55 protein-coding genes (1 of these 55 running past the window's edge) are annotated in these 56475 nt (G+C 60.0%); 14 read left to right on the top strand and 41 right to left on the bottom strand.

The window, feature by feature from the left end; all coding sequences use genetic code 11:
• Positions 1–148 precede the first annotated feature (148 nt).
• The 6 genes from xerD to ffh all read right to left on the bottom strand — a co-directional run bounded on the left by xerD (position 149) and on the right by ffh (position 4871).
• The gene (gene xerD / locus ACI5GA_RS22090; protein WP_421424259.1) at positions 149–1045 is read right to left on the bottom strand and encodes a site-specific tyrosine recombinase XerD; all 897 of its coding nucleotides are present in this window, start codon (positions 1043–1045) and stop codon (positions 149–151) included.
• 256 nt (positions 1046–1301) lie between these two features.
• A complete protein-coding gene (gene rplS, locus ACI5GA_RS22085; RefSeq protein ID WP_404637388.1) occupies positions 1302–1652 on the bottom strand; it encodes a 50S ribosomal protein L19 in 351 nt (116 codons plus the stop codon).
• Positions 1653–1695: 43 nt separating this feature from the next.
• Positions 1696–2448, bottom strand: a complete 753-nt coding sequence (gene trmD, locus ACI5GA_RS22080) for a tRNA (guanosine(37)-N1)-methyltransferase TrmD (RefSeq protein ID WP_404637386.1) — start codon at positions 2446–2448, stop codon at positions 1696–1698.
• Positions 2449–2451: 3 nt separating this feature from the next.
• Positions 2452–2988: a ribosome maturation factor RimM gene (gene rimM / locus ACI5GA_RS22075; RefSeq protein WP_404637384.1), complete on the bottom strand. Its 537-nt coding sequence runs from the start codon at positions 2986–2988 to the stop codon at positions 2452–2454.
• Positions 2989–2993: 5 nt separating this feature from the next.
• The gene (gene rpsP / locus ACI5GA_RS22070) at positions 2994–3245 is read right to left on the bottom strand and encodes a 30S ribosomal protein S16 (protein WP_404637382.1); all 252 of its coding nucleotides are present in this window, start codon (positions 3243–3245) and stop codon (positions 2994–2996) included.
• A gap of 246 nt (positions 3246–3491) precedes the next feature.
• Positions 3492–4871: a signal recognition particle protein gene (gene ffh, locus ACI5GA_RS22065; protein ID WP_404637380.1), complete on the bottom strand. Its 1380-nt coding sequence runs from the start codon at positions 4869–4871 to the stop codon at positions 3492–3494.
• Between the two features lie 252 nt (positions 4872–5123).
• Between ffh and ACI5GA_RS22060 the strand changes: the two genes are divergently transcribed.
• From ACI5GA_RS22060 to ACI5GA_RS22050, 3 genes are all read left to right on the top strand, one after another.
• Positions 5124–5936, top strand: a complete 813-nt coding sequence (locus ACI5GA_RS22060) for a cytochrome C assembly family protein (protein ID WP_421424258.1) — start codon at positions 5124–5126, stop codon at positions 5934–5936.
• Between the two features lie 12 nt (positions 5937–5948).
• Complete coding sequence (locus ACI5GA_RS22055) at positions 5949–7187, top strand: CNNM domain-containing protein (protein WP_404637376.1); 1239 nt, start codon at positions 5949–5951, stop codon at positions 7185–7187.
• Between the two features lie 302 nt (positions 7188–7489).
• Positions 7490–8812 carry an MFS transporter gene (locus tag ACI5GA_RS22050; protein WP_404637374.1) on the top strand — a complete coding sequence of 441 codons (1323 nt, stop codon included), beginning with the start codon at positions 7490–7492 and terminating at the stop codon, positions 8810–8812.
• A gap of 101 nt (positions 8813–8913) precedes the next feature.
• On the opposite strand, the gene purT is transcribed toward ACI5GA_RS22050, so the two are convergent.
• From purT to ACI5GA_RS22030, 4 genes are all read right to left on the bottom strand, one after another.
• The gene (gene purT, locus ACI5GA_RS22045; RefSeq protein ID WP_404637372.1) at positions 8914–10095 is read right to left on the bottom strand and encodes a formate-dependent phosphoribosylglycinamide formyltransferase; all 1182 of its coding nucleotides are present in this window, start codon (positions 10093–10095) and stop codon (positions 8914–8916) included.
• A gap of 176 nt (positions 10096–10271) precedes the next feature.
• A complete protein-coding gene (locus tag ACI5GA_RS22040; RefSeq protein WP_421424257.1) occupies positions 10272–10490 on the bottom strand; it encodes a DUF1289 domain-containing protein in 219 nt (72 codons plus the stop codon).
• The gene (locus tag ACI5GA_RS22035; protein WP_404637368.1) at positions 10490–11014 is read right to left on the bottom strand and encodes a gamma carbonic anhydrase family protein; all 525 of its coding nucleotides are present in this window, start codon (positions 11012–11014) and stop codon (positions 10490–10492) included. Before ACI5GA_RS22035 ends, ACI5GA_RS22040 begins: the two co-directional genes overlap by 1 nt.
• A gap of 56 nt (positions 11015–11070) precedes the next feature.
• Positions 11071–11682 carry a CoA pyrophosphatase gene (locus ACI5GA_RS22030; protein WP_404637366.1) on the bottom strand — a complete coding sequence of 204 codons (612 nt, stop codon included), beginning with the start codon at positions 11680–11682 and terminating at the stop codon, positions 11071–11073.
• A 147-nt stretch (positions 11683–11829) separates the two neighbouring features.
• Between ACI5GA_RS22030 and ACI5GA_RS22025 the strand changes: the two genes are divergently transcribed.
• The gene (locus ACI5GA_RS22025) at positions 11830–12381 is read left to right on the top strand and encodes an NUDIX hydrolase (protein ID WP_404637364.1); all 552 of its coding nucleotides are present in this window, start codon (positions 11830–11832) and stop codon (positions 12379–12381) included.
• A 52-nt stretch (positions 12382–12433) separates the two neighbouring features.
• The gene (locus ACI5GA_RS22020; protein WP_404637362.1) at positions 12434–12997 is read left to right on the top strand and encodes a L,D-transpeptidase family protein; all 564 of its coding nucleotides are present in this window, start codon (positions 12434–12436) and stop codon (positions 12995–12997) included.
• Positions 12998–13023: 26 nt separating this feature from the next.
• Here the strand turns inward: ACI5GA_RS22020 and ACI5GA_RS22015 are convergent, their stop codons facing one another.
• On the bottom strand, positions 13024–13233 hold the full coding sequence (locus ACI5GA_RS22015; protein ID WP_421424256.1) for a hypothetical protein: 210 nt from the start codon (positions 13231–13233) through the stop codon (positions 13024–13026).
• On the opposite strand from ACI5GA_RS22015, the gene ACI5GA_RS22010 reads away from it, so the two are divergent.
• The 5 genes from ACI5GA_RS22010 (at position 13228) to ACI5GA_RS21990 (ending at position 20376) form a co-directional block, all read left to right on the top strand.
• Positions 13228–13959 (top strand): GntR family transcriptional regulator, encoded by a 732-nt coding sequence (locus tag ACI5GA_RS22010; RefSeq protein ID WP_421424254.1) that lies wholly within the window; start codon positions 13228–13230, stop codon positions 13957–13959. The two genes, ACI5GA_RS22015 and ACI5GA_RS22010, sit on opposite strands and share 6 nt — an antisense overlap.
• A gap of 17 nt (positions 13960–13976) precedes the next feature.
• On the top strand, positions 13977–15083 hold the full coding sequence (gene nagA, locus ACI5GA_RS22005) for an N-acetylglucosamine-6-phosphate deacetylase (RefSeq protein ID WP_421424253.1): 1107 nt from the start codon (positions 13977–13979) through the stop codon (positions 15081–15083).
• A complete protein-coding gene (locus tag ACI5GA_RS22000) occupies positions 15076–16086 on the top strand; it encodes an SIS domain-containing protein (protein WP_421425509.1) in 1011 nt (336 codons plus the stop codon). The genes nagA and ACI5GA_RS22000 overlap by 8 nt, the downstream gene beginning before the upstream one ends.
• Before the next feature lie 39 nt (positions 16087–16125).
• Positions 16126–18657 (top strand): phosphoenolpyruvate--protein phosphotransferase, encoded by a 2532-nt coding sequence (gene ptsP / locus ACI5GA_RS21995; RefSeq protein ID WP_421424252.1) that lies wholly within the window; start codon positions 16126–16128, stop codon positions 18655–18657.
• Between the two features lie 81 nt (positions 18658–18738).
• Positions 18739–20376, top strand: coding sequence for a PTS transporter subunit EIIC (locus tag ACI5GA_RS21990; protein ID WP_421425508.1), 1638 nt, complete (start codon positions 18739–18741; stop codon positions 20374–20376).
• A 26-nt stretch (positions 20377–20402) separates the two neighbouring features.
• On the opposite strand, the gene ACI5GA_RS21985 is transcribed toward ACI5GA_RS21990, so the two are convergent.
• Both ACI5GA_RS21985 and purL read right to left on the bottom strand, forming a co-directional pair.
• Complete coding sequence (locus tag ACI5GA_RS21985; RefSeq protein WP_421424251.1) at positions 20403–20714, bottom strand: NGG1p interacting factor NIF3; 312 nt, start codon at positions 20712–20714, stop codon at positions 20403–20405.
• A 6-nt stretch (positions 20715–20720) separates the two neighbouring features.
• Complete coding sequence (purL, locus tag ACI5GA_RS21980) at positions 20721–24620, bottom strand: phosphoribosylformylglycinamidine synthase (protein ID WP_421424249.1); 3900 nt, start codon at positions 24618–24620, stop codon at positions 20721–20723.
• A 214-nt stretch (positions 24621–24834) separates the two neighbouring features.
• Here purL and mltF point away from each other — a divergent pair, with 214 nt between their 5' ends.
• The gene (gene mltF, locus ACI5GA_RS21975; RefSeq protein ID WP_404637350.1) at positions 24835–26295 is read left to right on the top strand and encodes a membrane-bound lytic murein transglycosylase MltF; all 1461 of its coding nucleotides are present in this window, start codon (positions 24835–24837) and stop codon (positions 26293–26295) included.
• Positions 26296–26440: 145 nt separating this feature from the next.
• Here the strand turns inward: mltF and tadA are convergent, their stop codons facing one another.
• The 6 genes from tadA to ACI5GA_RS21945 all read right to left on the bottom strand — a co-directional run bounded on the left by tadA (position 26441) and on the right by ACI5GA_RS21945 (position 33234).
• Complete coding sequence (tadA, locus tag ACI5GA_RS21970) at positions 26441–26923, bottom strand: tRNA adenosine(34) deaminase TadA (protein ID WP_404637348.1); 483 nt, start codon at positions 26921–26923, stop codon at positions 26441–26443.
• Positions 26923–28296, bottom strand: a complete 1374-nt coding sequence (locus ACI5GA_RS21965) for a multicopper oxidase family protein (protein WP_421424248.1) — start codon at positions 28294–28296, stop codon at positions 26923–26925. The genes tadA and ACI5GA_RS21965 overlap by 1 nt, the downstream gene beginning before the upstream one ends.
• Positions 28297–28555: 259 nt before the next feature.
• The gene (gene guaA, locus ACI5GA_RS21960) at positions 28556–30133 is read right to left on the bottom strand and encodes a glutamine-hydrolyzing GMP synthase (protein ID WP_404637344.1); all 1578 of its coding nucleotides are present in this window, start codon (positions 30131–30133) and stop codon (positions 28556–28558) included.
• A 100-nt stretch (positions 30134–30233) separates the two neighbouring features.
• Positions 30234–31703 (bottom strand): IMP dehydrogenase, encoded by a 1470-nt coding sequence (gene guaB, locus ACI5GA_RS21955; RefSeq protein WP_404637342.1) that lies wholly within the window; start codon positions 31701–31703, stop codon positions 30234–30236.
• 125 nt (positions 31704–31828) lie between these two features.
• Positions 31829–32377: a sugar ABC transporter ATPase gene (locus ACI5GA_RS21950; RefSeq protein ID WP_404637340.1), complete on the bottom strand. Its 549-nt coding sequence runs from the start codon at positions 32375–32377 to the stop codon at positions 31829–31831.
• Between the two features lie 71 nt (positions 32378–32448).
• Entirely contained in the window at positions 32449–33234 is a 786-nt protein-coding gene (locus tag ACI5GA_RS21945; protein WP_421424247.1) for a sulfite exporter TauE/SafE family protein, read from the bottom strand.
• A 352-nt stretch (positions 33235–33586) separates the two neighbouring features.
• On the opposite strand from ACI5GA_RS21945, the gene xseA reads away from it, so the two are divergent.
• The 3 genes from xseA to leuA all read left to right on the top strand — a co-directional run bounded on the left by xseA (position 33587) and on the right by leuA (position 37844).
• The gene (gene xseA, locus ACI5GA_RS21940) at positions 33587–34966 is read left to right on the top strand and encodes an exodeoxyribonuclease VII large subunit (RefSeq protein WP_404637336.1); all 1380 of its coding nucleotides are present in this window, start codon (positions 33587–33589) and stop codon (positions 34964–34966) included.
• A gap of 3 nt (positions 34967–34969) precedes the next feature.
• Positions 34970–35812, top strand: coding sequence for a peptidoglycan DD-metalloendopeptidase family protein (locus ACI5GA_RS21935; protein WP_421424246.1), 843 nt, complete (start codon positions 34970–34972; stop codon positions 35810–35812).
• A gap of 349 nt (positions 35813–36161) precedes the next feature.
• Positions 36162–37844, top strand: coding sequence for a 2-isopropylmalate synthase (leuA, locus tag ACI5GA_RS21930; protein ID WP_404637332.1), 1683 nt, complete (start codon positions 36162–36164; stop codon positions 37842–37844).
• 219 nt (positions 37845–38063) lie between these two features.
• Here the strand turns inward: leuA and ACI5GA_RS21925 are convergent, their stop codons facing one another.
• From ACI5GA_RS21925 to cysE, 22 genes are all read right to left on the bottom strand, one after another.
• Complete coding sequence (locus ACI5GA_RS21925) at positions 38064–38453, bottom strand: hypothetical protein (protein ID WP_404637330.1); 390 nt, start codon at positions 38451–38453, stop codon at positions 38064–38066.
• Positions 38454–38575: 122 nt separating this feature from the next.
• Positions 38576–39016, bottom strand: a complete 441-nt coding sequence (locus ACI5GA_RS21920; protein WP_421424245.1) for a hypothetical protein — start codon at positions 39014–39016, stop codon at positions 38576–38578.
• Positions 39017–39075: 59 nt separating this feature from the next.
• Complete coding sequence (locus ACI5GA_RS21915) at positions 39076–39867, bottom strand: amidohydrolase (protein ID WP_404637326.1); 792 nt, start codon at positions 39865–39867, stop codon at positions 39076–39078.
• Positions 39855–41003 carry a pyridoxal phosphate-dependent aminotransferase gene (locus ACI5GA_RS21910; protein ID WP_404637324.1) on the bottom strand — a complete coding sequence of 383 codons (1149 nt, stop codon included), beginning with the start codon at positions 41001–41003 and terminating at the stop codon, positions 39855–39857. The genes ACI5GA_RS21915 and ACI5GA_RS21910 overlap by 13 nt, the downstream gene beginning before the upstream one ends.
• Before the next feature lie 117 nt (positions 41004–41120).
• Positions 41121–42590 (bottom strand): ribosome biogenesis GTPase Der, encoded by a 1470-nt coding sequence (gene der, locus ACI5GA_RS21905; RefSeq protein WP_404637322.1) that lies wholly within the window; start codon positions 42588–42590, stop codon positions 41121–41123.
• A gap of 151 nt (positions 42591–42741) precedes the next feature.
• Entirely contained in the window at positions 42742–43893 is a 1152-nt protein-coding gene (bamB, locus tag ACI5GA_RS21900) for an outer membrane protein assembly factor BamB (protein ID WP_404637320.1), read from the bottom strand.
• Complete coding sequence (locus ACI5GA_RS21895) at positions 43886–44527, bottom strand: YfgM family protein (RefSeq protein WP_421424244.1); 642 nt, start codon at positions 44525–44527, stop codon at positions 43886–43888. Before ACI5GA_RS21895 ends, bamB begins: the two co-directional genes overlap by 8 nt.
• Before the next feature lie 45 nt (positions 44528–44572).
• Entirely contained in the window at positions 44573–45862 is a 1290-nt protein-coding gene (hisS, locus tag ACI5GA_RS21890; RefSeq protein ID WP_421424243.1) for a histidine--tRNA ligase, read from the bottom strand.
• A 21-nt stretch (positions 45863–45883) separates the two neighbouring features.
• A complete protein-coding gene (gene ispG, locus ACI5GA_RS21885) occupies positions 45884–46993 on the bottom strand; it encodes a flavodoxin-dependent (E)-4-hydroxy-3-methylbut-2-enyl-diphosphate synthase (protein WP_108235883.1) in 1110 nt (369 codons plus the stop codon).
• Position 46994: 1 nt separating this feature from the next.
• Complete coding sequence (locus tag ACI5GA_RS21880; protein ID WP_421424242.1) at positions 46995–47999, bottom strand: RodZ domain-containing protein; 1005 nt, start codon at positions 47997–47999, stop codon at positions 46995–46997.
• On the bottom strand, positions 47999–48757 hold the full coding sequence (gene pilW / locus ACI5GA_RS21875) for a type IV pilus biogenesis/stability protein PilW (protein ID WP_404637310.1): 759 nt from the start codon (positions 48755–48757) through the stop codon (positions 47999–48001). Before pilW ends, ACI5GA_RS21880 begins: the two co-directional genes overlap by 1 nt.
• A gap of 26 nt (positions 48758–48783) precedes the next feature.
• Positions 48784–49932 carry a 23S rRNA (adenine(2503)-C(2))-methyltransferase RlmN gene (rlmN, locus tag ACI5GA_RS21870; protein WP_404637308.1) on the bottom strand — a complete coding sequence of 383 codons (1149 nt, stop codon included), beginning with the start codon at positions 49930–49932 and terminating at the stop codon, positions 48784–48786.
• Positions 49933–49959: 27 nt separating this feature from the next.
• Positions 49960–50385, bottom strand: a complete 426-nt coding sequence (gene ndk, locus ACI5GA_RS21865; RefSeq protein WP_404637306.1) for a nucleoside-diphosphate kinase — start codon at positions 50383–50385, stop codon at positions 49960–49962.
• 89 nt (positions 50386–50474) lie between these two features.
• The gene (iscX, locus tag ACI5GA_RS21860; RefSeq protein ID WP_421424241.1) at positions 50475–50675 is read right to left on the bottom strand and encodes a Fe-S cluster assembly protein IscX; all 201 of its coding nucleotides are present in this window, start codon (positions 50673–50675) and stop codon (positions 50475–50477) included.
• Positions 50676–50688: 13 nt separating this feature from the next.
• Positions 50689–51030, bottom strand: a complete 342-nt coding sequence (gene fdx / locus ACI5GA_RS21855) for an ISC system 2Fe-2S type ferredoxin (RefSeq protein WP_404637302.1) — start codon at positions 51028–51030, stop codon at positions 50689–50691.
• 3 nt (positions 51031–51033) lie between these two features.
• Complete coding sequence (hscA, locus tag ACI5GA_RS21850; protein WP_421424240.1) at positions 51034–52896, bottom strand: Fe-S protein assembly chaperone HscA; 1863 nt, start codon at positions 52894–52896, stop codon at positions 51034–51036.
• Positions 52897–52941: 45 nt separating this feature from the next.
• Entirely contained in the window at positions 52942–53460 is a 519-nt protein-coding gene (hscB, locus tag ACI5GA_RS21845; protein ID WP_404637298.1) for a co-chaperone HscB, read from the bottom strand.
• Positions 53461–53468: 8 nt separating this feature from the next.
• Positions 53469–53792 carry an iron-sulfur cluster assembly protein IscA gene (gene iscA, locus ACI5GA_RS21840; RefSeq protein ID WP_400598025.1) on the bottom strand — a complete coding sequence of 108 codons (324 nt, stop codon included), beginning with the start codon at positions 53790–53792 and terminating at the stop codon, positions 53469–53471.
• A 37-nt stretch (positions 53793–53829) separates the two neighbouring features.
• On the bottom strand, positions 53830–54216 hold the full coding sequence (iscU, locus tag ACI5GA_RS21835) for a Fe-S cluster assembly scaffold IscU (protein WP_062383507.1): 387 nt from the start codon (positions 54214–54216) through the stop codon (positions 53830–53832).
• An 83-nt stretch (positions 54217–54299) separates the two neighbouring features.
• Positions 54300–55514, bottom strand: coding sequence for an IscS subfamily cysteine desulfurase (locus ACI5GA_RS21830; RefSeq protein WP_404637296.1), 1215 nt, complete (start codon positions 55512–55514; stop codon positions 54300–54302).
• 44 nt (positions 55515–55558) lie between these two features.
• Positions 55559–56050 (bottom strand): Fe-S cluster assembly transcriptional regulator IscR, encoded by a 492-nt coding sequence (iscR, locus tag ACI5GA_RS21825; RefSeq protein WP_404637294.1) that lies wholly within the window; start codon positions 56048–56050, stop codon positions 55559–55561.
• A gap of 170 nt (positions 56051–56220) precedes the next feature.
• Positions 56221–56475: the final stretch of a serine O-acetyltransferase gene (cysE, locus tag ACI5GA_RS21820; protein WP_404637292.1), read on the bottom strand. It continues 534 nt past the right edge of the window; the window shows 255 of its 789 coding nt (coding positions 535–789); the start codon falls outside the window, past its right edge; its stop codon occupies positions 56221–56223.

The raw sequence follows: 56475 nt of genomic DNA, 5'->3' as shown, positions 1-56475 counted from the left end.
GCAGACGGGCGGAATTGAAAACGGCGGACGCGGACGTACCGGGAAATTTTCGGGGCTCCAATCTGCGAAACCGGCAAAGCCTATCACATTAGGCCCGCGAGGCCGACGCCGACTGATGTAAGACTCGTCGTAAATTCCTGCCCCCCGATCACCCACGAGGGTGGTGTTTGGCGTGCAATTCCTGCAAGCGGGCTCGCGCGATGTGGGTGTAGATCTGGGTCGTCGACAGGTCACTGTGGCCCAGCAACATTTGTACGACTCGAAGATCGGCGCCGTGATTGAGCAGATGAGTGGCGAAGGCGTGACGCAGCGTGTGGGGTGAAAGGCTTTTACCGATACCCGCGACCTTGGCCTGCAGCTTGATGCGGTGCCAGAAGGTCTGGCGCGTCATCTGCTCGCCTCGCAGGCTGGGAAAAAGCACATCGCTGGGGCGACCGCCCAACAGCTCTTGGCGAGCGTCTCGCAGATAACGCTCAACCCAGACAATGGCCTCCTCGCCCATCGGCACCAGGCGCTCCTTGCTACCCTTGCCCATGATGCGCAAGACACCTTGACGCAGATTGACCTGTTCAAGCGTCAAGCTGACCAGTTCCGTCACCCGCAGCCCACAGGCGTAAAGCACTTCCAGCATCGCTCGGTCGCGCTGGCCGATGGCTTCACTCAGATCCGGCGCCGCGAGCAGCGCCTCGACATCGGCCTCGGACAGGGATTTGGGCAATGGCTTACCGAGCTGAGGCATATCCACCTGGAGCGTCGGGTCGACGGAAATCAGCCTCTCTCGCAAAAGATAACGATAAAAACCTCTTACACCGGAAAGAAAACGTGCAGACGATCGTGCCTTGTAGCCGTTGTCCACACGCCAGGCCAGATGATCAAAAATCACCTCACGCCCCACCCCGATCAGATCAACACCCCTTTCCTGCAACCAGCCATTGAACAAGGCCAGATCGCTGCGGTACGAATCACGCGTATTATCCGACAGCCCCTTTTCCAGCCACAGGGCATCGAGGAAGCGGTCAATCATGGGGTGGTCTAAGGCGGGCATGGGATCAGGCTTGAGCGAAGGAAAACAGAGGAAGTCTTTCATATCTCCCAAGTCGACACAAAGCCCTCGGCTTTGCACATGAACTGTGGGAGCGAGTTCATTCGCGAGAGGGTGCCACGACCAATCCTACTCCGTCGGCTGAAACACCGCTTCGCGAATGAATTCGCTCCCACAGATTCGGCGTGGCCTGAGCCTTTCATCCAGGCATAAAAAAAGCAGCCCGAAGGCTGCTTCCTTTTGAATCGAAAAACGGCGATTAAGCCAGTTTTTCCTTGATGCGTGCTGCTTTACCCGACAGGTCGCGCAGGTAGTACAGCTTGGCTTTACGTACGTCACCGCGACGTTTCACAGCCATGCTGTCGATAGTCGGGCTGTAGGTCTGGAAAGTACGTTCAACGCCAACACCGTTGGAGATTTTACGAACAGTGAAAGCACTGTTGATACCACGGTTGCGCTTGGCGATTACAACGCCTTCGAAGGCTTGCAGACGGGAACGGTCACCTTCCTTTACTTTCACCTGAACGACGATGGTGTCGCCCGGGGCAAAAGGAGGGATCTCTTTGGTCATCTGCTCTGCTTCGAGGGCCAGAATGATTTTGTTTGTCATGTTGTGCTCCTAAGGTAAATCAGTCGGATCTACCATCGATACGTTAACTATCGTCCCGCTCGCGGAGGTATTCCGCCAGCAGCTTGTTCTCTTCTCCAGAAAGCGAGCGCCTTTCCAGAAGATCGGCACGTCGTTCGTAGGTCCTGCCTAGGGACTGCTGCAAACGCCAACGCCGGATATGTGCATGGTTGCCACTCAGCAACACGTCGGGTACACGCTGATCCGCATACACCTCAGGTCGGGTGTAATGCGGGCAATCGAGCAGACCATCCGTGAAGGAATCTTCCTCCGCGGAGTCCGCATGCCCTAAAGCTCCGGGCAGCAGCCGTGTAACCGCATCGATCAGGACCATGGCCGGCAGCTCGCCGCCAGACAACACGTAATCCCCTATCGACCACTCTTCATCGACATGAGCCTCAATAAAGCGCTCGTCAATGCCTTCATAACGACCGGCAATCAGGATCAGTGCTTGCTCCTGCGCCAGTTCGCGTACCGCAGACTGTTCCAGCTTGCGGCCTTGTGGCGACAGGTAAATCACCTTCGCCGCATCCCCTGCTGCCTGCCTGGCCTGAACCAGAGCGTCTTCCAGAGGCTTGATCTTCATCACCATGCCGGGGCCGCCGCCAAAAGGGCGATCATCCACCGTGTGATGTCGATCCGTGGTGTAATCCCGCGGATTCCAGCACGTGAGCTGCAACAGCTCCTGCTTTACCGCACGGCTGGTAATGCCGTATTCGCTGATGGCGGAAAACATCTCGGGAAACAGCGTGATGACTTCAATGCGCAGGCTGGCCATTGCTTAGAAATCCGCGTCCCATTCCACCTTCATCTCGCCTGCAACCAGGTCGACGGCCAACACGCATTGATCCGTATAGGGCAACAGGCGTTCACGATCGTCCAGACTGCCTGCGCAGGGCTTGACCACCATTACATCGTTCGAACCGGTTTCCAGGAGGTGATCGATTTTCCCGAGCAATTGCCCGAGGTGGTCGATGACCTTCAAGCCGACAAGCTGGTACCAGTAGTACTCACCGTCGTCCAGACCCGGCAGCAGGTGGCTTGGCACGCAGATCTCGTAACCGGCCAGAAGACGAGCTTCTTCACGATCATCAAGACCCTTGAGCTTTGCGACCAGGAACTTGTCGCTCCCGCGCCCACTGACCAGCTCAACCTGCTTCACATTACCTTCGCGCTTGAGCGTCCAGGTTTTGTACTTCAACAGGTTTTCAGTTGGATCGGTAAAGGAATACACCTTCACTTCTCCACGCACGCCATGTACCGAATAGATCTTGCCGATAACGATCAGATCGTCGGCAGAAGCTGGCGTCGCGCTCATATTGCTCAGGCCGCAGCCTTCGCAGCTTCCTTCAACAGCTGAGCAACGCGCTCAGATGGCTGTGCACCAACGCTCAACCAGTAGTTGACGCGCTCTTGGTTCACGGACAGACGGATTTCCTGACCACGGGCAACCGGGTTGAAGAAACCGATTTGCTCTTTGTGCGAACCGTCGCGTGGGTTACGGCTGTCGGTCACAGTCAGGTGGTAGAACGGGCGCTTCTTGGAGCCGCCAAGGGCCAGACGGATTGTTAGCATTGAACAATTTCCTGTTAGTGTGCTGCAAATCTAAGGTGCACAAACGGGCACGGGTGCCCGAAAGGCCGCATATTCTAAGGAATATCCGGACGATTGCAAATGACTTTTTCCGGCGCGAGGCGCAGGGTCATTCGCATCTGCAAGGGTGCCATCGTTTTCAATGGCCTGTTTTCGCTCGTATTCACGAGCCTATGGGAGGTCATCCCAAAGAAGGTTGCGCGGACGAACGGTCCGCGCAGTGACCGATCAAAGGCGAGGCATGCCACCGCCGCCGGGCATCATGCCACCCAGGCCGCGCATCATTTTGGCCATGCCGCCCTTGGCGGAGAATTTCTTCATCATCTTCTGCATCTGTTTGTGCTGCTTGATCAGACGCCCGATGTCCTGCACCTGAGTGCCGGAACCCATCGCGATACGGCGCTTGCGTGAGCCGCTGATCAGCTCGGGATCGCGACGCTCGGCCGGGGTCATCGAGTTGATGATGGCTTCCATCTGTTTGAACTGCTTTTCTGCCGCGTTCTGCGCGTTGCCCATCTGCGACAGGTTGACGCCGCCGATGCTCGGCAGTTTGTCCATGAGGCCGCCCAAGCCGCCCATGTTCTTCATCTGTTGCAGCTGGTCACGGAAGTCTTCGAGGTCGAAGCCCTTTCCTTTCTTCAGCTTCTTGGCCAGTTTGTCGGCCTTTTCCTTGTCGAGGGTCTGCTCGGCCTGTTCGATCAGGCTGAGCACGTCGCCCATCCCGAGGATGCGCGATGCGATACGGTCCGGATGGAACGGCTCCAGCGCTTCGCTCTTCTCGCCCATACCGATGAACTTGATCGGCTTGCCGGTAATGGCGCGGACGGACAGCGCGGCACCGCCACGGGCATCACCGTCGACCTTGGTCAGGATCACACCGGTGAGCGGCAGCGCATCACCAAAGGCCTTGGCCGTGTTGGCGGCGTCCTGACCGGTCATGGCGTCCACCACGAACAGCGTTTCGGCCGGTTTGACAGCGGCATGCAGCGCCTGAATCTCGCCCATCATCTCGGCGTCGATGTGCAGACGGCCTGCGGTGTCGAGAATCACGACATCGATGAATTTGAGTTTGGCTTCCTTGATGGCCGCTTCTGCAATGGCCACAGGCTTCTGACTGATATCGGAAGGGAAGAACGTCACACCGATGTCGTTGGCCAGGGTTTCAAGCTGCTTGATCGCCGCAGGGCGATACACGTCAGCCGACACCACCATCACGCTTTTCTTTTTGCGCTCTTTGAGAAACTTCGCCAGCTTGCCTGCGGTGGTGGTTTTACCCGCCCCCTGCAGACCCGCCATCAGCACCACTGCCGGAGGCGCAACATTGAGGGACAGCTCTTCATTGGCTGCCCCCATCATGTCTTCCAGCTCGGCCTGCACGATCTTCACGAACGCCTGACCTGGCGTCAGGCTGCGAGACACCTCAGTGCCGACCGCACGTTCCTTGATGCGATTGACGAACTCTTTGACAACCGGCAGGGCCACGTCGGCTTCGAGCAGCGCCATGCGCACTTCACGCAGCGTGTCCTTGATGTTGTCCTCGGTCAGCTTGGCTTTGCCGGTGACCTGGCGCAGCGTCTGCGAGAGACGTTCTGTCAGATTTTCAAACATGCGTGATCCTTTGAGTTCGCGGCGAACCCCAGTGGGTGCGGCCCTGTGCCCGTTGGCAAGCACCTGACGCGGTGTCGGCGTGCTGCCTATATAAAGAAGGAACAGTGCTCGGCAAGGCGTTGGCGTGAGCAGGTCGCGGATTATAGCGAAGACTCTGACGCACGGACACCATGACGTCTGCTTCTGTGGTCTTTCGTGCCGTGCCGGTTCTATGCCACACTCAGCGGCTTTCGGGCACGCCCATCAGGATCTATGTTCGCCTTGTCACCGAGTTTGCCATTCAGCCTCGCCGCCACCGTGCTTTACGCCGCTGCGACCCTCTACCAAGGTATTCGCCTGCGCCAAGGCAAAAAGGCCGACAAATGGCTGCTGTGCCTGATCGGCACCCTCGCCGTCGCCTGCCAGGCCAGTGCGCTGTTCAGCCAGTTGGTGCGCCCGATCGGCCTGGGCCTGGATTTTTTCAGCGCCGCCAGCCTGATCGCCGTTGCGGTGATCATCGTGACCATGCTGGCCTGCATTCGCATTCCCGTGGAAATCCTGCTGGTTCTGTTGTTCCCGCTGGGCTTGCTCACCACCTTGATGGCGCAGTTCGCCCCGGCGGGCACGCTGCAACCGATCATCGGTGAACAGGGCTTGATCGGGCACATTCTGTTGTCGATCCTGGCCTATGGCATGTTCACCATCGCGGTGTTTCAGGCCTTGCTGCTTCTGCTGCAGAACCATCAGCTCAAGAACAAGCACCCCTCCGGGCTGATTCGCAGCTTCCCGCCCCTGCAAACCATGGAAAGTCTGTTGTTCGGCTTCCTCTGGGCGGGCTGGACATTGCTGTCGATGTCGCTGATTTCCGGCTGGCTGTTCGTCGAAAACCTGTTTGCCCAGCATCTGGTGCATAAAACGCTGCTGTCGATCCTCGCCTGGATCGTGTTCAGCGTCCTGCTGTGGGGCCGCACGCGCCTGGGCTGGCGTGGGCACAAAGCGATTCGCTGGACCCTGGGCGGCTTTCTGCTGCTGATGCTGGCCTACTTCGGCAGCAAGCTCGTCCGCGAATACATCCTGCACATCTGACAGGCGCTGACCATGGAAAACCTGCCCACCGGCACGATGCTCGCGCTCCTCGCCCTGCTCACCCTGTGGTCGGGGCTGTTTACTGCTGTCGAAGCGGCGCATCACAATCTGCGTGCCGCCCGCATCAATCCGCGCTCGACCGAGCCAGCCAAACCCACGCTGGGTTTTAATTTCAACAGCCTGGTGCTGGGCAATACCCTGCTGAAAACCCTGATCACCATTCTGGCGACCCTGCTCGCGATCGGGCAGTGGTATTCCCATGGCCCACTGATCGCATGGGTTGTCGTCGCCAGCTTGCTGATCATCGTCACCGAGTTCATTCCGCGCAAGCTGGCGGCACGGCGCCCGGAGGCGATTCTGCTGCTGGGGAACAACGTCCTGCGCATTCCCATGCGTCTGTTGCGCCCGTTGACGTGGTTCTACAAAAACCTCGCCAAACTGTTGTTGCGCCCCTTCCTGTCCAAACGCCGCCCCGACACGGCTGCCGATGACGACGATCAGGGCGCCCTGATCTATCAGGACAACGAAAGCCAGTTTGGCCGCTCCCGCGTTCTGTCCGGCATCCATGCGCTGGACAGCATGACCGTCAACGACATTCTGGTGCCGCGCAGCGAAGTGGACGGTATCAATCTGGACGAGACCATCGAAGAGATCACCGACAAGTTGATCATTTCCCGTCACACACGTCTGCCGGTCTATCACAACGACATCAACCAGGTCGAAGGCGTGCTCAACACACGCATGATCAGTCACCTGCTGCCTCGCGGACAGCTGACCAAAGAAGCGTTGAAAGCTGCCTGTTACGAACCCTATTTCGTGCCGGAGAGCACGCCGTTGCAACTGCAATTGCTGAACTTCCACAAACAACAGCGGCGCATGGGCGTGGTGGTGGACGAATACGGCGAGGTGCAAGGCATCGTCAGCCTTGAGGACATCCTTGAAGAAATCGTCGGTGAATTCGAAAGCGAACAAACCCTCGACAATCCGCACATTCATCCGCAGCCGGATGGACGTCTGGTGGTTGAAGGCGCGGCGTCGATTCGCGACCTGAACAAGAGCCTTGGCTGGCACCTGCCCGCCGATGGCCCGAAGACCGTCAACGGCCTGATCACCGAGGCGCTGGAAACGATTCCCGACAGCTCGGTGTGCCTGAAGATCGGGCCTTACCGGCTGGAAACCCTCGAAACCGAGGACAATCGGGTGACCCGCGTGCTGATGTGGCAGAACAGTCGGACCAAAGACGTGATCTAAAGCGCGCCAGCCTGTTTGAAACACTTGTTTCCGCGTTGACGCCCTTTCTATAATCGACCCGCTTACCCAGCCCCGCCGACCCGCGTGCTACCCGCACAATGCGAGCGTCGGCCAGTCACTCAGCCTGACGTCTTCACGCGACACCTCTGGCGCCTGCTCTCATCCCGAGCGATGCCAGCGCCCTCCCCCGCATCCGGGCTAGTCTGTTCAGCGCTGTACCCACAATAATTAACGTTTGCCTCAGCGCGCGCAGGACGTTTCGTCTCCCGCTGACAGGCAAGATGACTGCCAGGGATACTCGCATGACCAGTACCTCCACTTATCCATCCAGCGATGAGCAGGCGGCGCCGCCCGCCAATTCTGCCGCCCGTGTCGCCACCGCCAGTTTCATTGGCACCGCCATCGAGTTCTACGACTTCTACGTCTACGCCACCGCCGCCGCGCTGGTGATCGGCCCGGTGTTCTTTCCACAGACGTCCAGCACCGCACAGATGCTGTCGGCATTTCTGACCTTCGGGATCGCCTTTCTCGCGCGCCCACTGGGTTCGGCGCTGTTCGGTCACTTCGGTGATCGCATTGGTCGTAAATCGACACTGGTGGCGTCGCTGCTACTGATGGGCATCTGCACCACGTTGATTGGCGTGCTACCGGGCTATGAGACCATCGGTTCGTGGGCGCCGATTCTGTTGTGCGTGCTGCGCTTCGGCCAGGGTCTTGGGTTGGGGGGTGAATGGGGCGGTGCTGCATTGCTGGCCACTGAAAACGCCCCCAAAGGCAAGCGCGCGTGGTTCGGCATGTTCCCGCAGCTTGGCCCTTCGATTGGCTTTCTCGCAGCCAACGGCTTGTTTCTGACACTGGCAATGACACTGAATGACGAACAATTCCGCTCCTGGGGCTGGCGCATCCCGTTCCTGCTCAGTGCGGTGCTGGTCGTCATCGGTCTCTACGTGCGCCTGAAGCTGGAAGAAACACCGATTTTCGCCAAAGCCATTGCCCGTCACGAACGCCTCAAGATGCCGATTGCCGAGCTGTTCGCACAGTATTGGGCGCCGATGTTGCTGGGCGCTGCCTCGATGGTGGTGTGCTACGCGCTGTTCTACATCTCGACGGTGTTCTCGCTGAGCTATGGGGTCAAGAGCCTGGGTTACAGCCGGGAATCCTTCCTCGCCATGCTGTGCTTTGCGGTGTTGTTCATGGCGTTGGCAACCCCGTTGTCCGCGTGGGCGAGTGACCGTTTCGGGCGCAAGCCGGTGCTGATTGTCGGCGGCGTGCTGGCGATTTTGTCAGGCTTCCTGATGCACCCCCTGCTGACCCACGGCTCGACCTGGGCAGTGACGCTGTTTCTGTCCATCGAGCTGTTCCTGATGGGCGTCACGTTCGCACCGATGGGCGCAATGCTGCCTGAACTGTTTCCGACCCGCGTCCGTTACACCGGCGCGTCGGCGGCCTATAACATCGGCGGGATCGTCGGCGCCTCGGTCGCGCCATTTTTCGCTCAGCAATTGGTGGAAATGGGCGGTTTGAGCTGGGTGGGCGGTTATGTGTCGGCGGCCGCGCTGCTGAGCCTGATTGCCGTGTTGTGCCTGAAAGAAACGCGGAATGCGGATCTCGATGCCATCAAGTGATGCTTGATCGGTAGGAGCGTGGCTTGCCCGCTCCTACAGGGGTCGCATTGACAAATAAAAACGGCGCCTCCGAAGGCGCCGTTTTTATTTGCGGCTGAGGCTTACAACTGCACCTTCACCGCCATCGACGCGCGGGTCGCCTTGCGACGGGCCGCTTCGATGGATTCGTCACGCGCCAGGGCCACACCCATGCGACGCTGGCCGTTGACTTCCGGCTTGCCGAACAGGCGCAGCGCGGTGTCTGGCTCGCTCAGAGCCTGTTCCAGGTTGGCGAAGGCGGTCTGGGTCGATTGGCCTTCCACCAGAATCACCGAAGACGCCGATGGGCCGAACTGGCGAATCAGCGGAATCGGCAGGCCCAGGATCGCGCGGGCGTGCAGTGCGAACTGCGACAGGTCTTGAGAAATCAGGGTCACCAGACCGGTGTCATGGGGACGCGGCGACACTTCGCTGAACCACACTTGATCGCCTTTGATGAACAGTTCGACGCCGAACAGACCCCGACCGCCCAGTGCCTCGGTCACCGCTTTGGCGACACGCTCGGATTCTGCCAGCGCCACTGGACTCATGGCCTGTGGCTGCCAGGATTCCTGGTAATCGCCCTTCTCCTGACGATGCCCCACAGGTGCACAGAAGGTGGTGCCACCGACATGGCGCACGGTCAGCAGGGTGATTTCGTAGTCGAAGTCGATGAAACCTTCAATGATCACGCGGCCTTTGCCCGCGCGACCGCCTTCCTGCGCGTACTCCCAGGCCTTCTGAACATCGGCCTCGGTTTTCAGCAGGCTCTGACCTTTGCCCGACGAACTCATGACCGGCTTGACCACGCACGGGAAGCCCAGGTCTTCGACGGCCTTTTTGTAGTCTTCGAAGGTGTCGGCAAAGTGGTACGGCGAGGTGGGCAGGTCCAACTCTTCAGCGGCCAGACGGCGAATGCCTTCGCGGTTCATGGTCAACTGTGCGGCACGTGCCGTCGGAATCACGGTAAAGCCTTCGGACTCCAGTTCCACCAGGGTCGCAGTGGCGATGGCTTCGATTTCCGGGACGATGTAATGCGGCTTCTCGGCCTCGATCACGGCACGCAGCGCGGCGCCGTCAAGCATGTTGATCACATGACTGCGGTGCGCGACCTGCATGGCCGGAGCATTGGCGTAACGGTCGACGGCAATCACCTCAACGCCCAGGCGTTGCAGTTCGATCACCACTTCCTTGCCAAGCTCGCCGCAACCGCAGAGCAAAACGCGGGTCGCGGTCGGCGACAGTGGAGTTCCGATTTGAGTCATCTCAGGTCCTCGTGGAGCAGATATCGAGGGCAACCCGCCACAGGCGAGCAACCGCAGGGGAGAAAGGCGCGCAATTTACCATGAAGGCGGAGGGATGGGGTGTGGCAGCGGACAGATGATCCCGAGAATGACGCAATTGCTGTGGGAGCCGGCTTGCCGGCTCCCACAAATCGGTGTCAGCCCCTCGGTACCGAAAACATCATCCCACTGGCCTTCGCGCGCTCGTCGCACAGCGCCAGCACCGCACGACGCTCATCGTTGGTCATGCGGCTCCAGCCGGTGATTTCGGCGACCGTACGCTGGCAGCCGACACAGATGTCGGCCTCGTCCAATGCGCAAATGCTGACGCAAGGCGAACGCACCGGTTTTTCGCGAATAGGGAGTTCAGTGGACATCAATCTTCCTGCGGGGCCAGTTCCCGTGCATAACGCTGCGCATTGTGCACGTAATGAGCGGCGCTGGCTTCGAGCATCTTCTTTTGCGCGTCGCTCAGTTCACGCACGATCTTGCCCGGCGAGCCCATGACTAACGAGCCATCGGGAATGACCTTGCCTTCGCCAATCAGAGAATTGGCGCCAATGATGCAGTATTTGCCGATCTTCGCGCCATTGAGGATCACCGAGTTGATGCCGATCAGGGTGTTGTCGTCGACCGTGCAACCGTGAAGCATGACGTTATGACCGATGGTCACGTTCTTGCCGATGGTCAGCGGTGAACCCATGTCGGTGTGCATCACGGTGCCATCCTGCACGTTGCTGTTCTCGCCAATGTCGATCAGCTCGTTGTCGCCGCGCAGAACCGCGCCGAACCAAACGCTGGCATTGGCCTGCAAACGAACCTTGCCAATCAGCGTGGCGGTGGGGGCGATCCAGCTTTGCGAGTGGGCTTCGACACGGGCATCGCCCAGGCGGTATTTCATCTTGTTTTCCTCATGGCTCGGCTCTTTGGCCGTGGGTCGAGCGCGGGGGCTCACGGTCAGGATTTCAGCGTCAGAATGGCCGAACGCTGCGGTGGGTGGTGCAAATTGATATTGCTGTCGAACAGCACGTTCATCAGTTCCACGATCATGATTGCCGTCAGGCCCCAGATCTTGTACTCGCCAAACCGATAGCTCGGCACATACCAGCTACGGCCCTGATAGTCGATGCGATGGGTATGTTCACGGGCGTCTTCGCGAAAGAACGCCAGCGGAACGCTGAAAACGGCAGCAATTTCGCCATCGTTGGGGGTGTACTCGACAAAATCCGGGATGACGCCAACGTAAGGCGTGACCCTGATGCCGTGTTTGGAAATCAGCGGACTCAGTGGCCCGACGATTTCGACAAGACCCGGCGCCAGACCGATTTCCTCTCGCGCCTCACGCAACGCAGTGAACACCAGATCAGGGTCTTCAGGGTCTCGCCGTCCTCCGGGAAATGCGACTTCGCCGCCATGGGTCGACAGGCCGCTGGCGCGCAGGGTCAACACCAGTTCAGGGTCGTCGCTACGGGTGATCGGCACCAGCACGGCCGCTTCAGGAAAGCGCCCGTCGTTCTCCAGGGTGCCTGGCGTGTGGCTGTTGATACGGCGAAGTAGCTCGTCCAGCATGGGCGTTCTCGATCTAATGCCTGTCCGGCATGATGCACCAAAGCCGCGACGCGCCCAACCCCTCCTCCGTCGGTCGAAACACGGGCCTTGCTCCACACCCGCGCGGCACGCCAAGATAGCCGCTGACTTCAAGAACGCGATCCGATCATGAAATTCTGCAGCCACTGCGGCGAACAGGTCACCCAGCGCATCCCCGAGGGCGACAGTCGCCCCCGTTACGTGTGCGATCACTGTCACACCATTCACTACCAGAACCCCAATATCGTCGCTGGGGTATTGCCGGTCTGGGAGGGCAAAGTGTTGTTGTGTCGCCGCGCCATCGAGCCTCGGCTGGGCTACTGGACCCTGCCTGCCGGTTTCATGGAAAACGGCGAAAGCGTCGAACAGGCCGCACGCCGGGAAACGGTCGAAGAAGCCTGCGCCGTGCTGGAGGACCTGCACCTTTACGCAATGATCGATGTGCCACACATCAGCCAGGTGCACATTTTCTACCGCGCCAACATGGCCAGCGCCGACTTCGCTGCCGGGGTGGAGAGCCTTGAGGTGAAACTGTTCGAGGAGGCGGATGTACCATGGTCCGAGCTGGCTTTCCAGACGGTCCGGCGTACCCTAGAATGCTTCTTCAGCGACCGGCGGCATCAAGAATTCCCCGTGCGGACCGATTGCCTGTCTATCACCCCTCCTCTTAAAACCACTTGATCAGATGATGACGCGCGTTCGCCGATGCGCAGGCTTCAGGGATATTGTTGAAATGCGTGTGTTGCTTGCTGCTCTGTGCCTGTCGTTCGTTCCGTTGTCGCACGCTGCGTTTACCCAGACTATCGTGCCCAAGGGCAGCGAGCAGAAGTTCGTCGACGGCAAGGTCGTGGACACCCAGGACATCGCCAACCGCACCATCGACAAGGTGCTGGTGCTCAAGTCGGCGCATCAACTGCAACTGATGAGCAAGGGCGAGGCATTGAAGACCTACCGCATCTCGCTGGGCAAATCCCCCAAAGGGCCGAAGTTGCAGGAAGGTGACCAGCGCACCCCTGAAGGTTTCTACTGGCTGGACTGGCGCAAGACCAGCGATGCCTTCAATCTGTCGATGCACATTTCTTACCCGAACATCTCCGATTCCGCCCGCGCCCGCCGCGAAGGCGTGAACCCCGGCAGCATGATCATGATCCACGGCACGCCGATCAACGAAGAGTACCCGGAGTGGTATTTCCACACGCTGGACTGGACCAATGGCTGCATCGCCATGAAGAACAGCGACATTCGTGAGGTGTGGGATCTGGTCAAAGACGGCACGATGATCGAGATCCGGCCGTAGGCCAGCTTAATACCAGTCAACGCGATTCACTGCTGCCAACGGCATAAATGCGCGCCCAGCACCACCACCACCACCACCACCACCACCACCACCACCACCACCACCAAAACGTCACCGCCCTGTGACCAAAAACCCTCCCATCTGATACCAATCCCGTTGACGTGGTATTCAAGTGGTATTACTTTCGACTGCATCTCCGAACATAAAACCAACCCCTTCGGACTCTTTTCATGCAATCGATCCTCGCCCTGCGTCCCGACGACAGCCAGCCCACGCCGCTTTATCTGCAACTGGCGCGCAATCTGGAAGCGGCCATTCATGCCGGTCAGTGGAAAGCCGAACAGGCGCTGCCGTCCGAACGCAACCTCAGCGAAACCCTGAACATTTCCCGGGTCACCGCCCGCAAGGCGCTGGAAATCCTGCTGGGACAAGGCCTGATCCGCCGCAGCCAAGGGTCAGGCACCTTTATTACGCCACGCCTCGAACAACCGCTGTCGCGACTGTCCAGCTTCAGCGAAATGCTGCGCCTGAAGGGATTCACCCCCAGTTCGCAGTGGCTGGAACGCAACATCGCCCTGCCTACCCACGAAGAACTGATCCGTCTCAGCCTGTCGCCGACCGAGAACGTCGCCCGCCTCAAGCGCCTGCGCAAAGCCGATGGCATCGTCATGGCCGTGGAGTTAAGCACGTTGCCTGCCGCGTTGTTGCCCGACCCGCAAGCCATTGGCGATTCGCTGTATGCCCATCTGGATGCCATTGGCCGCCCCGTGGTGCGCGCGCTGCAACACATTCGCGCCATCAACGCCTCAGAGGAAATGGCCGCGCTGGTCGGCATCGAAACCGGCACCGCCATGTTGCTGATGACCCGGATCGGTTATCTGGCCGACAACACCCCCATCGAGCTGACCGACACCTACTGCCGCGACGATTACTACGATTTCGTCGCCGAGCTTCGTCGATGAGCCAGCACGGAGCCTCCATGCCCGATTTCAACATCCTCACCCCCACCGGCTGGATACTCGGCGAATTGCAGCACCGTGACGGTCGGGTGATGAGTATTCACGGCGTCCCCTGCGACCCACAGGACAATGATCGGCCCTATCTGCTGCCCGGCTTCATCGACCTGCACGTCCATGGCGGTGGCGGGCGCGACATCATGGAAGGCGCCGACAGCTTCGCCACCATTGCCCGCACCCACCTGCGCTTCGGCACAACGTCGATGCTGGCCACCACCATGACCGCGCCGTCCGCCGAAATCGCTCAGGTGCTCGAACAACTGGGTGGGTTTTGTCAGCAGCGCGCACCGGAAACCGCCCGCGTATTGGGCGTACACCTGGAAGGCCCCTACATCAATCCCGGAAAACTCGGTGCCCAACCCAACCATGCCCATGCCGCGTTGCTGAGCGAGGTCAAGGCGTACCTGCGTCTGGCGCCGATCAAGGTCATCACCATCGCCCCTGAGATTTCCGGGCATGTCGAACTGATCAAGACCCTGTCATCCCGTGGTGTGCGGCTGCAAATCGGCCACACCTTGGGCAGCTATGAAGAAGGCGTCAAAGCCCTCGACGCCGGGGCGACCAGCTTCACTCACCTGTACAACGCCATGAGCCCGCTGCACCACCGCGAGCCAGGGATCGTCGGTGCGGCGCTGGCCCACGCCCGCTACGCCGAACTGATTCCCGACCTGCTGCATGTTCACCCCGGTGCAATCCGTGTCGCTTTGCGCTCGATTCCCTGCCTTTACTGCGTCACCGATTCGACCGCCGCCACCGGTATGCCGGACGGCGAGTACAAGCTCGGCAGCCACACCGTGACCAAATGCCTGGGCGGCGTGCGCCTGCCCGACGGCACCCTGGCGGGCAGCACCCTGACCATGGACCAGGCGCTGCGCAATCTGGTGAAGATCGGCCTGCCCTTGGCCGAAGCCTCACAACGCCTGTCGCAATTCCCTGCGGATTATCTGGGCATCGAAGAACGCGGCCGCCTGCAAATCGGCAGTTGGGCCGACGCCGTTTACCTGGACCGCGATCTGAAACTCACTTCCGTCATGGTCGAAGGAGAGACCCTTGAACTCGAAAATGCTTGATGAGGCACTGGCCTCTGCGCACGCAGTTCAGCGCCAACTGGAGGTGCTGGAACCCCGCCTGATCGACCTGGCCGCGTGCCTGCGTGAGTCAAATCCGCAGGTGATCCTGACCGTGGCGCGGGGCAGCTCTGATCACGCCGCCAGCTACTTCGCCTACCTGGCCATGCAATTGACAGGCGTGCCGGTGGCGTCGCTGCCGATGTCAGTGGTCACACTGCACGACGCCCCCATGCAGGTAAAAAATCAGCCGGTCATCGGCTTCTCACAATCTGGCCAAAGCCCGGACCTGGTGGACAGCCTGCGCACGTTGCGCGAACGCGGGGCATTGAGCATTGCGATGGTCAACGCTGAAGGCTCGCCACTGGAACACGCCTGTGAGTACGTGCTGCCCCTCAGTGCCGGACCCGAGTTGAGCGTTGCCGCGACCAAAAGCTTCATCGCCACCCTGAGCGCCAGCGCCCGTTTGGTGGCTCACTGGCAGCAAGATACCGACCTGCTCGACGCGGGCAACACCTTGCCCGAGCGCCTGCACCACGCGGCGCGTCAGGACTGGTCGACCGCGATCAATACGTTGCGTGGCTGTCAGCGGCTGATGGTCATCGGCCGTGGCACCGGCTTCGCCATCGCTCAGGAAGCGGCACTCAAGTTCAAGGAAACCTCCGGCATTCAGGCCGAGGCGTTCAGCAGCGCCGAGGTGCGTCATGGCCCGATGGCCTTGGTGGGTGATCACTACCCGATGCTGATTTTCGCCCCCCGTGGCGCCGAACAGGCCAGCCTGTTGGCCCTCGCTGCCGACATGCGCTCGCGCGGCGCGAGTGTGTTGCTGGCCGCGCCCGAGAACATCGCCGAGCGCGACCTGACGTTGAGCTGCGCCGATCACCCGGCCCTCGACCCGATCCTCGCCATCCAGAGCTTCTACGTGATGGCCGCAGGGCTCGCCCGCGCCCGAGGGCTGAACCCCGATCAACCCAGGCACCTGAGCAAAGTCACCAAAACCCATTGATTCCGCGCCGCCTCGACCGACGCCAGCAAGGACGATGTCATGCATAACAATAAACAAATGACGTTCAGCGCCCCGTTCAGCGGAGCCTTACTGAAACGGGCGCAGATTCCCGACCCGGTCTTCGCCGAGGGCGCCATGGGCGACGGCCTGGCCATCGACCCACTGGATGACGTGCTGCATGCGCCGTTCGCCGGGGTGGTGATCAACGTCGCGCGCACCCGCCATGCGGTCAATCTGCGCGCCGACAATGGCAGCGAATGGCTGCTGCATGTGGGCATCGACACCGTCGGACTCAACGGCGACGGATTTGAAGCGCTGGTGACGGACGGTCAGCGGATCGAGCAAGGCCAGCCATTGCTGCGCTTCGATCTGGACAAGGTGGCTTGCAAAAGCCGCAGTCTGATCAGCCCCCTGATTCTGCTTAACGGCGATCAGTTCGCGCTGTCCCCCGTCCGTGGGCCAGGCGCAGCCAACGTCGGAGAGCCGCTGCTGGTCGTCACTTCGTTGGCCCAAAACACACAAAACACCTCAGATAGCGGTGTTCAGGCCAGCCAGGCCCGCGGTCGTATTCGCGTGGCCCACTCCGGTGGCCTGCATGCCCGCCCGGCAGCTATGGTGCGTCAGACCGCTCGCCAGTTTGCCAGCCAGGTCGAGCTGCACTTTGCCGGGGTCAGTGCATCCACCGACAGCGTGACCGGCCTGATGGGACTGGGCGTGGCGGAGCAGGATGAAGTGGAAGTGGTGTGCCTGGGGCATGACAGCGACATCGCGTTACAGGCGCTGCTCAAGGCACTGTCGACACCTTCCGCTGACGATACATCCCACGCCCCGCTGGCAGCCATCCCTCCTCGTGCCCACCCGAATACCGAGCAAGGCGTCATGCACGGCGTCATTGCCTCCCCCGGCCTGATCAGCGGGCCGCTGTTTCGGCTGGACACAATCGAACTGGATGAAGACACCGGCGATCACCGACCAGAAGAACAACACCAGATTCTGAGCCACGCACTGGTAGAGGTCCGCGCCGATATCAGCGCATCGGTCGACTCTGGTCATCACGAGCAAAGCGCGATTTTTGCCACCCATTTGGCAATGCTCGAAGACCCGGCCTTGCTCGACGCCGCGTACGATGCCATCGATCAAGGCCGCAGTGCCACCCATGCCTGGAGCCAGGCAGTATTGGCCCAGTGCACAATGCTGGAAAAACTCGACAACCCGTTGCTCGCCGAACGTGCCAACGACCTGCGCGATCTTCGCCAGCGGGTGCTGTTGAACTTGTTGGGTGACGCTCGCGATGTGGAGATACCACCAGGCGCCATCATCGTCGCCCATGAGCTGACACCCTCGGACCTGTTGATGCTGGAACGCTGCGGTATCGGCGGCATCTGCATGGCCAACGGCGGCGCCACATCCCACGTCGCCATTCTGGCTCGCGGCAAAGGTTTGCCCTGTCTGGTGGCGATGGGTCCCGAGTTGTTCAATGTCGCGCAAAACCATGAAACCGTACTGGATGCCGATAACGGGCGCCTTGAACTCAAGCCTGATGACGCTCGCCTGCGGGAAATTCAGACACTTCGCACACAACGTTTCGAGCGACGCCAGCTTCAGCAGCAACAGGCCCACCCACCTGCGCTGACGCGAGACAGCGTGGTTATCGATGTCGCTGCCAACGTCGTGTCCCGTGCTGATGCCGAGAACGCTCAACTCAACGGCGCGGACGGCGTGGGCCTGCTGCGCACGGAATTCCTGTTCGTCGACCGCAGCACCGCACCGACCGAAGAGGAGCAATTGTCGGCGTACCAATCGGTGCTCGACGCCATGCCCGAGAAGTCGGTGATCATTCGCACCATCGACATCGGCGGCGACAAGCAACTGGATTACCTGCCCCTCCCCGCCGAAGCCAATCCGGTGCTGGGCCTGCGCGGCATTCGTCTGGGCCAGGCACGTCCCGAACTGCTCGATCACCAACTGCGTGCGCTGTTGCGGGTTCGCCCCTTGGCGCGCTGCCGAATCCTGCTGCCGATGATCACCGAAGTCAGCGAGTTGCTGGCGGTGCGGGCGCGCATCGACGAACTCGCACAGGAAACGGGACTCACCGAACGTCCCGAACTGGGCGTGATGATCGAAGTGCCATCCGCCGCGCTGCTCGCCGACCAATTGGCCGAACACGCTGACTTTCTGTCCATCGGCACCAACGACCTGTCGCAGTACACCCTGGCGATGGACCGTGATCACGCCGGGCTCGCCGCGCGTGTCGACGCTCTGCATCCGGCCTTGCTCAGATTGATCGCCATGACCTGCTCTGCCGCCGACGCGAAAAGCCGTTGGGTTGGCGTGTGTGGCGCGTTGGCGTCAGACCCGCTGGCAACGGCTGCGCTGATCGGGCTGGGCGTGCGCGAGTTGTCGGTCAGCCCGCCACACGTCGCTGAAATCAAGGCACAGGTGCGCGATCTGGACACCCGGCAATGTCAGGCACTGGCACAGCACCTGTTGACCCTGACCAGCGCGCAAGCCGTCCGCGAGGCCTGTCGGACGTTTCAGACTCAAGTCCTGCCTCGCGCAGTCATCGCCTGAATAACAAGAACAAACAACCCAAGGAGAGACGCCGTGTATCAACACTTCATCGAGGGGTTACAGCGACTGGGGCGCGCGTTGATGCTGCCCATCGCCATTCTGCCCATTGCCGGATTGCTGCTGCGCCTGGGCGACACTGACCTGCTGGACATCGCAATCATCCACTCGGCGGGCAATGCGATCTTCAGCAACCTGGCATTGATCTTTTCCATCGGCATCGCCGTGGGGTTTGCCCGCGACAACAACGGCACTGCCGGGCTGGCCGGCGCGATTGGCTATCTGGTGATGACCTCGACGCTCAAGGTGCTCGACCCGCACATCGACATGGGCATGCTCGCCGGGATCATTGCCGGGTTGCTGGGCGGCGCGATGTACAACCGCTTCAAGGACATCGCCCTGCCCGAGTACTTGGCATTCTTTGGCGGACGGCGCTTCGTGCCGATTGTCACGGGTCTTTCGGCGGTGGCACTGGGCCTGTTGTTCGGCCTGATCTGGCCGCCGGTTCAGCAGAGCATCAATGGGCTGGGCCAACTGATGCTGGAAAGCGGGAGCATCGGCGCGTTCTTCTTCGGGGTGATGAACCGCATTCTGATCATCACCGGCCTGCACCATATCCTGAACAATCTGGTGTGGTTCGTCTTCGGCACTTTCTCGGACCCGGACACCGGACGCGCGGTGACGGGCGATCTGGCGCGTTACTTCGCCGGCGATCCCCACGCAGGCCAGTTCATGACCGGCATGTTTCCCATGATGATTTTCGGCCTGCCTGCGGCTTGCCTGGCGATGTACCGCAACGCGCTGCCGGAGCAACGCAAGCTGATCGGCGGAATCCTGCTGTCGATGGCCCTGACCTCGGCGCTGACGGGTGTGACCGAACCCATCGAATTCGCCTTCATGTTCCTTGCGCCCCTGTTGTACGTACTGCATGCGCTGTTGACCGGCCTTTCGATGGCGCTGGCGAACCTGCTGAATATCCATTTGGGCTTCACGTTTTCCGGTGGCGCCATCGACATGGCGCTGGGCTGGGGCAAGTCCACCAATGGCTGGCTGGTCTTCCCGCTGGGGCTGGCCTACGCGCTGGTGTACTACGTGGTCTTCGATCAGTGCATCAAGCGCTTCAACCTGAAGACGCCGGGCCGCGAACAGGCGGCGACCAGCGCCTCTCATATGACGCAAAGTGATCGTGCAGGGGCGTATATCAAGGCGTTGGGCGGCGCCGACAACCTGCTGAGCATTGATGCCTGCACCACGCGCCTGCGCCTGCAACTGGTGGACCGCAGCAAGGCGCAGGACAGTGAGTTGAAAACCCTCGGCGCGATGGCGGTGGTGAGGCCAGGCAATGCAGGGAGCCTGCAGGTGGTGGTGGGGCCAATGGCGGATGGGCTGGCGGATGAACTGCGTAATGCCCTGCCGCATGCGACAGGAGGTTCGGTGACTATCCCGACCGTTGATGCTGCAACGGGCCAGTTCATCAACCGCGTTCAAGCAGAGCAATGGTTCACCGCACTGGGCGGCAAGGCGGTGATGAGTGTCGAATGCGTGGCCCTGACGCGCCTGCGCGTGCAATTAAAGGAAGGACAAACGCTAGCGGTCAATCAACTGGACGCACTGGGCTCTCAAGGGGTGAGAAATCTGGGGGATGGCGTGTGGCATGTGTTGGTGGGGAATGACGCTCAAGGGCTGAGTGAGGCGTTGCGGGGGATGGTTAACGGAAGGTGACTGCTACAGAGAATTTGCGGTGGACGCTAGAAATCCGCGAGCTTCCACACTTCATAAGCCGGGGTTTCGTAGGGGTGGGTGTTTTTGAGGGCCGCCACCGCCTGCTGAATCAACTCATCGGCCACCACAAGCTCGACCTTCCACTCGTCCACCGTCTCGACCTGGCCAGCCTGCCCAATGAACGGCTGGCTGCCGTCCAGCGGGCGGAACTGGCCTTGACCGAGCACCTGCCATGAGCAGCTGTCATACGCGCCGATTCGCCCTGCACCGGCGGCGAACAACGCGCTTTTGACCTGCTCCACATGGCTCGGCGGCACGAAGAAGGCGAGCTTGTACATCGCGTATCAGTTCACCCAGACGCGCGCGTTTCTGAACATACGCATCCACGCGCCGTCTTCGTTCCACTCATCCGGACGCCACGAGTTGTTCACGGCACGGAACACACGCTCAGGGTGCGGCATCATGATGGTGACGCGACCGTCGCGAGTGGTCAGGCCGGTGATACCGCGCGGCGAGCCGTTCGGGTTGGCCGGATAGGTTTCGGTAACCTTGCCGTGGTTGTCGACAAAACGCATGGCCACGGTGCCCGACACGTCGGTTTCCAGCAGCGCTTCTGGCGATTTGAATTCCGCATGGCCCTCGCCGTGGGCGATGGCGATCGGCATACGCGAACCGGCCATGCCTTGCAGGAAGATCGACGCCGACTTCTGGATTTCCACCATCGCCACACGCCCTTCGAACTGCTCCGAACGGTTGCGCACGAAGTGCGGCCAGAACTCACTGCCCGGAATCAATTCGCTGAGGTTCGACATCATCTGGCAACCGTTACACACGCCCAGGGCGAAGCTGTCGGTACGCTCGAAGAAGCCCTGGAACGCGTCACGTGCGCGAGCGTTGAACAGCGCGGACTTGGCCCAGCCTTCACCGGCACCCAGTACGTCGCCGTACGAGAAGCCACCGCATGCCACCAGACCTTTGAACGCGTTCAGGTCAACGCGGCCCGCCAGGATGTCGCTCATGTGCACATCAACCGAGGCGAAACCGGCGCGGTCGAACGCAGCAGCCATTTCCACTTGGCCGTTCACACCCTGCTCACGCAGGATCGCCACTTGTGGGCGCACACCTTTCTTGATGTAAGGCGCAGCGATGTTGTCGTTGACGTCATAGCCCAGCTTGACGTTCAGGCCCGGGTTGTCTTCTTCCAGCAGTGCGTCGAATTCCTGATCGGCGCAATCGGCGTTATCACGCAGACGCTGGATCTGGTAGCTGGTTTCCGCCCACTGGCGTTGCAGCAAACGACGGTCGCCCTTGAACAGTTCTTCGCCGTTCAGACTGATAGTGATTTCGCTGTTGTTGATCGGCTTGCCGATGACCGCCACGCAGTCTTCGCCCAGACCGGCTGCGCTGAACTGCGCGAGCACGACAGGGGTCGCGTCCTGACGCACCTGAATCACGGCACCCAGCTCTTCGTTGAACAGGATGGCAGCGGCTTTCTCAACCTTGCTGGTCAGGGTTTCCAGCTTCAGGTTCAGACCGCAGTGACCGGCGAAGGCCATTTCCAGCGCGGTGGTCATCAGACCGCCGTCGGAACGGTCGTGATAGGCCAGCAGATGGCCGTCGGCGTTCAGGCCCTGGATCACGGCGAAGAACGCTTTCAGGTCTTCGGCGTTGTCCACGTCCGGCGCAGCCTGGCCCAGCAGACCGTGGGTCTGCGCGAGAATCGACGCGCCCATGCGGTTCTTGCCACGGCCCAGGTCGATCAGGATCAGGTCCGTTTCGCCCTTGTCCATGCGCAGTTGCGGGGTCAGGGTCTTGCGCACGTCAGTCACCGGCGCAAAACCGGTGATGATCAGCGACAGCGGCGAGGTCACGGTTTTCTCGGTGCCTTCGTCGCTCCAGCGGGTTTTCATGGACATGGAGTCCTTGCCCACCGGAATGGTGATGCCCAACTCAGGGCACAGTTCCATACCCACAGCCTTGACGGTGTCGTACAGACGCGCGTCTTCGCCAGGGTGACCGGCAGCGGACATCCAGTTGGCCGACAATTTGATGTCGGAAATCTTCTCGATGCGCGACGCCGCGATGTTGGTGATGGTTTCACCAATTGCCATGCGCCCGGACGCCGGAGCATCCAGCAGCGCCAGTGGGGTACGCTCGCCCATCGCCATGGATTCGCCGGTGTACACGTCGAAGCTGGTGGCGGTTACGGCCACGTCCGCCACCGGCACCTGCCATGGGCCGACCATCTGGTCGCGGTTGACCAGACCGGTAATGGTGCGGTCGCCGATCGTGATCAGGAAGCTCTTGCTGGCCACGGCGGGGTGACGCAATACGCGCTGAACGCTGTCTTCCAGATTCAGGGTATTCGGGTCGAAATCATCGCCCAGTTCAGCTTCGCGGGTGGCGCTGCGATGCATGCGTGGCGGCTTGCCCAGCAGCACTTCCAGCGGCATGTCCACCGGCGTGTTGTTGAAATGGCTGTCAGTAACGGTCAGTTGCGGCTCTTCGGTCGCCTCGCCCACGACGGCGAACGGGCAACGTTCGCGTTCGCAGATCGCCTGGAAACGCTCGAAATCGACGGCGCTGACGGCCAGCACGTAACGCTCCTGGGATTCGTTGCTCCAGATTTCGTGCGGCGCCATGCCCGGCTCGTCGTTCGGCACGTTGCGCAGTTCGAAGCGACCGCCACGGCCGCCATCGTTGACCAGTTCCGGGAAGGCGTTGGAGATACCACCAGCGCCGACGTCGTGGATGAACGCGATCGGGTTCTTGTCACCCAACTGCCAGCAACGGTCGATGACTTCCTGGCAACGACGCTCCATTTCCGGGTTTTCACGCTGGACCGAGGCGAAGTCCAGATCCGCCGAACTGGTGCCGGTGGCCATGGAAGACGCAGCGCCGCCGCCCAGCCCGATCAGCATCGCCGGGCCGCCGAGCACGATCAGCTTGGCGCCGACAGTGATTTCGCCCTTTTGCACGTGCTCTTCACGGATGTTGCCCATACCACCGGCCAGCATGATCGGCTTGTGGTAGCCACGGACTTCTTCGCCGCGCGGGGTCTTGATCGATTGCTCGAAGGTACGGAAATAGCCGGTCAGGGCTGGACGGCCGAATTCGTTGTTGAACGCAGCGCCGCCCAGCGGGCCTTCGATCATGATGTCCAGCGGCGTGACGATGCGCTCAGGCTTGCCGTACGGCTTTTCCCAAGGCTGCTCGAAACCCGGAATGTTCAGGTTGGAAACGGTGAAGCCGGTCAGACCCGCCTTCGGCTTGGCGCCACGACCGGTAGCACCTTCGTCGCGGATCTCGCCACCGGAACCGGTGGATGCGCCCGGGAACGGTGCAATGGCGGTCGGGTGGTTGTGGGTCTCGACCTTCATCAGGATGTGTACCGGCTCCTGCACCGCGCCGTACTGACGGGTTTCAGGGTTCGGGAAGAAACGACCGGCAACGCTACCCACGATGACCGAAGCGTTGTCTTTATAAGCCGACAACACGCCTTCGTTGTGCATCTGATAGGTGTTCTTGATCATGCCGAACAGGCTTTTTTCCTGGCTCTGGCCGTCGATGTCCCAACTGGCGTTGAAAATCTTGTGGCGGCAGTGCTCGGAGTTCGCCTGGGCGAACATCATCAGTTCGATGTCGTGCGGGTTGCGCTTGAGGCCAACGAAGGCGTTGACCAGATAATCGATTTCGTCTTCAGCCAGGGCCAGCCCCAGATCGACGTTGGCTTTTTCCAGTGCGGCGCGACCGCCACCCAACACGTCCACGGCGGTGAGTGGCTTGGGCTGCGCGTGGCTGAACAGGCCCGAGGCCTCTTCCAGCGCGGCGAGCACGACCTGAGTCATGCGGTCATGCAGCGCATCCGAGATGACTTGCGCGTCAGCGTCGCTGAACTGGCCTTCTACATAAAAGGCAATACCGCGCTCGATGCGCTGGATCTTGGTCAGGCTGCAGTTGCGCGCGATGTCCGTGGCCTTGCTCGACCATGGCGAGATGGTGCCGAAACGCGGCAACACCAGGAACAGACGACCGCGAGGCTCCTGAACCGGCACGCTCGGGCCGTATTTCAGCAGACGGGCAAGGACTTGTTGCTCCGTCTCGTCCAGAACGCCGGTTACTTCAGCGAAGTGAGCGAATTCAGCGTACAGGCCACTGACAGCCGAAACCTTGTCGGTCAGCTGCTCAAGTAATTTCTTGTGGCGGAAGGCGGAAAGGGCGGGAGCACCACGCAGGATCAACATCGTCGGGACAGCCTCGGGGAAGGGGGTGTGCTTTGAGGCCGTGCATTCTAGCCTAAACGCGACCTTTCGGCACCCGAAACGAAGGTCGCGCGACACCCGAATGTCGGTGCGAGACGGTTTGCCGGAAAAATCCATTAAAAAACTGTGTGCTCTATCAGACGCAACCTGCTCTGTCGAGATATGGCGCTCAACGCGCTTTGCGTATACTGCACCGATGTTTTCCCCATCGGATTTCCGCCCACGCTGTGCCAAGTGGCTCATCGCAACCGGAATCTTCCTGCTGCTCGGCGCCTGTGTTGAAAAACCCAACACACTGGAACGAGTCAAGGAGGATGGCGTGCTGCGCGTGGTCACCCGCAACAGCCCGGCTACCTACTTCCAGGATCGCAACGGTGAAACCGGTTTCGAGTACGAACTGGTGAAGCGTTTCGCCGACGATCTGGGCGTTGAACTGAAGATCGAAACCGCCGACAACCTCGACGACCTGTTCGACCAGATGAACAAACCCGGAGGGCCTGTGTTGGCGGCCGCCGGACTGGTCAGCACCGAGAACCGCGCCAAACAGGTGCGTTTCTCTCATTCGTATCTGGAAGTCACGCCCCAGGTCATTTACCGCAATGGCCAGTCCCGGCCCACCGACCCCGGCGATCTGGTGGGCAAGAAAATCCTCGTTCTCAAAGGCAGCAGCCACGCCGAGCAACTGGCAGCGCTAAAGGTCAAGTACCCCGGCATCAATTACGAAGAGTCGGACCAGGTTGAAGTCGTTGACTTGTTGCGCATGGTGGATGAAGGCCAGATCGACCTGACACTGGTGGACTCCAACGAACTGGCGATGAACCAGGTGTATTTCCCTAACGTACGCGTGGCGTTCGATCTGGGTGATGGCCGCGATCAACGTTGGGCCGTGGCACTGGGCGATGACAACAGCCTGCTGAACGAGATCAACGCCTTCCTCGACAAGATGCAGAAAAACGGCATGCTCCAGCGGCTCAAGGACCGCTACTACGGGCATGTGGACGTCCTTGGTTATGTCGGCGCCTACACCTTCGCTCAGCATTTGCAGGAACGTCTGCCCAAATATGAGAAGCACTTCCAGGCGGCGGCCAAGGAAGAACAGGTCGACTGGCGCCTTCTGGCTGCCATTGGTTACCAGGAATCGCTCTGGCAACCGGCTGTCACGTCCAAAACCGGCGTTCGTGGGCTGATGATGCTGACCCAAAGCACGGCGCAGGCCATGGGGGTTTCCAACCGGCTGGACGCCAAACAGAGCATTCAGGGCGGCGCCAAGTATTTTGCCTACGTGAAAGAACAACTCGACGATACGATTCAGGAACCGGATCGCACGTGGCTTGCGCTGGCGTCCTACAACATCGGCACCGGCCACCTCGATGACGCGCGTAAAATGGCCGAGAGCGAAGGGCTGAATCCGAACAAGTGGCTGGACGTGAAGAAAATGCTGCCACGTCTGTCACAGAAGAAGTGGTACAGCAAAACCCGTTATGGCTATGCGCGCGGCGGCGAGCCCGTCAGCTTCGTGGCCAACATCCGTCGCTATTACGACATCCTGACGTGGGTCACACAACCGCAGCTGGAAGGCAGCCAGATCGCCGAAGGTAATCTACATGTGCCGGGTGTGGACAAGACCAAACCGCCGGAAGACAAGGCGCCGCTTTAGTGTTTCCAGTCTGAATCGAACGCCGAGCCTTTGTGGGGCCGAATTCATTCGCGAGAGGCCGGTGCAAACGACGTATACCTATCGCCTGATACATCTATCGCGAATGAATTCGCTCCCACAGGGAAGGCGGTGACTTGATACACGCCTACCCCTTCGCCCTTCTCATCTTGAAAAACTCACTCAAAATCGTCCCGCACTCCTCCGCCAGCACGCCGCCCTCGAACAGCACGCGATGATTAAGGAACGGCTGGCTGAAGAACTGCCCCTGACTCTGCACCACCCCTGCCTTCGGCTCCGCTGCCCCATAAACCACTCGACCGATGCGCGAATGCACAATCAGCCCCGCACACATGCTGCACGGCTCCAGTGTGACGTACAGCGTGCTACCCGGCAGGCGATAATTGCTCACCGCCTGCGCCGCCGCTCGAATAGCGACCATCTCGGCGTGGGCGCTGGGGTCGCTGCCGCTGATCGGGCAGTTATAACCGCGGCCAATAATCACGCCGTCGTGAACCACTACAGCGCCCACCGGCACCTCGCCCAGCATCGCCCCTTCGGCGGCGAGCGCCAGGGCCTCACGCATGAAATGCTGATCGCGGCTGCGATCAATGATTTGCGGCTGCCGCATTAAGAAACCTCGATAGCTGCCATAAGACCGGTTTCCATGTGATCGATCACATGGCAGTGGAACATCCACACACCGGGATTATCCGCTACCAGCGCGACCCGTGCGCGCTCGTTTCGCCCTAAGAGGTAGGTGTCGGTGAAATACGGAATGACTTCTTTGCGATTCGACGCAATCACCTTGAAGCTCATGCCATGCAAATGAATCGGGTGCTGATACTGGGTCATGTTCTTCAGTTCGAAGATGTAGCTCTTGCCCCTCTCCAGTTTGGCGATGGGTCTGTCGGCGCAGGTCTTGTCGGTGATGTCCCACGCCTGGCCGTTGATCTGCCAGAGGCTCGGCGGCTTGCCATTGTCGACGTTGACGGACACCGCGCCTGCCCACTCGAAATTGAAGTTGAGCTTCTCGGCGTTGGCCAGATCCGGTTCGGCCACCGGGTTGGCAGGCAGCTCGGGCGGCCAGTCACCCGGCGCGTCATTGCTGGCAACGGAACGAAACGTGCCCAAACGGACGGGGCCGTTACGCAGGGACAACTCTTCGCCCACTGCCGGGGCCTTGATCGCCAGACAGATTCGCATCCCCGGCCCGAGCCAGTAATCCTTGCCCAGTGGGCGGGGCTTGACCGGGTTGCCGTCCAGCGCATAAATCATCGCGTTGGCATCCGGCAGGTTCAGCCGATAGGTGACGGTGTTATCGAGGTTGAGAATGCGCACGCGGGTGATCTGCCCCGCAGGCAACTCCACCACACCTTGAGGCACCCCGTTGATGGTCGAAAGCCGCCCGGCCGTGCCTTCGCGAGCGGCCTCGCGGGTGACGCTGAATTCTGTAAACGCGCCCTGCTCATCCACATGCCAGCTTTTCAGGCTAACGGTACGCTCATGGGCAAATCCGGTGGGCTCGCGCTCTTCGACAATCAGTGGCCCAACCAACCCGCGTCCCAGCTCTTCGCTGCTGCTGACGTGGGGGTGATACCAATAACTACCTGCGTCCGGTACGCGGAACTTGTAATCGAAGTATTCACCCGGCTTGACCGGCAGTTGGGACACATAAGGCACGCCGTCCATTTCCAGTGGCAGACGAATGCCGTGCCAGTGGATGGTGGTCTCGACCGGCAAACGGTTGATGAACCGCACCCGCAACCACTCACCCTGACGCACTCGCAACTCGGTTCCCGGCGCTGTTGCGCCGAAGGCCCATGCAGGGGTGTTGAAACCGGGCACCAGCTCGACGTCCAGCGGCGCAGCGATCAGTTCGTAATCGTGGCCTTCTCCCGGCCCACGCTGGCCGAGCCAGTAGCGCGAAGCACCGCCCGCACCTAGGCCGACGACGGCAAGACCGGCCAGCCCTCCGAGAATTTGTCGACGGGTAAAGGACATCCGATCGCGCACCTTCATGAAATCAAGTGAGGATAAAACGCTTGGCGAGAGGCCTTGCGAGGGGCAAACACGATACACCTGCACTTGAGGAAAAATAAGCGAACTCTGGGCGCAGTACATATTTCGTAGCAATCGAACACACGAGCGGCAGGCAGCGCCGCACCGCATCTGGCGCCACCGTGCAGAAATGAAAAAGCCGGATGAAACCTGTAAGAGGCTGCATCCGGCTTTACTACTGCGCGAGGTTAGACGCTCAGTATCATTCCCACTCGATCGTCGCTGGCGGCTTGCTCGACACGTCATACGTGACGCGGGAGATGCCATCGATCTCGTTGATGATCCGGCCGCTGACGGTCTCCAGCAGTTCGTACGGCAGGTGTGCCCAGCGCGCGGTCATGAAGTCGATGGTTTCCACAGCACGCAGAGCCACAACCCAGGCGTAACGACGGCCGTCACCGACCACGCCAACCGATTTCACCGGCTGGAAAACGACGAAGGCCTGGCTGACTTTGTGATACCAGTCGGCTTTACGAAGTTCTTCGATGAAGATGTGGTCCGCACGGCGCAGCAGGTCGGCATATTCCTTCTTCACTTCACCCAGGATACGCACGCCCAGGCCCGGCCCCGGGAACGGGTGGCGATAGACCATGTCGTACGGCAGGCCCAACTCCAGACCCAGACGGCGGACTTCATCCTTGAACAGTTCGCGCAGTGGCTCGACCAGTTTCAGGTTCATTTCTTCCGGCAGGCCGCCCACGTTGTGGTGCGACTTGATGACGTGAGCCTTGCCGCTCTTGGCGCCAGCGGACTCGATCACGTCAGGATAAATGGTGCCCTGAGCCAGGAATTTGATGTTGTGCAGTTTGGCCGACTCGGCATCGAATACGTCGATGAACGTGCGGCCAATGATCTTGCGCTTCTTCTCTGGGTCGGCTTCACCGGCCAGATTGTTGAGGAACTGATCTTCGGCGTTGGCGCGAATCACTTTGACGCCCATGTTCTCGGCGAACATAGCCATCACTTGCTCGCCTTCGTGCAGGCGCAGCAGGCCGTTGTCGACGAACACGCAGGTCAGTTGATCGCCGATCGCTTTGTGCAGCAGCGCCGCAACCACCGAGGAGTCAACACCGCCGGACAGGCCCAGCAGCACATTGTCAGTGCCCACTTGAGCGCGAACTTGAGCGATGGCGTCTTCAGCGATCTTCGACGGCGTCCACAGGGCTTCGCAACCGCAGATGTCGAGGATGAAACGCGACAGGATGCGACCGCCTTGCTTGGTGTGGGTCACTTCCGGGTGAAACTGCACGCCGTAGTAGCCGCGAGCGTCATCAGCCATGCCAGCGATCGGGCAGCTTGGGGTGCTGGCCAAAATGTGGAATTCGGAAGGCAGTTTGGTGACTTTGTCACCGTGGCTCATCCAGACGTCAAGGCCCAGCAGGCCGTCAGCATCGACATGGTCTTCGATACCGTCGAGCAGGCGGCTCTTGCCGACGACATCAACACGGGCATAGCCAAACTCACGCAGATCGGAGCCTTCAACCTTACCGCCCAGTTGCTCAGCCATGGTCTGCATGCCGTAGCAGATGCCGAAAACCGGCACGCCCAGGTCAAATACCGCTTGCGGGCAACGCGGGCTGTCGGCTTCGTGCACGGACTCGGGACCACCGGCGAGGATGACGCCTTTGGGAGCGAATTCGCGAATCGCTTCGTCGTCCATGTCGAACGGGTGCAGTTCGCAGTACACGCCGATTTCACGTACGCGACGGGCGATCAGTTGGGTGTATTGAGAACCGAAGTCCAGGATGAGGATACGGTGGGCGTGAATGTCGAGGGCCATGAGTCATTCTCGTCGAAAATCAGAAACAAGACGGGGCTGTAATGAACAGCCCCGCTACAGAATTCTTGAAACGCGCCCGAATCACCGGGCGCATTTCCAATCACCCTACGCGATAGTTCGGCGCTTCTTTGGTGATCTGCACGTCGTGAACGTGGGATTCGGCCATGCCTGCACCGGTGATGCGAACGAATTCAGGCTTGGTGCGCATTTCCTGAATGTTGGCGCTACCGGTGTAGCCCATGGAGGAACGCAGGCCGCCCATCAGTTGATGGATGATGGCAGACAGCGAGCCCTTGTAGGCAACGCGACCTTCGATACCTTCCGGTACCAGTTTCTCGGCACCTGCGGACGAATCCTGGAAATAGCGGTCGGAAGAGCCTTGCGCCTGGGACATCGCGCCCAGCGAACCCATGCCGCGGTAAGCCTTGTAGGAGCGACCCTGGAACAGTTCGATTTCGCCCGGCGCTTCTTCGGTACCGGCGAACATCGACCCCATCATCACGCTATAGGCGCCTGCAACGATGGCTTTGGACAAGTCACCGGAGAAACGGATGCCGCCATCGGCGATCAGAGGAACATCAGTGCCTTCCAGCGCAGCGGCGACGTTGGCAACGGCGCTGATTTGCGGCACGCCGACACCGGCAACGATACGGGTGGTGCAGATCGAACCTGGGCCGATACCGACTTTCACGCCGTCAGCGCCTGCTTCAACCAGTGCGCGAGCCGCTTCGCCGGTGGCGATGTTGCCGCCGATGACCTGAACCTCAGGGAAGTTCTGTTTGACCCAGCGAACGCGGTCGATCACGCCCTTGGAATGACCGTGAGCGGTGTCGACGACGATGACGTCAACGCCTGCTGCAACCAGCGCGGTGACGCGCTCGCCCGTGTCTTTGCCGGTGCCGACCGCAGCGCCAACGCGCAGACGACCTTGATCATCCTTGCTGGCCAGCGGGTAGGCTTTGGCTTTCTCGATGTCCTTGACGGTCATCATGCCTTTGAGTGCGAACTTGCCGTCAACGATCAGCACTTTTTCCAGACGGTGCTTGTGCAGCAGCTCGCGGACTTCGTTCTTGTCAGCGCCTTCGCGGACGGTGACCAGACGCTCTTTGGGCGTCATCACTTCGCGGACAGGGACATCAAGACGATTTTCAAAACGCACATCACGGGAGGTCACGATGCCGACGAGCTCGCCGTCGTGCAGAACCGGAACGCCGGAAATGTTGTGTTGACGGGTCAGTTCGAACAAATCGCGAACAGTGGCGTCAGCCTCGATGGTGATCGGATCCTTGACCACACCCGCTTCGAACTTCTTGACCTTGCGTACTTCAGCGGCTTGCTGGTCGATGGTCATGTTCTTGTGGATGATGCCGATGCCGCCTTCCTGAGCCATGGCGATGGCCAGACGGGCTTCAGTGACGGTGTCCATAGCGGCAGAAACGAGGGGGATGTTCAGTTCGATGCCACGGGTCAATCGGGTTTTCAGACTGACTTCGTTGGGAAGCACCTCGGAATAACCGGGCACAAGGAGAATATCGTCGAATGTAAGGGCTTCTTGGCTGATACGCAGCATCGCTGGGCTCCCGAGCGGGAAAATGGAAGCGCGCCATTATACCCAGACACCTACCCTTGCTCAACGTAAAGATCAGGCTATTTCATAATCAATACAATGGAACGGCTCTATCGCACGTCCCTTCTTTATAAACGCACTTTGACGAACGACACAGGACGATCAAGTCGCTCGGCAAATTCTTCGAGAAAGCTGGCTTTGAAGCCCGCATCCAGCCAGTCGTTGAAGATGAATCCCAGGTTGGAAAACCCACACGGGTCAAGAAACAGAAAGCCGTTGATGTCGTCTTCGAAGCGGCATTCGGGACAGATGAAGTTGTCGGTGTGCCCCGGCATCCATTCTTCCAGGCTGTCGAACAGCGCCTCGCCGATCTCGCGGCGGCACTCCGGGCACCCGGCCTCTTCCTTGAACCCCTGCTGGGGCGTGTAGATGCAACGCTTGAGCACGATTTCCAGACCATTGACCGGCTTGCCGTAGGGCAGCGCATCCGGGTGTTCGACGAAGCGCCGCGCACCGGGACCAATGGCGTAGGCCATGCGGTTGAAACTGCGCCCGCAGGTGCTCAGCGACTCTTCCACCACTTCCAGCTTCACCAGCCAACGCAAAATCGCTCGCGCCTTCACCTCATGGGCAGGAAAGCTGGAGATTTGCGGCACGATGATGCTTTGGGTGTTCATGACAAGGCCTGGCGGACACGGGATCGGGGGCGGCAGCTTAATGCCAACGCCGAGATCGTCAAGTATGGCGCTTAACCTGCCAGGTAGCGACCGATCAACGTGATGCCACTGATCAGCACCATCCAGGTCACCAGACGCACGAACATCTCTCGCGAGAGGCGCATAACCAAATGACGCCCGATCCACGACCCCACCAGCATCGCGGGCAACAGGCAGACCGCCATGACCAGCAGCGACAGTTGCGCGTAAACGCCCGTGATCACGAACAGGCTCAGCCGCACAATGGTGCTGCAACTGATGAGCGCATTCTGCGTGGCGCGAGCCTGTGCCTTATCAGTCAGACGACCATTGAGGTAGATCGCGTAGAGAAATCCGCCGCTGCCGAATAGGGCGCCAAACAAGCCACCTGTAGTGCCCATCGGAATCGACCAAGCGGCAGACAACTGCGTTGGCCTCACCTTCACCGCCAAGCTATAGATCGAATAGCCGATCAGAAACAGCCCCATTAATAACAGCAGCACGTCAGATTTGAGGTTAAGCAGAAATACCACGCCCAAAGTACAGCCGACCGCCATGCACGGCACCATGCGCATCAACTCGGCCCGCACGACGGATTGCCGCGACGGCAGCAGATGGCTGAAGGCGGCGAGAAAATCCAGCATCACCAGCAAGGGGATAATCCGCGACAGCGGCATGAAGTGGATGAGAACAGGACCTGCCACCAATGCAGTGCCGAATCCGGCGATGGCGAAGACCAGATAAGCAGCGATCACGCCGCCCTCGATGAGCAGCCAGTCCAGCGGGGTCAGCCCCAGTTGATCGAACGCAGTGGAAACATCGGCAAGAATCGCGAGCATTGTGTCCTCCATGGATGAGCGGCGGCGGCAAGCATACTCGAAATGCAAATGAACACCGCTGCAGTTGAGATCAGACGCCGCGCTTGTGGGAGATTCTATGTTGACGGGTCAACCGCATTCGCCACTAAGGCGGCTCCCACATTGACCGCGCCAGACCCAAGCCTTTTATTCGACGCCATACCTGTGGGAGCCGGCTTGCTGGCGAATGCGTTGTGTCAGCTACAAATGTGTTGGCTGACCCAGTGCTTTCGCCAGCAAGCCGGCTCCCACAGGCATATGTGTATCTCCAAAGAACGCACTGCCCTGCATCAACGGTGGTGACCCACGCCCCAATCCCTTTATCATGCCCGGCATGATCAAAGACCCCTTCGCAAGACTCGGCCTTGACCGGGAAGTCCTCACTGTCAGCCAGCTCAACGGCCGCGCGCGCGTGCTGCTGGAAGATGTGTTCTCCAGCATCTGGGTGGAGGGCGAAATTTCCAACCTGTCGCGCCCGGCCTCAGGCCACGTCTATTTCACCCTGAAAGACAGCGGTGCGCAGGTCCGTTGCGCGCTGTTCCGCAGTAACGCCGCACGCGTGCGTCAGGCACTGAAAGACGGCCTGGCGGTGAAAGTCCGGGGCAAAGTCTCATTGTTCGAAGGCCGTGGCGACTATCAGTTGATTCTCGACACGGTCGAGCCCGCGGGCGATGGCGCACTGCGTCTGGCCTTCGACGCGCTCAAGGACAAGCTCAACGCCGAAGGCCTGTTCAGCGCCGAACGCAAAGTCGCCCTGCCCTTGCATCCACAGCGTATCGGCATTGTCAGCTCGCCCACGGGCGCGGTGATTCGCGACATCATCAGCGTCTTCCAGCGCCGTGCCCCGCAGGTCGAACTGACACTGATCCCGACGGCTGTGCAGGGCCGCGAAGCGATCAACCAAATCGTGCGTGCGTTGAAGCTGGCCGATTCGCGAGGCTTCGACGCGCTGATCCTGGCCCGAGGCGGCGGTTCGCTCGAAGACCTCTGGTGCTTCAACGAAGAAGCCGTCGCGCGCGCCATCGATGCGTGTGTGACACCGATTGTCAGCGCTGTGGGCCACGAAACCGACGTTTCGATCAGTGACTTCGTGGCCGACGTACGTGCGCCCACGCCGTCCGCTGCCGCAGAGTTACTGGCACCCGATTCCAGCGACCTTCATCGTCGCGTGGAAAACCTGCAACGGCGACTGATCACGCGCATGCGCGACCGCCTGATGCGCGATCGGTTGCGTCTGGACGGCATATCCCGTCGCTTGCGTCATCCGGGCGAACGACTGCGTCAACGCGCGCAGCATCTGGATGATCTGGACATGCGTCTGCGTCGCGCCTTTGAGCTGCTGATGCACAAACGCGCTACACGCATGGCTCATCTGGAAAGCCGACTGGCCGCGCAGCATCCCGGCCGTACCCTCGCCTTTCTGCGTCAGCGGCTGGACGTGCTGGCCGAGCGCTTGCCCCGCGCGATCAAGGAAAACCTCAAGACCCGCCGCCTGCAACTGCAGAGTCAGGTGCAGACGCTGAATGTGGTCAGCCCGCTCGCCACCCTCGGTCGCGGCTACAGTATTTTGCTGGACGAACGCGGCAAGGCGGTTCGCAGCGCCGAGCAAACCCGCACCGGCCAGCGCCTCACGGCAAAACTCGCCGAGGGCGAATTGCAGGTGCGAGTGGAAGACAATCACCTGACGCCTGTCACCCTTTCCCTTCTGGACTGATCGATGCTGCCTTTTATCTCCCGTTCTCTGGCCGGTGCAGCGCTCGCTCTGTGCCTGGCCCTCCCCGCCCACGCTGACAGCTACCTCTCGCGTCTACTGAACAAGCCCGTGCCAGGCGGTGTAGCGGTGGTCGATCTGGGCCCCTCAGCGCAAGCGCCGAAAGCCACGTTTCAGGGCAAACCTGTATTGGTGGTGAAAGATCAGGATGCGCGCTGGCTGGCCATCGTCGGGATTCCTCTGACCATCAAACCGGGTACCTCACAACAGGTGACCAGCGGCGGTCGTACGCTGTCGTTCGCGGTGGGCAGCAAGAAATACCCCGAGCAGCACATCACCTTGAAGAACCAGCGCCAGGTCAACCCGAACCCGGACGACCTGAAACGCATCGAACAGGAACTGGACGTACAGGTCCGCGCCTACCGCACGTTCAGCCCGGTCACGCCGAGCAACCTGCTGCTGGACAAGCCTGTGGATGGCCCGCTGTCGAGCAAATTCGGCGTGCGTCGTTTTTTCAACGGTGAGGAGCGCAATCCCCACGCAGGTCTGGATTTCGCGGTTCCCGCTGGGACACCGATCAAATCTCCGGCAGCAGGCAGGGTGATTCTGATCGGCAACTATTTCTTCAACGGCAATACCGTGTTCGTGGATCACGGACAGGGCTTCATCAGCATGTTCTGCCATATGTCGAAGATCGATGTGAAAGTGGGCGACGCCGTGCCCCGAGGTGGCGTGGTGGGTCGTGTGGGTTCGACTGGCCGCGCGACAGGGCCGCACATGCACTGGAACGTGAGCTTGAATGATGCGCGCGTGGATCCGGCGATTTTCATCAATGCGTTTCAGCCCTGACGACGCATTCACTCCTAACAGGGATCGGGTTGCGCAGACCAAAAGTGTTGAGCAATAAAATCGCTTAAAGAGCGGACAAATCGCTACAAAATCTTTCAAACACAGCTTTACCGAGTTCCGCTACCAATTTTTCCCAACTGCTTGCCACCTTTCACCCCATTGGTTACGGTTGGACACATGAAAACGTCCCAAACCCTCATCCTGCTGCGTCAACATCGCTGCCTCAGTCTCGTCAGTGCACGACTGCCAGGCTGAATTGCGGTGCCTCGACGCTACACCTTCGCTGCATTCTCGTGACAAACCGGCCGGCCGCCTTCTTTCGGCCCTGCGTACAAAAAGGATTATTCAAATGACCATGCTCAAAGATCCCTCGAAGAAGTACCGCGCGTTTCCAACCATCGATCTGCCTGACCGTACCTGGCCTTCCAAGACCATTACCGAAGTGCCGATCTGGTGCAGTTCCGACCTGCGCGACGGTAACCAATCGCTGATCGAGCCAATGGATTCGGTCAAGAAACTGCGTTTCTGGAAAACCCTCGTTCAAGTGGGCGTGAAAGAAATCGAAGCCTCGTTCCCGGCGGCGTCGCAAACCGACTTCGACTTCGTGCGCACCCTGATCGAAGATGGCCACATCCCGGACGACACCACCATTCAGGTGCTGACCCAAGGCCGTGAAGACCTGATCGCCCGCACCTTCGAATCCCTGCGTGGCGCCAAAAAGGCCATCGTTCACCTGTACAACGCCACCTCGCCGTCTTTCCGTCGCATCGTCTTCAACCAGGACAAGGACGGCATCAAGGCTATCGCGGTCAACGCGGCCAAGCTGTTCGTCAAATACGCCGCACAACAGCCGGAAACCCAGTGGCAGTTCGAGTACTCGCCTGAAACGTTCAGTGCCACCGAACTGGACTTCGCCAAAGAAGTCTGTGACGCCGTGGTCGAAGTCTGGAACGCGACGCCGCAGAACAAGGTGATCCTCAACCTGCCTGCCACCGTTGAAGTCGCCACCCCGAACATCTACGCCGACCAGATCGAGTGGTTCTGCCGCAACATCAACCGCCGTGACAGTGTGATCATCAGCCTGCACACCCACAACGACCGGGGCACCGGCGTTGCCGCCACTGAACTGGGCCTGATGGCCGGTGCCGACCGCGTCGAAGGCTGCCTGTTCGGCAACGGCGAGCGCACCGGTAACGTCGATCTGGTGACCGTTGCTTTGAACATGTACACCCAGGGTCTGAACCCGCAACTGGACTTCTCCGACATCGACGGCGTGCGCAAAGTCGTCGAAGAGTGCAACCAGATTCCGGTGCATCCACGTCATCCGTATGTCGGCGATCTGGTTCACACTGCGTTCTCCGGCTCGCACCAGGACGCTATTCGCAAAGGCTTCGCCCAGCAGAAAGAAGACGCGCTGTGGGAAGTGCCTTACCTGCCAATCGACCCGGCCGACATCGGTCGCAGCTACGAGGCGGTGATTCGCGTCAACAGCCAATCGGGCAAAGGCGGCATCACCTATCTGCTGGAACAGGAGTACGGCATCTCCCTGCCGCGTCGCATGCAGATCGAGTTCAGTCAGGTGGTTCAGGGTGAAACCGACCGTCTGGGCCTGGAAATGACCGCTCAGCAGATCTACGCGCTGTTCAAGACCGAGTACCTGCAAGCCAACAAGCCGTATGCACTGGTCAGCCACCGTCTGCAGGAAGAAAACGGCCACAGCGCTGTAGAAGTCGAAGTCACCGGCAAGGGCGATGGCGAGAGCAACTTGCACTGGCGTGGCAAGGGCAACGGCGCATTGGAAGCGCTGGTGGCCGGCCTGCCGGTTCCCGTAGAAATCATGGATTACAACGAACACGCCATCGGCGCGGGCACCACGGCCAAGGCCGCTGCCTACATCGAACTGCGTGTGAATGGCGAGCGTGCAGTCCATGGCGTGGGCATCGACGAAAACATCACCACCGCCAGCTTCAAGGCCCTGTTCAGCGCGCTGAACCGTGGTCTGATTCAGGCCGAGATCGCTAAAGCCGCGTAACAGACTGCTTTGCCGGCACAGCACAACGCATGTGGGAGCCGGCTTGCTGGCGAATACGGTAGGCCTGCCCACGATGCGTTGACTGATCCACCCTATTCGCCAGCAAGCCGGCTCCCACAAGAATGTTTGACCGGCAATAGCGTATCGACAGGGATATGCGGAAGACAAAAAAGGCCCTGAAGTGAATGCTTCAGGGCCTTTTTCGTTGCAGCGCACTTATCAAGCCGTGGTGTTTACGGTGCCTTTCATCAACTCCAGCAGTGCCGCTTGCTGCGCTGCCAATCGCGCCGTAGTCCCGGCGATCTGCTGCTGAATGGCCATGACCTGCGTAGCCTTCTCTTCTTCCGAGACCTTGCTCGCCTGAGCTGCCGCCAGTTGCTGCTGTTGTTGCTCCAGCATCTTCTGGGTCTCTTTGATCTGCTCCTGCAACTGTTTGATCATCTGCTCGCGAGTCATACCGGAATCATCCGCCTTGGGCGGCTCGTACACGTTGCCCCGCAAATTCACGTTAACCGTGGTTGCCTCACTTTTCGTGGATTCGTCATTTCTGACAGCCGTCGTGAACGCAGTGGGATAAGGGCTCAACGAACTTGTATTGATGGTAGTCATAATGAACTCCTGTTCTGTGCGCTTTGTATCGGCCTGCTTACACAAAACTGAAGAACATTATGTCGCGCGCACGAAAACGCCCCACGGTGTGAACCATGGAGCGCTTTTGCGTGAACAACGAATTACGCAGTGGTGTTGATGCTGCCGGACTGCTGCAGTTGCGCCAGCGCCGCTTCTTGAGTGGCCAAGGTCGCGGTGGTCGTGGAAATCTGGCCCTGAATGGCCATGGCGCGCTGAGATTTCTCTTCGTCCGAGCCGCTGCCCGCTTGCGCGGCGGCCAGTTGCTGTTGCTGCTCTTGCAACTGCTTCTGGGTTTCCTTGATCTGTTGCTCCAGCTTCTCGATCGCTTGCTCGCTTTCGCTGGACGAGCTGGAACCGCCGCCCGCGCCACCTGCGCCCGACGCACCGCTCGACGCCGACGTTTGCGAAGTAGAGGACGCAGTCGTGGCCGCGGCTGTGGTGGACGTGTCGCTGTCGGCGCCTGTGGTCGTGGTGTCTTTCTTGACCGTTACGGCGAAGGCGCTGGTGTAACTGCTGAGCGAGGATGTGCTGATACTGGTCATGACGGATCTCCTGTTTAGGTACATCGCTATCGACCGCACACCCCGTAAACTCTATGACTTTAGTGTATCTCGTATGTATCAGCGTCGAGATATGCCGGGAATTTCTGCCGGTACGCGGCCAGGCTGTCGGCGGACAGACTGACGTGAAACACGCCGTCGGCCTCGCCGATGTTCAGCAGGCTCTCGCCCTGGAAGTCCAGCACCTGACTGTCCCCGGTGTAGGACAGGCCTTTGCCATCGACCCCCACCCGATTGACCGCTGCCACATAACACAGGTTTTCGATGGCCCGTGCAGGCAACAACCGGTTCCAGTGCTGTCGGCGGGCCCCCGGCCAGTTGGCGGTGTACAGCAGTAGGTCGGTGTCACGGGCATCACGACTCCAGACCGGAAAGCGCAGGTCGTAGCAGATCAGCGGACGAATCCGCCACCCCTTGAGCTCGAACTGCACCTGGCGCTCGCCGGGGCTGTAATGCTCGTGCTCGCCAGCCATGCGGAACAGGTGGCGCTTGTCGTAATGCAGCAGCTCGCCATCAGGCCGCGCCCACAGCAGGCGATTACGGTGGCTGCCATCGGCCGTGCGCGTAATGACACTGCCCGTGATAACGGCATTCAGGCGTTTGGCCTGACTCAACAACCACGTCGAGGTGACGCCGTTTTCAGGCTCAGCCAAGGTTTCAGAATCCATGGAGAAACCCGTGGTGAACATCTCCGGCAAGATCACCAGATCAGCGTCCTCGGCCTGAGACAACAGCTCTTCGAAATGAGCGTGATTGGCCGCGCTGTCGTGCCAGACCAGCGTGGTCTGAACCAAAGCGATGTTCAGGTTCGGCAGTTGACTCAGATCGCGCATAGTTTTTCCGCTGCCAGACGCAACGTCTCCTCTCGCTTGGGAAAGCACAGGCGAATCAGGCGCTGGCCTTCAGGCGGGTTCTGGTAGAACACCGAGGGCGGAATGCTCGCCACACCGTGTTCGCGGGTCATCCAGAGCGACATCTCGACATCATTCAGATCCGGGCGAATCTGCGAGTAATCGACCATCTGGAAATAGGTCCCTGCCGCGCGCGTGAACGTGAAGCGCGAGGACGCCAGACGATCACAGAAGAAGTCACGCTTGGCCTGATAGAACGCAGGCAGCTCTTCGACATGCTCAGGGCAGGCCGCCATGTAATCCGCCAGCGCCCACTGTAACGGGGTCACGCCGCAGAAGCCGACGAATTGGTGAATCTTGCGCATCTCGGCCGTCAGCGCAGGAGGCGCGACGAGATAGCCGGTTTTCCAGCCAGTGACGTGATAGGTCTTGCCAAAAGAGCTGACCACGAATGCACGTGCGTAGAGTTCTTCATGGGCCAGAACACTGGCGTGTTTCACACCGTCGAACACCAGATGCTCGTACACCTCATCGCTGACCAGATAAATATCGCGGTCACGAATCAGCGCCGCGAGTTGGTCCAGTTCGGCACGGGAAATCAAGGCACCACTGGGGTTGTGCGGCGTGTTGATGATGATCATGCGGGTCTTGGGGCTCAGCGCAGCGTTGAGCTGTTCCCAATCGATGGAGAAGTCGCCATTCTTCAATTGCACATGAACGCAGCGGCCACCGGCCAGCTCGACCGACGGCTCATAGCTGTCGTAACTCGGGTCGAAGACGATGACTTCGTCCCCTGCGCGTATAACGGTCTGGATGGCACAGAAGATCGCATGGGTCGCGCCGGGCGTAATGGTGATTTCGGTGTCGACGTTCACCTCGCGTCCGTAGCAACGCGCGATTTTCGCCGCTACTTGCTGACGCAATGCGGGCAGTCCGGCCATCGGTGCGTACTGGTTGTGGCCGTCCATGGTGTGGCGGCAGAGCGCTTCACGCAGCGCTTCGGGTCCGTCGAAATCAGGAAAGCCTTGGGACAGGTTGATCGCCCCGGTTTCGGTTGCAAGCTGGGACATCACGGTAAAAATGGTGGTGCCAACGTTCGGCAATTTGCTGGTGATCATGGGTCTTCCTGCTCTACACCCGGCTCCAGAACGGCAGGGGAACCGGCAGAATAGCCCAATAAACGGATACAAAAAAAGGCGCCAATGGCGCCTTTTCGAAGAAAGTCCGTTACCGAATCAGCGTTTATCCTTGCGCTTCTTCTCGGCTTTCTTGTGGTGCGACATCAAGCGACGCTTCTTGTTGACCTGGCGGTCGGTCAGCGTGTTCTTGTTGCCTTCGTACGGGTTTTCACCGCCCTTGAACTCGATGCGGATCGGCGTGCCGACCAGTTTGAGCACGCGACGGTAGGTGTTTTCCAGATAGCGCACGTAGGATTTCGGCACCTTCTCGACCTGGTTGCCGTGGATCACGATCAGCGGCGGGTTGGCGCCACCCAAGTGAGCGTAACGCAGCTTGATCCGACGGCCATTGACCATCGGCGGCTGGTGTTCGCTGATGGCGTCTTCGAGGATCTGGGTCAGACGGCTGGTCGGCCAGCGGGTTACCGCCGACTTGAACGACGCCTGTACCGATTGATACAGGTTACCGACACCCGTACCGTGCAACGCCGAGATGAAGTGAATATCGGCGAAGTCGACGAAGAACAGACGACGCTCCAACTCGGTCTTCACGTAGTCGCGTTCGCTCGGCTGCATGCCATCCCACTTGTTCAGTGCAATGACAATGGCGCGCCCGGACTCCAGTGCGAAGCCCAACAGGTTCAGATCGTGATCCACGACGCCTTCGCGGGCGTCCATCACGAAGATCACCACGTTGGCGTCTTTGATGGCCTGAAGGGTCTTCACCACCGAGAACTTTTCGACTTCCTCGTGGATCTTGCCGCGCTTGCGCACACCGGCGGTGTCGATCAGCGTGTACTTTTCTTCGTTGCGCTCGAACGGAATGTAGATACTGTCGCGGGTGGTGCCGGGCTGGTCATAGACGATGACCCGATCTTCACCCAGCATGCGATTGACCAGCGTCGACTTGCCGACGTTGGGACGACCGATGATGGCGATCTTGATGCCGTCTTTCTCGCTCGGCCCAGGAATGCGCTTGGCTTCTTCGCCTTCAGCAACGTCTTCCTCTTCGCCCTCTTCTACTTCATCCGCATCTTTCGGGAATTCGCCCAAGGCGATTTCCATCATTTGCGAGATACCGCGACCATGTGCGCCCGCGATCGGGATCGCGTCGCCCATACCCAGCGGGCTGAACTCGGCGCGAGCCATGTCCGGGTCGATGTTGTCGACCTTGTTGGCCACGACATACGAGGTTTTGTTGCGCTTGCGCAGGTGCTCGCCAATCATCTGGTCGGCAGCGGTAAAACCTGCTTTGGCGTCCACCAGAAACAGCACGACATCGGCTTCTTCGATGGCCAGCAGCGACTGCTCGGCCATCTTCTCGTCCATGCCGTGTTCGTCACCGGAGATACCACCGGTGTCGATCACGATATAGGAACGCCCTTGCCACTTGGCCTCACCGTACTGGCGATCGCGGGTCAGACCGGACAGGTCGCCGACGATGGCGTCGCGACTGCGGGTCAGGCGGTTGAACAAGGTGGACTTGCCGACGTTCGGTCGACCCACCAGGGCGATTACGGGAACCATGCGGCTCTCCACTTCGTTATTTCAGAAAATACAAAAGCCGCTGCAAGGCAGCGGCCGGAGTTCGGAGCAGCACCCAAAAGTGCCGCAAGCCCCGTCAGGCGGGGCCGCGAGAGGAAAGCCGAAAGCCAGCCTCCTCAAGCATAGACAGCCACTACTTGATCGTCAGCGCTTCCAGCTTGCCGCTGTTGCCATAGACGTAAATGGTGTTGCCCGAGACCAGTGGACGAGCGCGCAGGCCGTCACCGTCGATTTTTTCACGCGCGACGAAATGACCGTCGACCTGGCTCAGCAGGTGCAGATAGCCTTCCATATCGCCGACCGCCACGTAGCTGGAGAACACCTCGGGCGAACCCAACTGACGACGGGCCAGCGAATCGTTGCTCCACAGTGCAGTGGAGGAACGCTCGTCGACGCCTTCTACAGTACCGGTGGCCAGGGAAACGTAGACGCTGCCAAAGCCCTGGGCCACGCCCGAATAGCTCGATGCATCACGCTGCCACAGCACACGGCCGCTCTGCAGATCCAGCCCCGCAACACGACCCTGGTAGGTCGCGACATACAAGGTGCTGCCCGACAGCAGCAGGCCACCGTCGATGTCGACGACGCGGTCCAGCTCCGAGCGACCTTGGGGAATCGCAACCCGCTGTTCCCACACCGGCACACCATTGGTGGTGTCCAGTGCCACGACCTTGCCAGTCGACAGACCGGCGACCGCCAACTGGCTGGTCACCAGGGGTGCGCCCGTACCGCGCAGGGTCAGGACCGCCGGACTGCTTTCATAGATCCAGCGCTGATTGCCAGTGGCGGCGTCGTAGCCAATGACCCGGTCATCCTGAGTCTGGGCAACGACCACGTCACCGTTGGTGGCCGGAGCGGACAGCACTTCGCTGGTCGCCTTGGCCTTCCACTTCTGCTCGCCGGTAGATTCGTCGAGCACGATCACTTCGCCACGCAGGGTGCCGAGCATGACCAGACCGGAACCTACACCAACGGCGCCGGACACAGGCTGTTCGAGTTCTTTCTTCCAGACCACGTCACCGCTGCTGCGGTTAATGGCCATGACCAGACCATTGGCGTCGGCAGCGTAGATGTTCTCGCCATCGATGGCTGGAACCAGCATGTTGTAGATGTCGCCCTGACCGTCACCGACCGAGCGGCTCCACAGCTTTTGCAGGGTCACTTCCTGTTTGAAGTCGACCAGTTCCGCCGGAGGCAATTCCTTTTTGCTGTTGCTGCTGCAACCCGCGGCCAGAACGGCCAGAGCCAGCAATGCTGCATGTTTCCAACGAATCACGTCACGCATCCCCTTTCGCCAGATCGTCGAGCTTCATTTGCAGGCCACCCACTGCCGATTGCTCGGACAGCGCAGCCTTGGCTTTCTTGTATGCCGCATACGCATCGTCGGTACGACCCAGTTGAACCAGCAGGTCGCCACGCAGTTCTTCACGGCTGGCTTCGAACGACTTGTCGACTTGACCGTCGAGCAGCTTCAGCGCGTCTTCCGCCTTGTTCTGTGCCGCCAGCACGCGGGCCAGACGTTGACGGGCGATCTCGCCCAGCGTCGGGTTGACCGGTTTGTCGGAAACGGTTTTCAGCTCGTTGGCTGCGTCGTCCAGCTTGCCGGTGTCCACCGCGACCTTGGCCACGAACAGACTGCCGTACTGGGCATACGCAGTGCCGCCGAATTCGCTTTTCAGCTTGCCAGCGATTTCAGCGACCTGACCGGCATCGGCCTGACCGCTTGGGGTCAGTGCCGTTTCAAGCAGTTGCTGGTACAGCGCCGAGGCACCTTGTGCCTGGTTGTTCTGATAGCGATGCCAGGCCTGCCAGCCCAACACCACGATCACTGCGAGCAGACCGCCGGTGACCAGAGGCTTGCCATTGCGCTGCCACCAGTCTTTAACCGCCGCCAGTTGTTCTTCGTCAGTACTCGACACCCCAATACTCCTATCCGCTTTCGCTTAAACGCTTGTTATCCAGCCTCAAGCCTGCGGAATGCAGGCGCCCAAGTGCTCGGAAAGAGCATCCCAGGCAACAGTCTGTTGTTCACCCTGACCACGCAGCGGCTTGACACCCACTTCCTGGCGCGCCAGTTCTTCATCACCCAGGATCAGCGCATACAGTGCACCGCTCTTGTCGGCTTTCTTGAACTGGCTCTTGAAGCTGCCTGCCCCGGCATTGACCTGCAGACGCAGGTTCGGTGCCTGATCGCGCAGACGCTCGGAAAGCGCCAGCGCCGCCAGCTCGGCTGCTTCACCGAATGCGCAGACGTACACGTCGAGGATACGGGAAATTTCTTCCGGGACCTGCTCCAGCGTTTCAAGCAGCAGCACCAGACGCTCGATGCCCATGGCGAAACCGACACCGCTGGTCGGCTTACCGCCCATCTGCTCCACCAGACCGTCATAACGACCGCCCGCGCAGACCGTACCCTGAGCACCCAGTTGGTCAGTGACCCATTCGAAAACGGTCTTGCTGTAGTAGTCCAGGCCACGCACCAGTTTGGGGTTGATCACATAGGGAATGCCAGCCGCGTCCAGACGCGCTTTCAGGCCTTCGAAGTGAACCCGGGACTCTTCATCCAGATAATCCGCCAGCTTTGGCGCGTCGACCAGCACCGCCTGGGTTTCAGGATGCTTGGTGTCGAGCACGCGCAGCGGGTTGGTCTTCAGGCGACGCTGGCTGTCTTCGTCCAGTTGCTCGTGACGCGCCGAGAGGTACTCGACCAGCGCTTCACGGTAGCGACCACGGGCCTCACTGGTGCCCAGGCTGTTCAACTCCAGTTTGACCGCATTGCGAATGCCCAACAGGCCCCACAGACGCCAGGTCAGGACGATCAGCTCGGCATCGATGTCCGGACCGTCGAGGTTGAACACTTCGACGCCAATCTGGTGAAACTGGCGATAGCGGCCTTTCTGCGGGCGCTCGTGGCGGAACATCGGGCCGATGTACCAGAGTTTCTGCACTTGGCCGCCGCCCGTGATCCCGTGCTCCAGCACCGCGCGCACACAGGCAGCAGTGCCTTCAGGACGCAGGGTCAGCGAGTCGCCATTACGGTCGGCGAAGGTGTACATCTCTTTTTCGACGATGTCGGTGACTTCGCCGATCGAGCGCTTGAACAGATCGGTGAATTCAACGATCGGCATGCGGATCTGGCGATAGCCGTAGTTATCCAGCAGACGCGATACGGTGCCTTCGAAGTAGCGCCACAGCGGCGTCTGGTCCGGCAGGATGTCGTTCATGCCACGAATGGCTTGCAGGGACTTGCTCACAAAAATTCCTTGGAAAACGGGTTAGCCGCGAACGATCAGCGCTGCGTCGGCCTGGGCCTTTTCGGCCGCTTTATCGCGGATCAAGCGTTCGAGCTCGTCCACCAGGTTGTCATTGGTCAGCTTTTGCGACGGTTTGCCGTCGATGTAAATCAGGTTCGGCGTACCGCCCGTGAGGCCGATGTGCGCCTCCTTGGCTTCGCCCGGACCGTTGACCACACATCCGATGACCGCCACATCCATCGGCACGAGCAAATCTTCAAGGCGCCCTTCCAGCTCGTTCATGGTCTTGACCACATCGAAGTTCTGCCGCGAGCAACTCGGGCAGGCGATGAAGTTGATGCCACGGGAACGCAGGTGCAGCGACTTGAGGATGTCGTAACCGACCTTCACTTCTTCAACCGGATCGGCGGCCAAGGAAATTCGAATCGTATCGCCAATGCCCTCGGCCAGCAGCATACCTAGGCCGACGGCCGATTTCACTGTGCCTGAACGCAAACCACCGGCTTCGGTGATGCCCAGGTGCAACGGCTGGACGATTTGCTTGGCCAGCAAGCGGTACGCCTCAACGGCCATGAACACATCGGACGCCTTGACGCTGACCTTGAAGTCCTGGAAATCCAGCCGGTCGAGGTGCTCGACGTGGCGCAGCGCCGATTCCACCAGCGCAGCCGGGGTCGGTTCGCCGTATTTCTTCTGCAGGTCCTTTTCCAGCGAACCGGCGTTGACGCCGATGCGGATCGGAATGCCCCGGTCACGTGCAGCATCGACCACAGCGCGCACGCGGTCTTCACGACCGATGTTGCCCGGGTTGATACGCAGGCAATCGACGCCCAGTTCGGCGACGCGTAACGCGATCTTGTAATCGAAGTGGATGTCGGCGACCAGCGGCACTTTGACCAGTTGCTTGATGCGGCCAAAGGCTTCGGCGGCGTCCATGTCCGGTACGGAGACGCGGACAATGTCCACGCCAGCGGCCTCCAGACGATTGATTTGCGCGACCGTCGCGGCGACATCATTGGTGTCGCTGTTGGTCATGCTCTGTACCGCGATCGGCGCATCACCGCCGACCGGCACTGAGCCGACCCAGATTTTGCGGGATTCGCGACGTTTGATCGGAGATTCGCCGTGCATGTTATTGACCCAGCTTTATACGAGCCGTCAGGCCCTTGGTAAACGATGCGACATCGATGGACTGGCCGTTGTAGCTGACCTGCGCAGCGCGCGCGACGCCTAGACGCAAAGCCAACGGCGGCTGGCCGCTGACATCGATGCTGTCGCCCGAATGTTTGACGCCGCTGCTCAGCACCTTGCCATTGCTGTCCCTGACTTCGAACCAGCACTCGCCGGTGAACTGGATCTGCACCTGACCAAAACCGGCCGGAACAGGCGCCGCCTCAGTAGCCGCAGGCGTTTGAGCCGGAACAGGTGTCGGCACTGGCACAACTGCAGTGGCCGAGGTAGAGGGTGCTGGCGCGGTATGCGCCGGTGCGGTCGGCGCAACGGGCGCGGTGGTCGCAGGGGCTGGCGTGGTTGGCACAGCAGCATTTGACGGTGCGGGTGCAGCCGGTTCGGTGTTGTTCAATGGCAGTGGTGCGTTGTTGCTCTGTCCTTCAGCGACGGCTTGATCTTCAGGCTCGTCCAGTGGATGAATCTGGGTGGTACCGTCGGCGCTTTCGACTTCCACGTGTTCCATGCCCAGACTGGTCGGCTCTTTGCCGCGCAGGGTCGACTGATCCTGCCACCAGACAAAACCACCGCCAATCAACGCCACCAACAGCAACAGACTGACAATGCGCAGGATGTTGTGGGACAGACGCACTGGCTCTTCTATACGGCCCAGCGCATGCACGTTGCTGCCTTTGCCGTCGGTGCCGGTGTACTGGTCGAACTGGCTGACCAGCGAATTCTGATCCAGCCCCATCAGTTTCGCATAAGCACGGATATAGCCCCGAGCGAAGGTATGGCCCGGAAGCTTGTCAAAATCGCCCGACTCCACATAACCCAGGGAAGTCGCGGTGAGGTTCAGCCTCAAAGCCACATCTGGCAGCGACCAGTTTTTACTCTCGCGAGCCTGGCGCAACGTTTCACCAGGATTCGTACGAGTGGCTGCTACAACTTCGGGATGCGCCGCTTTCATCATTGCTCCGACAGGTATTGCTGATATTCCGGCGTACCGGGATAGAGTCTTTTGAGTTGCAGGCCGTAACTGGCTGCCTTGTTGCGATCGTCATAAATCTTCGCCAGCCGCGTACCCAGCAGCAGGCTGCGTGCGTTCTGTTCGCTCAGTTGGCTGAACCGGTCGTAATAGTCACGCGCGGGCACATAATGCCTGTCTTCGTAAGACAACTCAGCCATTTCCAGCAAAGCGCGCGGTTGTTGACGGTCCAGCCTCAAGGCTTTGTCGAAATGCTCGCGGGCCACGTCACGATTGCCCAGCATCAACGAGGTCATGCCCAGGTTTTCGAAGACCCTGGCACGCTCGGCATAGAGGTTATCATCGGCCGCCTGTTCAAAGCGCTCGTAAGCTTCCTTGTAGCGCTTCTGCTCGTAGAGAAAACTGCCGTAGTTATTGAGGATTCGCGCATCTTTCGGGCGCGAGGACAGCGCCTTGCGGTAATACTCGTCAGACAGTTTGGGTTCCGCTTCCGCCTGAAAGACCAACGCCAGCGCTGCGTTGGCGTCGGCATCGGAGCTGTCCAGCTCCAGTGCCTTTTTCAACGGAGCCTTGGCCCGCTCGGTCTGACCCTGCTGCAAATAGCCCAGGCCTAATTGGACGTAGGCCTGGCGAGCTTCTTCACGTCCCTTGCCGGTACTCAGCGGATTGACGTTGCCTGTGGACACGCAACCCACCAGCAATGTGGCAAAACACAGGAGCAGCGCCGCGCGCAGGGACATAGAGATCCTCTCAGTCAAATTCGCAATCAGGTGCGAGCCGCAGCGACCTGAGCCCCGTCGGCCTCGGCACTGAGCTCACGTACAGCGATGTAACGTTCGCTGCGGCGAGTGCGGTCCATTACCTGCCCGACCAACTGGCCACAGGCAGCATCGATGTCCTCACCGCGGGTGGTGCGCACGGTGACGTTGAATCCGGCGTGATGCAACGTGTCCTGGAAGCGCCGGATCGCATTGTTGCTCGGGCGTTCGTAGCCCGAATGCGGAAACGGGTTGAAGGGGATCAGGTTGATCTTGCACGGGGTGTCCTTGAGCAGCTCGATCATCTCGGCCGCATGCTCGGGACGGTCGTTGACGTCCTTGAGGAGCGTGTACTCGATGGTCAGAACACGCTTCTCGCCCAATGCCGACATATAGTTGCGGCAGGATTCGAGGAGCATCTGCAACGGGTACTTCTTGTTGATCGGTACCAGCTTGTTACGCAGCGCGTCATTTGGCGCGTGCAGCGACAGGGCCAGCGAGACGTCGATGTGCTGCGCGAGCACGTCGATCATCGGTACCACGCCGGAGGTGGACAGCGTCACCCGGCGTTTGGAAATGCCATAACCCAAATCGTCCATCATCAGACGCATGGCGGAAATGACATTGTCGAAGTTCAGCAATGGCTCGCCCATCCCCATCATCACCACGTTGGTGATGGCGCGGTCGATGGTGGCCGGGACACTGCCGAAGGATTTGTTGGCAATCCACACCTGCCCGATGACTTCGGCGGCGGTGAGGTTGCTGTTGAAGCCTTGCTTGCCCGTGGAGCAGAAACTGCAATCCAGCGCGCAGCCCGCCTGGGAGGAGACACACAGGGTGCCCCGCTTGCCTTGCGGAATGTAAACGGTCTCGACGCAGCTACCGGACTCAACGCGCACGACCCACTTGCGTGTGCCGTCGGCGGAAATGTCCTCGCTGACGACTTCAGGACCCCGAATTTCGGCACGACGCTCGAGTTTTTCCCGCAGCGCCTTGCCGACGTTCGTCATGGCTTCGAAATTATCGACGCCATAGTGGTGAATCCACTTCATGACCTGACCGGCACGGAAGCGTTTCTCCCCGATGGACTCGAAGAATTTTTCCATTTCCGGCTGGGTCAGACCCAACAGGTTGATTTTGCCAGTTGTTTCAGTCATGGATTCACCCTCACTCGCAGCAGCCGCTTAGCGAGTGGTTACCTCGGTAGCAGCGAAGAAGTAAGCGATTTCGCGAGCAGCAGCCGCTTCGGAGTCCGAACCGTGAACGGCGTTGGCGTCGATGGACTCGGCGAAGTCAGCACGGATGGTGCCTGGAGCAGCTTCTTTAGGGTTGGTAGCGCCCATCAGTTCGCGGTTTGCCAGGATGGCGTTTTCGCCTTCTAGAACCTGAACAACAACTGGACCGGAGGTCATGAAAGCAACCAGGTCGCCGAAGAAACCACGGGCGCTGTGCTCAGCGTAGAAACCTTCTGCTTCGGCTTTGGACAGTTGCTTCAGTTTCGAAGCGACGACGCGCAGACCGGCTTTTTCAAAGCGAGTGGTGATCTCACCGATGACGTTTTTTGCAACAGCGTCAGGCTTGATGATCGAGAAAGTACGTTGAACAGCCATGTGAAACTCCAGAAACGGTGATTGTTGCGAAAAATTAAACCCGCGAATTATACGCGGGTTCTGGTGTATTGCCTAACGTGCAAAGACGATCAGTCTATTTCAGCGGCCCAGAGGGGCTGGATCGCTTCCAGCACCTTCTCGCCGACCCGGCCCGACGTATCGTCGAAGCCCGGTAATTCCTTGATCATCTGTTGCAGTTTGACGAAGCCCACCGAATACGGATCGACGCCCGGATGGGCCTCGGCCAGTTCTTCGGCAATGCGTTGTACGTCATTCCAACCGTAGCTCATGACAATCCCTCGGTCAGTGCGGCGCTTCGGCTGCATGGTTTAGCGAATATTTCGGAATCTCGACGGTAAGATCCTCAGTACCGACCTTGGCCTGACAGGCCAGACGCGAGTGCGCTTCCAGCCCCCAGGCACGATCAAGGTAGTCTTCTTCCAGCTCATCCGCCTCCTCCAGCGAGTTGAAACCCTCGCGGATGATGCAGTGGCACGTGGTGCAGGCGCAGACGCCGCCGCAGGCACTTTCCATCTCGATATGGTGCTCATGCGCCAGTTCAAGGATCGACGTGCCTGGCTCGGCCTCAACCACCAGGCCCTCCGGGCAGAACTCGTGGTGGGGCAGAAAAATCACCTGCGGCATCAGTTATTCCTCAATCTCATTCAGGTTGCGTCCTGCCAGAGCGGCTTTCACCGTCGAGTCCAGACGACGGGCGGCGAACGCGTCGGTCACCTGCGACAGACGCTTGGTCTGCTGCTCGATAGCTGCACCGTCGGTGCCCTTGATCAATTCACGGAGTTCATCGACCTGCATGTCGATGACCATGCGCTCTTCGGCGTCGAGCAAACGCTCGCCATCAGCCTGCAAGGCCCCCTCGACAGCTTCGATCAGGCGCTGGGCATCGACCTGCTGCTCACGCAGCACGCGGGCCACTTTGTCATCACCGGCATACTGGAACGAATCCTTGAGCATGCGTGCGATCTCGCCATCGGTCAGGCCATAGGACGGCTTGACCTGAATGCTGGATTCGACGCCAGAGGCCAGTTCGCGAGCGGAAACGCTCAGCAGACCATCGGCATCGACCTGGAACGTCACGCGAATCTTCGCCGCACCCGCCACCATCGCAGGGATGCCGCGCAGGTCGAAACGCGCCAGCGAACGGCAGTCACTGATCAACTCACGCTCGCCCTGCAGGACGTGAATCATCATGGCGGACTGGCCATCTTTATAAGTGGTGAATTCCTGCGCACGCGCCACCGGAATCGTGGTGTTGCGCGGAATCACTTTCTCCATCAAGCCACCCATGGTTTCCAGCCCCAGGGACAGCGGAATGACGTCCAGCAACAACAGCTCGCCGCCGTCGCGCTTGTTACCTGCCAAGGTATCGGCCTGGATCGCTGCACCAATGGCAACCACTTGATCCGGGTCAATGGAGGTCAGCGGCTGACGACCGAACAGCTCGCCGACCGCTTCACGCACGCGAGGCACGCGAGTCGAACCGCCGACCATGACGACGGCTTCAACCTCGTCCAACTCAATACCGCAATCGCGCACGGCACGACGACAGGCCTTTAGGCTGCGAGCGATCATCGGCTCGATGAGCTCATTGAAACCCGCGCGCGTCAGCACGCCAGTCCAGGCGCCATGGACGACTTCAACCGATTCAGCATCGGTCAGCGCCTCTTTGGCGGCACAGGCCGTTTGCATAAGGCTGCGCTGCGCAGCCGGGTCCAGATCATCGGACAGCCCAGCCTCAGCGATGATCCAACTGGCGACGGCGTGGTCGAAATCGTCGCCACCCAGCGCGCTGTCGCCGCCCGTGGCCAAGACTTCGAAAACGCCGCCGGTCAGGCGCAGGATCGAGATATCGAACGTCCCGCCGCCCAGATCGTAGATTGCCACGACACCTTCGGCTTTCTGATCGAGACCATACGCCACGGCCGCAGCAGTCGGCTCATTGAGCAGGCGCAACACGGTCAGACCGGCCAGTTTGGCCGCATCTTTGGTGGCCTGGCGCTGAGCGTCGTCGAAATACGCAGGCACCGTGATGACAGCACCCACCAGATCGCCACCCAACGTGGCTTCTGCACGCTGGCGCAGCACCTTGAGGATGTCGGCAGACACCTCGACCGGGCTTTTCGCACCCTGCACGGTTTCGATGAACGGCATGTGTGATTCGCCACCGATGAAGCGGTAAGGCAGTTGCTCGCCCAAATGCTTCACATCGGCGATACCACGCCCCATCAGGCGCTTGACCGAAATAATGGTGTTCAGAGGATCAGTGGCCGCGGCGTCCTTGGCGGACTGGCCCACTTCAACGCGGTCAGCGTGGTAGCGGACAGCCGACGGCAGGATCACCTGACCACTGGCGTCGGGCAGCGGCTCACTGATACCGCTGCGCAGGGCGGCGACCAGCGAGTTGGTGGTGCCGAGATCGATCCCGACGGCCAGACGGCGCTGATGAGGTTTTGGACTTTGGCCGGGTTCGGCGATCTGCAGTAGAGCCATTGCTGTTCTGATATCACTGGCGCGCCGCCCAGAGGCGGCGCGGGGTTAATCGTCGAGGCGCTCTTCCAGCTGGCGCACTTCGTAGGAGAGCTTGTCGAGGAACTGCATGCGGCGCATCAGGCGCTCCGCCTGCTCACGCTGTGCAGCATCATCCCAACAAGCCGCGAAGCTCTCGTTCAGTTCTTCCTGAGCCGCCTTGAGACGACGCTTGAATACCGCCACACCATCCAGATCCGCCTCATCCTGCAAGTCCTCGAGTTCCTCGCGCCATTGCATCTGCTGCATCAGGAAGTCAGGATCGTGCACCGTGACCTCAAGGGGCACTTCCCCCTTGAGCGCCAATAGATAACGCGCACGCTTGGGCGCGCTTTTCAGCGTCTGGTAGGCGTCGTTCAAGCTCGCCGAGCGCTCCAGCGCAACACGTTGCTCACGCTCGGGAGCGTCAGCGAAACGGTCGGGGTGCACGCTACGGGCAAGTTCACGATAACGCGAGGCCAGCAAGTCGAGATCCAGCAGGAAACCCGGCTGCAGGTCGAACAGAGCGAAATGACAAGGAGTACCCACGATAAGCCTCAGACGTTGAAGCTTTCGCCGCAGCCACACTCACCGCGCGAGTTGGGGTTGTTGAACTTGAAGCCTTCGTTCAACCCTTCCTTGACGAAATCGAGCTCGGTGCCGTCGAGATAAACCAGGCTCTTGGGATCGATGATCACCTTGACGCCGTGTTGCTCGAAGACCGTATCTTCGCTTTCCGGCTCGTCGACGAACTCAAGTACGTACGCCAGGCCAGAGCAGCCTGTGGTGCGAACGCCCAGACGAATGCCATCACCCTTGCCGCGCCCCTCAAGGGAACGACGCACGTGGTTGGCGGCAGCTTCGGTCATGCTGATAGCCATCGTGACTCCTTACTGTTGCCAGCGGTGTAAAGACTGCTTAGAGCAGGCCTTTCTTCTGCTTGTAGTCGCGAACGGCAGCCTTGATGGCGTCCTCTGCGAGTACGGAGCAGTGGATTTTCACCGGCGGCAGCGCCAGTTCTTCGGCCAACTGAGTGTTTTTGATGGTTTCTGCCTCGTCCAGCGTCTTACCCTTCATCCACTCGGTGGCCAGGGAGCTGGAAGCGATGGCCGAACCGCAGCCGTAAGTCTTGAACTTGGCGTCTTCGATGATGCCTTGCTCGTTGACCTTGATTTGCAGGCGCATGACGTCGCCACACGCCGGAGCGCCAACCATGCCGGTGCCGACATCAGGATCTTCCGCGTTCATCTTGCCGACGTTGCGCGGGTTCTCGTAGTGGTCAATGACCTTTTCGCTGTAAGCCATGATGCAATCCTCATCAGTTTGCCGCTCTCACGGCACTTCAAAAACCCTGTTTTTAAAGCGCCGCGTTGGGTGGCGACTTTAAATTAGTGTGCAGCCCACTCGATCTTCGAGATGTCGACGCCGTCCTTGAACATGTCCCACAGCGGCGACAGAGCGCGCAGCTTGGTCACGGCTTCGCAGACTTTCTGCGCGGCGTAGTCGATTTCTTCTTCAGTGGTGAAGCGACCGAACGTGAAACGGATCGAGCTGTGTGCCAGTTCGTCGTTGCGGCCCAAGGCGCGCAGCACGTACGAAGGCTCCAGAGAGGCCGAGGTGCACGCGGAACCCGAAGAAACGGCGAGGTCCTTGAGCGCCATGATCAGCGACTCACCTTCGACGTAGTTGAAGCTCAGGTTCAGGTTGTGCGGCACGCGAGCGGTCAGGCTGCCGTTGACGTACAGTTCTTCAAGGTGCTCGACCTGCTTGTAGAAGCGATCGCTGAGTGCCTTGATGCGCACGTTTTCAGCGACCATGTCTTCCTTCGCGATGCGGAACGCTTCACCCATGCCGACGATCTGGTGAGTGGCCAGGGTGCCGGAGCGCATGCCACGCTCGTGACCGCCACCGTGCATGGTGGCTTCAATGCGCACGCGAGGCTTGCGGCTGACGTACAGCGCGCCGATGCCTTTAGGGCCGTAGGTCTTGTGAGCCGAGAAAGACATCATGTCGACTTTCAGCTTCGACAGGTCGATGTCCACCTTGCCGGTGGACTGAGCAGCATCGACATGGAACAGCACGCCGCGCGAACGGGTCAGTTCACCAATTGCAGCGATGTCGTTGACGGTGCCGATTTCGTTATTGACGTGCATGACCGAGACCAGAATGGTGTCGTCGCGCAGTGCGGCTTCGACCATCGCCGGAGTGATCAGACCGTCTTCGGTCGGCTCAAGGTAGGTGACTTCGAAACCTTCGCGCTCCAGTTGGCGCATGGTATCGAGAACCGCTTTGTGTTCGATCTTGCTGGTGATCAGGTGCTTGCCTTTGGTGGCATAGAAATGCGCTGCGCCTTTGATCGCCAGGTTGTCGGACTCGGTGGCACCGGAGGTCCAGACGATTTCGCGCGGATCGGCATTGACCAGATCAGCCACTTGACGACGAGCATTCTCGACCGCCTCTTCCGCTTTCCAGCCGAAAACGTGGGAACGCGACGCCGGGTTACCGAAGTTGCCATCCACCAGCAGGCAATCGCTCATTTTCTGCGCAACACGCGGATCGACCGGGGTCGTCGCGGAATAATCGAGGTAAATCGGCAATCTCATTGAATATCTCCTATCGGGCAGGCGCGCCGCGCGTTCATCTGCGTTCACTCAACGGCGGATGTTTCAATCTTGTCCAGCATCTGCGTTTTGTTACCGCAACGACGCAGATCCTGACGTTGGGCGACTTCCTGCACTTCACGGCGAGTGACGAGGTCGGCCAGGCTGATACCGCTTAGAAATTCGTGAATCTGCTGGCTGAGGTCGCACCACAAATGGTGGGTCAGACAGGTATCGCCAGCATGACAATCACCGAGCCCCTGGCAGCGTGTTGCGTCGACCGATTCGTTGACCGCATCGATCACCTGCGCCACTTGAATCCCCTGCATGTTGCGGGACAGCTGGTAGCCACCGCCCGGCCCACGCACGCTGGAGACCAGATTGCTGCGGCGCAGCTTGGCGAACAGTTGCTCGAGGTAGGAAAGGGAAATGCCTTGCCGCTCGGAGATATCGGCCAGAGACACCGGCCCATGCTGCGCGTGCAACGCCAGATCCAGCATGGCAGTGACGGCGTATCGGCCCTTTGTAGTCAGTCGCATGACGTGTACCGCGGAGGTTCGGAATGAGAGCGAGTATGCTATTCCCGAGTATTTAAGTCAACTATAAGACCTAGTGAAACAGTCGGGATTACCCGCAAAGAGCGGGCGGCATAATAGCAAAACCGCAAGTCAAATAGTACGTTTCGACGACCCTTTTAGAGCCGTTTGCGTCAAATACCTTGACCGACCTTGGTCTCGTTGCGCTCCTTGATGCAATCGAATACTTCCTGGTGCAACTCCGGCAACTCTTTTTCCCGGTACTCACAACCCAGGCTTTTCAGGGCCTTGCCCATGTCTTCCATGCGCACATCGACGGCCTGCAAGTGATCGAGCAACTGGCCGATCGCACGGGCGACGGGATCCGGCATGTCCTCGCCAACACCGTAGGCATCGAAGCCGATTTTCTCGGCCATGGCCTTGCGTTT

The sequence above is a fragment of the Pseudomonas sp. Pseu.R1 genome, assembly GCF_045764065.1.
Taxonomy (GTDB): Bacteria; Pseudomonadota; Gammaproteobacteria; order Pseudomonadales; family Pseudomonadaceae; genus Aquipseudomonas.
This window is presented reverse-complemented; position numbering and strand designations above follow the sequence as displayed.

What these genes read in the sequence shown, in the direction of transcription:
- ACI5GA_RS21985 (WP_421424251.1), bottom strand. Translation starts at nt 20,714, where the DNA reads ATGTACAAGCTCGCCTTCTTCGTGCCGCCGAGCCATGTGGAGCAGGTC.
- purL (WP_421424249.1), bottom strand. Translation starts at nt 24,620, where the DNA reads ATGTTGATCCTGCGTGGTGCTCCCGCCCTTTCCGCCTTCCGCCACAAG.
- rlmN (WP_404637308.1), bottom strand. Translation starts at nt 49,932, where the DNA reads ATGACTGAAACAACTGGCAAAATCAACCTGTTGGGTCTGACCCAGCCG.
- xerD (WP_421424259.1), bottom strand. Translation starts at nt 1,045, where the DNA reads ATGCCCGCCTTAGACCACCCCATGATTGACCGCTTCCTCGATGCCCTG.
- ACI5GA_RS21830 (WP_404637296.1), bottom strand. Translation starts at nt 55,514, where the DNA reads ATGAGATTGCCGATTTACCTCGATTATTCCGCGACGACCCCGGTCGAT.
- ACI5GA_RS21880 (WP_421424242.1), bottom strand. Translation starts at nt 47,999, where the DNA reads ATGAAAGCGGCGCATCCCGAAGTTGTAGCAGCCACTCGTACGAATCCT.
- xseA (WP_404637336.1), top strand. Translation starts at nt 33,587, where the DNA reads ATGATCAAAGACCCCTTCGCAAGACTCGGCCTTGACCGGGAAGTCCTC.
- iscX (WP_421424241.1), bottom strand. Translation starts at nt 50,675, where the DNA reads ATGAGCTACGGTTGGAATGACGTACAACGCATTGCCGAAGAACTGGCC.
- tadA (WP_404637348.1), bottom strand. Translation starts at nt 26,923, where the DNA reads ATGCGGCAGCCGCAAATCATTGATCGCAGCCGCGATCAGCATTTCATG.
- rpsP (WP_404637382.1), bottom strand. Translation starts at nt 3,245, where the DNA reads ATGCTAACAATCCGTCTGGCCCTTGGCGGCTCCAAGAAGCGCCCGTTC.
- ACI5GA_RS21965 (WP_421424248.1), bottom strand. Translation starts at nt 28,296, where the DNA reads ATGTCCTTTACCCGTCGACAAATTCTCGGAGGGCTGGCCGGTCTTGCC.
- trmD (WP_404637386.1), bottom strand. Translation starts at nt 2,448, where the DNA reads ATGGCCAGCCTGCGCATTGAAGTCATCACGCTGTTTCCCGAGATGTTT.
- ptsP (WP_421424252.1), top strand. Translation starts at nt 16,126, where the DNA reads ATGCATAACAATAAACAAATGACGTTCAGCGCCCCGTTCAGCGGAGCC.
- ACI5GA_RS21935 (WP_421424246.1), top strand. Translation starts at nt 34,970, where the DNA reads ATGCTGCCTTTTATCTCCCGTTCTCTGGCCGGTGCAGCGCTCGCTCTG.
- ACI5GA_RS22020 (WP_404637362.1), top strand. Translation starts at nt 12,434, where the DNA reads ATGCGTGTGTTGCTTGCTGCTCTGTGCCTGTCGTTCGTTCCGTTGTCG.
- der (WP_404637322.1), bottom strand. Translation starts at nt 42,590, where the DNA reads ATGGTTCCCGTAATCGCCCTGGTGGGTCGACCGAACGTCGGCAAGTCC.
- purT (WP_404637372.1), bottom strand. Translation starts at nt 10,095, where the DNA reads ATGACTCAAATCGGAACTCCACTGTCGCCGACCGCGACCCGCGTTTTG.
- ACI5GA_RS21925 (WP_404637330.1), bottom strand. Translation starts at nt 38,453, where the DNA reads ATGACTACCATCAATACAAGTTCGTTGAGCCCTTATCCCACTGCGTTC.
- ACI5GA_RS21945 (WP_421424247.1), bottom strand. Translation starts at nt 33,234, where the DNA reads ATGCTCGCGATTCTTGCCGATGTTTCCACTGCGTTCGATCAACTGGGG.
- ACI5GA_RS21990 (WP_421425508.1), top strand. Translation starts at nt 18,739, where the DNA reads ATGCTGCCCATCGCCATTCTGCCCATTGCCGGATTGCTGCTGCGCCTG.
- ACI5GA_RS21920 (WP_421424245.1), bottom strand. Translation starts at nt 39,016, where the DNA reads ATGACCAGTATCAGCACATCCTCGCTCAGCAGTTACACCAGCGCCTTC.
- iscR (WP_404637294.1), bottom strand. Translation starts at nt 56,050, where the DNA reads ATGCGACTGACTACAAAGGGCCGATACGCCGTCACTGCCATGCTGGAT.
- ACI5GA_RS22025 (WP_404637364.1), top strand. Translation starts at nt 11,830, where the DNA reads ATGAAATTCTGCAGCCACTGCGGCGAACAGGTCACCCAGCGCATCCCC.
- nagA (WP_421424253.1), top strand. Translation starts at nt 13,977, where the DNA reads ATGCCCGATTTCAACATCCTCACCCCCACCGGCTGGATACTCGGCGAA.
- ACI5GA_RS22030 (WP_404637366.1), bottom strand. Translation starts at nt 11,682, where the DNA reads ATGCTGGACGAGCTACTTCGCCGTATCAACAGCCACACGCCAGGCACC.
- iscA (WP_400598025.1), bottom strand. Translation starts at nt 53,792, where the DNA reads ATGGCTATCAGCATGACCGAAGCTGCCGCCAACCACGTGCGTCGTTCC.
- iscU (WP_062383507.1), bottom strand. Translation starts at nt 54,216, where the DNA reads ATGGCTTACAGCGAAAAGGTCATTGACCACTACGAGAACCCGCGCAAC.
- ACI5GA_RS21910 (WP_404637324.1), bottom strand. Translation starts at nt 41,003, where the DNA reads ATGATCACCAGCAAATTGCCGAACGTTGGCACCACCATTTTTACCGTG.
- ffh (WP_404637380.1), bottom strand. Translation starts at nt 4,871, where the DNA reads ATGTTTGAAAATCTGACAGAACGTCTCTCGCAGACGCTGCGCCAGGTC.
- leuA (WP_404637332.1), top strand. Translation starts at nt 36,162, where the DNA reads ATGACCATGCTCAAAGATCCCTCGAAGAAGTACCGCGCGTTTCCAACC.
- ACI5GA_RS21950 (WP_404637340.1), bottom strand. Translation starts at nt 32,377, where the DNA reads ATGAACACCCAAAGCATCATCGTGCCGCAAATCTCCAGCTTTCCTGCC.
- ACI5GA_RS22000 (WP_421425509.1), top strand. Translation starts at nt 15,076, where the DNA reads ATGCTTGATGAGGCACTGGCCTCTGCGCACGCAGTTCAGCGCCAACTG.
- mltF (WP_404637350.1), top strand. Translation starts at nt 24,835, where the DNA reads ATGTTTTCCCCATCGGATTTCCGCCCACGCTGTGCCAAGTGGCTCATC.
- hscA (WP_421424240.1), bottom strand. Translation starts at nt 52,896, where the DNA reads ATGGCTCTACTGCAGATCGCCGAACCCGGCCAAAGTCCAAAACCTCAT.
- rimM (WP_404637384.1), bottom strand. Translation starts at nt 2,988, where the DNA reads ATGAGCGCGACGCCAGCTTCTGCCGACGATCTGATCGTTATCGGCAAG.
- ACI5GA_RS22060 (WP_421424258.1), top strand. Translation starts at nt 5,124, where the DNA reads ATGTTCGCCTTGTCACCGAGTTTGCCATTCAGCCTCGCCGCCACCGTG.
- ispG (WP_108235883.1), bottom strand. Translation starts at nt 46,993, where the DNA reads ATGCACGGCGAATCTCCGATCAAACGTCGCGAATCCCGCAAAATCTGG.
- ACI5GA_RS22050 (WP_404637374.1), top strand. Translation starts at nt 7,490, where the DNA reads ATGACCAGTACCTCCACTTATCCATCCAGCGATGAGCAGGCGGCGCCG.
- ACI5GA_RS22040 (WP_421424257.1), bottom strand. Translation starts at nt 10,490, where the DNA reads ATGTCCACTGAACTCCCTATTCGCGAAAAACCGGTGCGTTCGCCTTGC.
- bamB (WP_404637320.1), bottom strand. Translation starts at nt 43,893, where the DNA reads ATGCGTGACGTGATTCGTTGGAAACATGCAGCATTGCTGGCTCTGGCC.
- rplS (WP_404637388.1), bottom strand. Translation starts at nt 1,652, where the DNA reads ATGACAAACAAAATCATTCTGGCCCTCGAAGCAGAGCAGATGACCAAA.
- fdx (WP_404637302.1), bottom strand. Translation starts at nt 51,030, where the DNA reads ATGCCGCAGGTGATTTTTCTGCCCCACCACGAGTTCTGCCCGGAGGGC.
- ACI5GA_RS22055 (WP_404637376.1), top strand. Translation starts at nt 5,949, where the DNA reads ATGGAAAACCTGCCCACCGGCACGATGCTCGCGCTCCTCGCCCTGCTC.
- pilW (WP_404637310.1), bottom strand. Translation starts at nt 48,757, where the DNA reads ATGTCCCTGCGCGCGGCGCTGCTCCTGTGTTTTGCCACATTGCTGGTG.
- ACI5GA_RS22035 (WP_404637368.1), bottom strand. Translation starts at nt 11,014, where the DNA reads ATGAAATACCGCCTGGGCGATGCCCGTGTCGAAGCCCACTCGCAAAGC.
- ndk (WP_404637306.1), bottom strand. Translation starts at nt 50,385, where the DNA reads ATGGCTGTTCAACGTACTTTCTCGATCATCAAGCCTGACGCTGTTGCA.
- guaB (WP_404637342.1), bottom strand. Translation starts at nt 31,703, where the DNA reads ATGCTGCGTATCAGCCAAGAAGCCCTTACATTCGACGATATTCTCCTT.
- ACI5GA_RS22010 (WP_421424254.1), top strand. Translation starts at nt 13,228, where the DNA reads ATGCAATCGATCCTCGCCCTGCGTCCCGACGACAGCCAGCCCACGCCG.
- ACI5GA_RS21915 (WP_404637326.1), bottom strand. Translation starts at nt 39,867, where the DNA reads ATGCGCGATCTGAGTCAACTGCCGAACCTGAACATCGCTTTGGTTCAG.
- guaA (WP_404637344.1), bottom strand. Translation starts at nt 30,133, where the DNA reads ATGGCCCTCGACATTCACGCCCACCGTATCCTCATCCTGGACTTCGGT.